This window comes from Cedecea selenatireducens, assembly GCF_042138895.1.
Taxonomy (GTDB): domain Bacteria; phylum Pseudomonadota; class Gammaproteobacteria; order Enterobacterales; family Enterobacteriaceae; genus Cedecea; species Cedecea selenatireducens.
The window spans coordinates 1-57,671 of record NZ_JBHIKW010000015.1 but is presented as its reverse complement, the minus strand read 5'-3'; the positions used below and the strand labels follow the sequence as shown (position 1 = coordinate 57,671).

51 protein-coding genes (1 of these 51 running past the window's edge) are annotated in these 57,671 nt (G+C 54.9%); 35 read left to right on the top strand and 16 right to left on the bottom strand.

Going from position 1 to position 57,671, the window contains the following annotated elements; genetic code table 11:
- The 6 genes from hrpB to fhuB all read left to right on the top strand — a co-directional run.
- On the top strand, positions 1 to 1,763 hold the 3' portion of the coding sequence (gene hrpB / locus ACE38U_RS19690; RefSeq protein ID WP_375530394.1) for an ATP-dependent helicase HrpB. The gene continues 673 nt to the left of window position 1, outside the view; only the last 1,763 of its 2,436 coding nucleotides appear in the window; its start codon lies beyond the left edge, outside the window; the stop codon is at positions 1,761 to 1,763.
- A gap of 155 nt (positions 1,764 to 1,918) precedes the next feature.
- A complete protein-coding gene (gene mrcB / locus ACE38U_RS19685) occupies positions 1,919 to 4,480 on the top strand; it encodes a bifunctional glycosyl transferase/transpeptidase (RefSeq protein WP_038475467.1) in 2,562 nt (853 codons plus the stop codon).
- Positions 4,481 to 4,735: 255 nt separating this feature from the next.
- Positions 4,736 to 6,943 carry a ferrichrome porin FhuA gene (fhuA, locus tag ACE38U_RS19680; RefSeq protein WP_375530393.1) on the top strand — a complete coding sequence of 736 codons (2,208 nt, stop codon included), beginning with the start codon at positions 4,736 to 4,738 and terminating at the stop codon, positions 6,941 to 6,943.
- Between the two features lie 48 nt (positions 6,944 to 6,991).
- On the top strand, positions 6,992 to 7,789 hold the full coding sequence (fhuC, locus tag ACE38U_RS19675) for a Fe3+-hydroxamate ABC transporter ATP-binding protein FhuC (protein WP_038475466.1): 798 nt from the start codon (positions 6,992 to 6,994) through the stop codon (positions 7,787 to 7,789).
- Positions 7,789 to 8,688 (top strand): Fe(3+)-hydroxamate ABC transporter substrate-binding protein FhuD, encoded by a 900-nt coding sequence (gene fhuD, locus ACE38U_RS19670; protein ID WP_375530392.1) that lies wholly within the window; start codon positions 7,789 to 7,791, stop codon positions 8,686 to 8,688. The genes fhuC and fhuD overlap by 1 nt, the downstream gene beginning before the upstream one ends.
- Positions 8,685 to 10,664, top strand: a complete 1,980-nt coding sequence (gene fhuB, locus ACE38U_RS19665) for a Fe(3+)-hydroxamate ABC transporter permease FhuB (RefSeq protein ID WP_375530391.1) — start codon at positions 8,685 to 8,687, stop codon at positions 10,662 to 10,664. Before fhuD ends, fhuB begins: the two co-directional genes overlap by 4 nt.
- Positions 10,665 to 10,710: 46 nt before the next feature.
- On the opposite strand, the gene hemL is transcribed toward fhuB, so the two are convergent.
- Entirely contained in the window at positions 10,711 to 11,991 is a 1,281-nt protein-coding gene (gene hemL, locus ACE38U_RS19660; protein WP_375530390.1) for a glutamate-1-semialdehyde 2,1-aminomutase, read from the bottom strand.
- A gap of 177 nt (positions 11,992 to 12,168) precedes the next feature.
- Between hemL and clcA the strand changes: the two genes are divergently transcribed.
- Complete coding sequence (gene clcA, locus ACE38U_RS19655; RefSeq protein WP_038475462.1) at positions 12,169 to 13,590, top strand: H(+)/Cl(-) exchange transporter ClcA; 1,422 nt, start codon at positions 12,169 to 12,171, stop codon at positions 13,588 to 13,590.
- 80 nt (positions 13,591 to 13,670) lie between these two features.
- Positions 13,671 to 14,015, top strand: coding sequence for an iron-sulfur cluster insertion protein ErpA (gene erpA / locus ACE38U_RS19650; RefSeq protein ID WP_038475460.1), 345 nt, complete (start codon positions 13,671 to 13,673; stop codon positions 14,013 to 14,015).
- Positions 14,016 to 14,065: 50 nt separating this feature from the next.
- On the opposite strand, the gene ACE38U_RS19645 is transcribed toward erpA, so the two are convergent.
- The 3 genes from ACE38U_RS19645 to mtnN are packed head-to-tail and all read right to left on the bottom strand — an operon-like array spanning position 14,066 to position 16,200.
- The gene (locus ACE38U_RS19645) at positions 14,066 to 14,686 is read right to left on the bottom strand and encodes a TRIC cation channel family protein (protein ID WP_038475458.1); all 621 of its coding nucleotides are present in this window, start codon (positions 14,684 to 14,686) and stop codon (positions 14,066 to 14,068) included.
- 22 nt (positions 14,687 to 14,708) lie between these two features.
- Positions 14,709 to 15,509, bottom strand: coding sequence for a vitamin B12 ABC transporter substrate-binding protein BtuF (gene btuF, locus ACE38U_RS19640; protein WP_038475456.1), 801 nt, complete (start codon positions 15,507 to 15,509; stop codon positions 14,709 to 14,711).
- Positions 15,502 to 16,200 carry a 5'-methylthioadenosine/S-adenosylhomocysteine nucleosidase gene (mtnN, locus tag ACE38U_RS19635; protein ID WP_038482940.1) on the bottom strand — a complete coding sequence of 233 codons (699 nt, stop codon included), beginning with the start codon at positions 16,198 to 16,200 and terminating at the stop codon, positions 15,502 to 15,504. The genes btuF and mtnN overlap by 8 nt, the downstream gene beginning before the upstream one ends.
- 94 nt (positions 16,201 to 16,294) lie before the next feature.
- Here mtnN and dgt point away from each other — a divergent pair, with 94 nt between their 5' ends.
- Both dgt and degP read left to right on the top strand, forming a co-directional pair.
- Entirely contained in the window at positions 16,295 to 17,809 is a 1,515-nt protein-coding gene (gene dgt, locus ACE38U_RS19630) for a dGTPase (protein ID WP_038475455.1), read from the top strand.
- A 143-nt stretch (positions 17,810 to 17,952) separates the two neighbouring features.
- Positions 17,953 to 19,392, top strand: coding sequence for a serine endoprotease DegP (gene degP / locus ACE38U_RS19625; protein WP_375530389.1), 1,440 nt, complete (start codon positions 17,953 to 17,955; stop codon positions 19,390 to 19,392).
- A gap of 57 nt (positions 19,393 to 19,449) precedes the next feature.
- On the opposite strand, the gene ACE38U_RS19620 is transcribed toward degP, so the two are convergent.
- From ACE38U_RS19620 to map, 4 genes are all read right to left on the bottom strand, one after another.
- Positions 19,450 to 19,839, bottom strand: a complete 390-nt coding sequence (locus tag ACE38U_RS19620) for a DUF3461 family protein (RefSeq protein ID WP_008456913.1) — start codon at positions 19,837 to 19,839, stop codon at positions 19,450 to 19,452.
- A gap of 110 nt (positions 19,840 to 19,949) precedes the next feature.
- Entirely contained in the window at positions 19,950 to 20,774 is an 825-nt protein-coding gene (dapD, locus tag ACE38U_RS19615; protein ID WP_016534961.1) for a 2,3,4,5-tetrahydropyridine-2,6-dicarboxylate N-succinyltransferase, read from the bottom strand.
- A 97-nt stretch (positions 20,775 to 20,871) separates the two neighbouring features.
- Positions 20,872 to 23,544 (bottom strand): bifunctional uridylyltransferase/uridylyl-removing protein GlnD, encoded by a 2,673-nt coding sequence (glnD, locus tag ACE38U_RS19610; RefSeq protein WP_038475453.1) that lies wholly within the window; start codon positions 23,542 to 23,544, stop codon positions 20,872 to 20,874.
- A gap of 64 nt (positions 23,545 to 23,608) precedes the next feature.
- Positions 23,609 to 24,403, bottom strand: a complete 795-nt coding sequence (gene map / locus ACE38U_RS19605; protein WP_038475452.1) for a type I methionyl aminopeptidase — start codon at positions 24,401 to 24,403, stop codon at positions 23,609 to 23,611.
- Between the two features lie 314 nt (positions 24,404 to 24,717).
- Between map and rpsB the strand changes: the two genes are divergently transcribed.
- The 21 genes from rpsB (at position 24,718) to ACE38U_RS19500 (ending at position 48,774) form a co-directional block, all read left to right on the top strand.
- Positions 24,718 to 25,443 (top strand): 30S ribosomal protein S2, encoded by a 726-nt coding sequence (rpsB, locus tag ACE38U_RS19600; protein WP_038475450.1) that lies wholly within the window; start codon positions 24,718 to 24,720, stop codon positions 25,441 to 25,443.
- Positions 25,444 to 25,578: 135 nt separating this feature from the next.
- A complete protein-coding gene (tsf, locus tag ACE38U_RS19595; RefSeq protein WP_008456925.1) occupies positions 25,579 to 26,430 on the top strand; it encodes a translation elongation factor Ts in 852 nt (283 codons plus the stop codon).
- 147 nt (positions 26,431 to 26,577) lie between these two features.
- Complete coding sequence (gene pyrH, locus ACE38U_RS19590) at positions 26,578 to 27,303, top strand: UMP kinase (protein WP_038475448.1); 726 nt, start codon at positions 26,578 to 26,580, stop codon at positions 27,301 to 27,303.
- Positions 27,304 to 27,441: 138 nt separating this feature from the next.
- Positions 27,442 to 27,999 (top strand): ribosome recycling factor, encoded by a 558-nt coding sequence (frr, locus tag ACE38U_RS19585; protein WP_038475447.1) that lies wholly within the window; start codon positions 27,442 to 27,444, stop codon positions 27,997 to 27,999.
- A 294-nt stretch (positions 28,000 to 28,293) separates the two neighbouring features.
- A complete protein-coding gene (ispC, locus tag ACE38U_RS19580) occupies positions 28,294 to 29,493 on the top strand; it encodes a 1-deoxy-D-xylulose-5-phosphate reductoisomerase (RefSeq protein ID WP_038475446.1) in 1,200 nt (399 codons plus the stop codon).
- Positions 29,494 to 29,679: 186 nt separating this feature from the next.
- Positions 29,680 to 30,432, top strand: coding sequence for a (2E,6E)-farnesyl-diphosphate-specific ditrans,polycis-undecaprenyl-diphosphate synthase (gene ispU, locus ACE38U_RS19575; RefSeq protein WP_038475445.1), 753 nt, complete (start codon positions 29,680 to 29,682; stop codon positions 30,430 to 30,432).
- Between the two features lie 18 nt (positions 30,433 to 30,450).
- Entirely contained in the window at positions 30,451 to 31,308 is an 858-nt protein-coding gene (cdsA, locus tag ACE38U_RS19570; protein ID WP_038475443.1) for a phosphatidate cytidylyltransferase, read from the top strand.
- Positions 31,309 to 31,319: 11 nt separating this feature from the next.
- Entirely contained in the window at positions 31,320 to 32,672 is a 1,353-nt protein-coding gene (gene rseP / locus ACE38U_RS19565; protein ID WP_038475440.1) for a sigma E protease regulator RseP, read from the top strand.
- A 33-nt stretch (positions 32,673 to 32,705) separates the two neighbouring features.
- Positions 32,706 to 35,111 carry an outer membrane protein assembly factor BamA gene (gene bamA / locus ACE38U_RS19560; RefSeq protein WP_038475436.1) on the top strand — a complete coding sequence of 802 codons (2,406 nt, stop codon included), beginning with the start codon at positions 32,706 to 32,708 and terminating at the stop codon, positions 35,109 to 35,111.
- Positions 35,112 to 35,235: 124 nt separating this feature from the next.
- Entirely contained in the window at positions 35,236 to 35,736 is a 501-nt protein-coding gene (gene skp / locus ACE38U_RS19555; protein ID WP_038475434.1) for a molecular chaperone Skp, read from the top strand.
- A 3-nt stretch (positions 35,737 to 35,739) separates the two neighbouring features.
- Complete coding sequence (gene lpxD / locus ACE38U_RS19550; RefSeq protein WP_176981388.1) at positions 35,740 to 36,765, top strand: UDP-3-O-(3-hydroxymyristoyl)glucosamine N-acyltransferase; 1,026 nt, start codon at positions 35,740 to 35,742, stop codon at positions 36,763 to 36,765.
- 148 nt (positions 36,766 to 36,913) lie between these two features.
- A complete protein-coding gene (gene fabZ, locus ACE38U_RS19545) occupies positions 36,914 to 37,369 on the top strand; it encodes a 3-hydroxyacyl-ACP dehydratase FabZ (RefSeq protein ID WP_016534975.1) in 456 nt (151 codons plus the stop codon).
- 3 nt (positions 37,370 to 37,372) lie between these two features.
- A complete protein-coding gene (gene lpxA / locus ACE38U_RS19540) occupies positions 37,373 to 38,161 on the top strand; it encodes an acyl-ACP--UDP-N-acetylglucosamine O-acyltransferase (protein ID WP_176981387.1) in 789 nt (262 codons plus the stop codon).
- On the top strand, positions 38,162 to 39,310 hold the full coding sequence (gene lpxB / locus ACE38U_RS19535) for a lipid-A-disaccharide synthase (protein WP_038475426.1): 1,149 nt from the start codon (positions 38,162 to 38,164) through the stop codon (positions 39,308 to 39,310).
- Positions 39,307 to 39,903 (top strand): ribonuclease HII, encoded by a 597-nt coding sequence (rnhB, locus tag ACE38U_RS19530; protein ID WP_038475424.1) that lies wholly within the window; start codon positions 39,307 to 39,309, stop codon positions 39,901 to 39,903. The genes lpxB and rnhB overlap by 4 nt, the downstream gene beginning before the upstream one ends.
- Before the next feature lie 34 nt (positions 39,904 to 39,937).
- Positions 39,938 to 43,420, top strand: coding sequence for a DNA polymerase III subunit alpha (gene dnaE / locus ACE38U_RS19525; protein ID WP_038475422.1), 3,483 nt, complete (start codon positions 39,938 to 39,940; stop codon positions 43,418 to 43,420).
- Positions 43,421 to 43,432: 12 nt separating this feature from the next.
- Entirely contained in the window at positions 43,433 to 44,392 is a 960-nt protein-coding gene (accA, locus tag ACE38U_RS19520; protein ID WP_038475420.1) for an acetyl-CoA carboxylase carboxyl transferase subunit alpha, read from the top strand.
- Positions 44,393 to 44,508: 116 nt separating this feature from the next.
- Complete coding sequence (locus ACE38U_RS19515) at positions 44,509 to 46,650, top strand: lysine decarboxylase LdcC (protein ID WP_375530388.1); 2,142 nt, start codon at positions 44,509 to 44,511, stop codon at positions 46,648 to 46,650.
- 57 nt (positions 46,651 to 46,707) lie between these two features.
- A complete protein-coding gene (locus tag ACE38U_RS19510) occupies positions 46,708 to 47,097 on the top strand; it encodes a VOC family protein (protein WP_038475416.1) in 390 nt (129 codons plus the stop codon).
- 61 nt (positions 47,098 to 47,158) lie between these two features.
- Complete coding sequence (gene tilS, locus ACE38U_RS19505; protein ID WP_375530387.1) at positions 47,159 to 48,466, top strand: tRNA lysidine(34) synthetase TilS; 1,308 nt, start codon at positions 47,159 to 47,161, stop codon at positions 48,464 to 48,466.
- Positions 48,463 to 48,774, top strand: a complete 312-nt coding sequence (locus ACE38U_RS19500) for a c-type cytochrome (RefSeq protein WP_375530386.1) — start codon at positions 48,463 to 48,465, stop codon at positions 48,772 to 48,774. Before tilS ends, ACE38U_RS19500 begins: the two co-directional genes overlap by 4 nt.
- Positions 48,775 to 48,829: 55 nt before the next feature.
- On the opposite strand, the gene rof is transcribed toward ACE38U_RS19500, so the two are convergent.
- Both rof and ACE38U_RS19490 read right to left on the bottom strand, forming a co-directional pair.
- Positions 48,830 to 49,090 (bottom strand): Rho-binding antiterminator, encoded by a 261-nt coding sequence (gene rof / locus ACE38U_RS19495; RefSeq protein WP_071842944.1) that lies wholly within the window; start codon positions 49,088 to 49,090, stop codon positions 48,830 to 48,832.
- Positions 49,077 to 49,277, bottom strand: a complete 201-nt coding sequence (locus ACE38U_RS19490; RefSeq protein ID WP_008456963.1) for a YaeP family protein — start codon at positions 49,275 to 49,277, stop codon at positions 49,077 to 49,079. The genes rof and ACE38U_RS19490 overlap by 14 nt, the downstream gene beginning before the upstream one ends.
- A 198-nt stretch (positions 49,278 to 49,475) precedes the next feature.
- Between ACE38U_RS19490 and ACE38U_RS19485 the strand changes: the two genes are divergently transcribed.
- The 3 genes from ACE38U_RS19485 to nlpE are packed head-to-tail and all read left to right on the top strand — an operon-like array spanning position 49,476 to position 51,162.
- Positions 49,476 to 50,018 carry a YaeQ family protein gene (locus tag ACE38U_RS19485; protein WP_038475409.1) on the top strand — a complete coding sequence of 181 codons (543 nt, stop codon included), beginning with the start codon at positions 49,476 to 49,478 and terminating at the stop codon, positions 50,016 to 50,018.
- Positions 50,015 to 50,437, top strand: coding sequence for an alternative ribosome rescue aminoacyl-tRNA hydrolase ArfB (gene arfB, locus ACE38U_RS19480; RefSeq protein ID WP_038475407.1), 423 nt, complete (start codon positions 50,015 to 50,017; stop codon positions 50,435 to 50,437). Before ACE38U_RS19485 ends, arfB begins: the two co-directional genes overlap by 4 nt.
- 35 nt (positions 50,438 to 50,472) lie before the next feature.
- On the top strand, positions 50,473 to 51,162 hold the full coding sequence (gene nlpE, locus ACE38U_RS19475; RefSeq protein WP_375530385.1) for an envelope stress response activation lipoprotein NlpE: 690 nt from the start codon (positions 50,473 to 50,475) through the stop codon (positions 51,160 to 51,162).
- Between the two features lie 50 nt (positions 51,163 to 51,212).
- Here the strand turns inward: nlpE and proS are convergent, their stop codons facing one another.
- From proS to metN, 6 genes are all read right to left on the bottom strand, one after another.
- Entirely contained in the window at positions 51,213 to 52,931 is a 1,719-nt protein-coding gene (gene proS / locus ACE38U_RS19470; protein ID WP_038482937.1) for a proline--tRNA ligase, read from the bottom strand.
- Between the two features lie 110 nt (positions 52,932 to 53,041).
- Positions 53,042 to 53,749, bottom strand: a complete 708-nt coding sequence (gene tsaA / locus ACE38U_RS19465; protein ID WP_375530384.1) for a tRNA (N6-threonylcarbamoyladenosine(37)-N6)-methyltransferase TrmO — start codon at positions 53,747 to 53,749, stop codon at positions 53,042 to 53,044.
- The gene (gene rcsF, locus ACE38U_RS19460) at positions 53,746 to 54,150 is read right to left on the bottom strand and encodes an envelope stress sensor lipoprotein RcsF (RefSeq protein ID WP_038475400.1); all 405 of its coding nucleotides are present in this window, start codon (positions 54,148 to 54,150) and stop codon (positions 53,746 to 53,748) included. The genes tsaA and rcsF overlap by 4 nt, the downstream gene beginning before the upstream one ends.
- Positions 54,151 to 54,263: 113 nt before the next feature.
- On the bottom strand, positions 54,264 to 55,079 hold the full coding sequence (gene metQ, locus ACE38U_RS19455) for a methionine ABC transporter substrate-binding lipoprotein MetQ (RefSeq protein WP_038475398.1): 816 nt from the start codon (positions 55,077 to 55,079) through the stop codon (positions 54,264 to 54,266).
- Between the two features lie 30 nt (positions 55,080 to 55,109).
- Positions 55,110 to 55,763 carry a methionine ABC transporter permease MetI gene (locus tag ACE38U_RS19450; RefSeq protein ID WP_038475396.1) on the bottom strand — a complete coding sequence of 218 codons (654 nt, stop codon included), beginning with the start codon at positions 55,761 to 55,763 and terminating at the stop codon, positions 55,110 to 55,112.
- A complete protein-coding gene (metN, locus tag ACE38U_RS19445) occupies positions 55,756 to 56,787 on the bottom strand; it encodes a methionine ABC transporter ATP-binding protein MetN (RefSeq protein ID WP_038475394.1) in 1,032 nt (343 codons plus the stop codon). Before metN ends, ACE38U_RS19450 begins: the two co-directional genes overlap by 8 nt.
- 188 nt (positions 56,788 to 56,975) lie before the next feature.
- Here metN and gmhB point away from each other — a divergent pair, with 188 nt between their 5' ends.
- Positions 56,976 to 57,542 (top strand): D-glycero-beta-D-manno-heptose 1,7-bisphosphate 7-phosphatase, encoded by a 567-nt coding sequence (gene gmhB / locus ACE38U_RS19440; protein ID WP_038475392.1) that lies wholly within the window; start codon positions 56,976 to 56,978, stop codon positions 57,540 to 57,542.
- The last annotated feature ends 129 nt before the right edge of the window (positions 57,543 to 57,671 follow it).

Genomic DNA, 57,671 nt, shown 5'->3' with positions numbered 1-57,671 from the left:
TTCAGCGCGTGCAGGAGCAGCTCAGAGAGCGTGTGGCAAGCGACGTTCAGCTTTGCCCGCTGTACGGCGCGTTGCCCCTGAGCGAGCAGCGTAAGGCGATTCTGCCCGCCGCTGCGGGAACGCGTAAGGTGGTTCTGGCGACTAACATTGCTGAGACCAGCCTGACTATCGAAGGGATCCGCCTGGTGGTGGATGCGGCCCAGGAGCGCGTCGCGCGTTTTGATGCCCGCACCGGGCTGACTCGCCTGGTAACCCAGCGCGTGAGCCAGGCTTCTATGACCCAGCGGGCAGGGCGCGCCGGGCGTCTGGAGCCGGGTATTTGTCTGCACCTGATTGCCGCCGAACAGGCTGAACGTGCGGCGGCGCAAAGCGAACCGGAAATCTTACAAAGCGATCTGTCCGGCCTGCTGCTGGAGCTGCTGCAGTGGGGCTGTCAGGATGTGCGTCAGCTGACCTGGCTTGATGTTCCGCCGGACGTAAACCTGACGGCCGCCAGCCGTCTCCTGCATCAGCTAGGCGCCGTGGACGAGCAGCATCGGTTAACCGCGCAAGGGCAAAAAATGGCGCAGATGGGCAACGACCCGCGCCTCGCCTCAATGCTGGTGACGGCAAAAACGGCGGATGAGCAGGCCACCGCCGCATGGCTTGCGGCGATCCTCGAAGAGCCGCCGCGTACTCAGGGCGGCGGTGATTTGCGGTCTTTTTTCGACAGCAGGAACGGCAACTGGCGGCAGAGAGCCACTCAGTTACTGAAAAGAATGAACGGGCGAGGCGGCGAGCCGGATATCTCGCTGGTTATGCCGCTGCTGGCCAGCGGATTTGCCGATCGTATCGCCCGGCGGCGTGGGGCTGAAGGCCGCTATCAGCTGGCGAACGGGATGGGCGCTATGCTGGAGCAGGACGACGCCATGACGCGGCATGAATGGCTGATTGCCCCTCTGCTGCTGCAGGGCAGCCAGTCGCCGGATGCCCGTATCCTGCTTGCGCTGCCGCTGGATGTTGAAGAGCTTGTCGCGCGCATGCCGCACCTGCTGACGGAAAGTGATTCGGTGGAGTGGGATGAAGAGCGGGGATCGTTAAAAGCGTATCGCCGTCGGCAAATCGGCAGGCTGGTGGTGAAAACCCAGCTGTTAGCGAAGCCTTCAGAAGAAGAAATGCAGCAGGCGATCTTAAACGGGATCCGTGAGCGCGGGCTTGGGCTGCTCGAGTGGTCGGTTTCGGCTCAGCAACTGCGTTTACGCCTGGCCTGTGCCGCTCGCTGGCTGCCGGAGCAGAAGTGGCCTGCGGTAGACGATGAATCGCTGCTGACAACGCTCGAAGACTGGCTGCTGCCGGAAATGCGCGGCGTGCACTCGCTGCGGGCGCTGAAAAATATCGACCTTAGCCGGGCGCTAAGCAACTTGCTTGCCTGGCCGATGCGTCAACGGCTGGATAGTGCCCTGCCAACTCATTACACTGTGCCGACCGGAAGCCAGATTGCGATTCGCTACGACAGCGAAAATCCGCCGGTGCTGGCGGTGCGTATTCAGGAAATGTTTGGTGAAGCCCAAACGCCCTGCATTGCCGAGGGGCGCGTTCCGCTGGTGCTTGAGCTATTATCTCCGGCGCAGCGGCCGCTGCAGATAACTCGTGATTTAACGGCGTTCTGGAACGGGGCCTGGCGTGAAGTACAAAAAGAGATGAAGGGGCGCTACCCAAAACATGTCTGGCCGGACGATCCGGCGAATACCGCGCCGACCCGGCGCACGAAGAAGTATTCCTGAGAGCGCCAACCCACTCCTAAAGGGAGAGGGAGCAAACATGAAAAGACATTCCTGATAAGAATGTCTGGCTGTTTTTTTGAGAGATTTCTTCTTTCGCATTGCGCGGAAGAACGGAGAATCGGGCCTTTGCGCCTGAACTTTTGTGGAGAAGATGCATGGCGGGGAATGACCGCGAGCCTATTGGACGTAAAGGAAAACCAACGCGTCCGGCGAAAGAGAAGGTGAGCCGTCGTCGACTCAAGGAAGAGGATTACGACGACGAGTACGAAGACGATGACTACGAAGACGAGGAACCAATGCCGCCGCGTAAGGGAAAAGGTAAGGGGAAAGGATCGGGCCGCCCGTCGAAAAAACGCCGTTTCTTCTGGCTGTTGGTGAAGCTGGCGATCATCTTCTTTGTGGTGCTGGTTATTTACGGCGTGTACCTCGATCAGCAGATCCGCAGCCGTATTGACGGCAAAGTCTGGCAGCTTCCGGCGGCGGTCTACGGCCGCATGGTGAACCTTGAGCCGGATATGCCTTACAGCAAAGCGGAGATGGTGAAGCTGCTGGAAGCGACTCAGTATCGGCAGGTGTCGAGCATGACGCGTCCGGGCGAGTTCACCGTGCAGGGGAACAACATCGAGCTGATTCGCCGTCCGTTTGACTTCCCGGATGGTAAAGAAGGGCAGATTCGCGCGCGCCTGGTGTTTGACGGTGGCCACCTGGAATCTATCCAGAACATGGATAATAACCGCAGCTTCGGGATCTTCCGCCTCGACCCGCGCCTGATAACCATGCTCTCTTCGCCAAACGGCGAGCAGCGCCTGTTCGTGCCGCGCTCCGGTTTCCCGGATCTGCTGGTAGACACGCTTATCGCCACCGAAGACCGTCATTTCTATGAGCACGACGGGATCAGCATTTACTCCATTGGCCGCGCCGTTGTCGCTAACCTGACGGCCGGGCGTGCGGTGCAGGGCGGCAGTACGCTGACTCAGCAACTGGTGAAAAACCTCTTCCTGAGCAACCAGCGCACGCTGTGGCGTAAGGCTAACGAAGCCTACATGGCACTGATCATGGACGCCCGCTACGACAAAGATCGCATCCTTGAGCTGTATCTGAACGAGGTATACCTCGGCCAGAGCGGCGACGATCAGATTCGTGGCTTCCCGCTGGCAAGCCTTTATTACTTCGGCCGTCCGGTGGAAGAGCTTAGCCTCGACCAGCAGGCGCTGCTGGTGGGCATGGTTAAGGGCGCGTCGCTCTATAACCCGTGGCGTAATCCGAAGCTGGCGCTTGAACGCCGTAACCTGGTCCTGCGCCTGCTGCAGGAACAAAAGGTTATCGATCAGGAGCTGTATGACATGCTGAGCGCTCGTCCTCTGGGCGTGCAGCCTCGCGGGGGCGTTATTTCCCCACAGCCAGCCTTTATGCAGATGGTGCGTCAGGAGCTTCAGGACAAGCTGGGCGACAAGGTGAAAGACCTGTCCGGCGTGAAGATCTTCACCACCTTTGACTCCGTGTCTCAGGATGCGGCGGAAAAAGCGGTGACCGAAGGCGTGCCGGTGCTGCGTGCTTCCCGTAAGCTGAACGATCTGGAAGCGGCAATGGTCATTGTTGACCGCTTTACCGGTGAAGTTCGTGCGGTTGTCGGCGGGGCTGAGCCTCAGTTTGCCGGCTTTAACCGTGCGCTGCAGGCTCGTCGTTCGATTGGCTCGCTGGCAAAACCGGCCACTTATCTGACGGCGCTGAGCCAGCCGGATAAATTCCGCCTGAATACCTGGCTTGCCGATGCCCCGGTTGGGATCAAGCTGTCGAATGGCCAGGTGTGGTCGCCGCAGAACGATAACCATCAGTATAGCGGGCAGGTGATGCTGGTTGATGCGCTAACGCGCTCGATGAACGTCCCGACCGTTAACCTCGGCATGACGCTTGGCTTACCGGCTATTACCGATACCTGGACCAAGCTTGGGGTGCCAAAAGATCAGCTTAGTCCGGTGCCGGCGATGATCCTGGGGGCGCTGAACCTGACGCCTATCCAGGTCGCGCAGGCGTTCCAGACTATCGCCAGCGGCGGTAACCGCGCCACGCTCTCCGCGCTGCGTTCGGTGATTGCCGAAGACGGTACCGTGCTGTACCAGAGCTTCCCGCAGGCGGAACAGGCAGTGCCTGCGCAGGCGGCTTACCTGACGCTGTTTGGTATGCAGCAGGTGGTGGCTCGCGGTACGGGACGTGCGCTGGGCGGGAAGTACCCGAACCTGCACCTGGCGGGGAAAACCGGTACCACCAACAACAACGTCGATACCTGGTTTGCCGGCATTGACGGTCGTGAAGTGACCATTACCTGGGTCGGCCGCGATAACAACCAGCCGACCAAGCTGTATGGCGCCAGCGGGGCGATGTCGCTGTATCAGCGTTATCTGGCGAACCAGTCACCGATCCCGCTGGATCTGACTCAGCCGGAAGATATCGTTGATATGAGCGTGAACGGTGCGGGCTACTTCCAGTGCAGCGGCGGTGGCGATCGCGTTCTGCCGGTCTGGACGACGAACCCGAGTGCGCTCTGCCAGCAGAGCCAGCAGGAAGAGCAGTCTGCTAATCCGTTCAGCCAGGCTCCAGCAGGCCAGCAGCCGCAGCAACAACCGCAGCAGCAGCCTCAGCAGCAGCAACAACCCGCTCAGGAACAGAAAAGCGACGGCGTTGCGGGCTGGATTAAGGATATGTTCGGCAGTAATTAAGTTTAGCTTCAGCCTAAACCTCTCCCCGAAACGGGAGAGGTTTTTTTTCGCCTTATTGCCCGCGATAAGGCGTTCCTTATCTTAAATTTCACACCTGAATAACACCTCATAAACCATCAGGTTATTTCTTATTCCCTTAGTATCCGCACGGATGTGAAGCACTTGCTATGCAGCAAACGTTTCGTCTATTATCCTGCGGGCATAATAATAATTATCGTTTACGTTATCATTTACTACTTCACCAGAGAAAATATCATGGCGCGTTCACTCCCTGGTCAGCCAGCCAAAAAACCTGTCCGTAAGCTTGCCCTTTTCGTGGCGGCGGCGGTGGGCACCGTCAGCGCAAATAGCTTCGCGGCGGATACCGGCACGACCAAAAAAGAAGACACAATTACCGTTTCTGCCACCGGGGTGCCGGCCGAAAGCGCATGGGGGCCATCGCCAACCATCGCCGCCAAGCGCAGCGCCACGGCGACCAAAACCGATACCCCGATTGAAAAGACCCCGCAGTCTATTTCGGTGGTGACCCGCGAAGAGATGGATACCCGTCAGCCGCAGACGGTGAAAGAAGCCCTGGATTACACGCCTGGCGTGTTCTCTACTCGCGGAAGTTCTTCAACTTATGACGTGGTCTCCATTCGTGGTTTCACGACATCTTCGACCGTTAACACTAACCAATATCTGGATGGCATGAAACTGCAGGGAGATAACTACTCTGAAGCTTCTATGGATCCTTATTTCCTGGAACGTGTTGAGCTGCTGCGTGGCCCTGTGTCTGTGCTTTATGGTAAAAGCCATCCAGGCGGCGTAGTGAGTATGGTCAGCAAGCGCCCGACTACCGAGCCGCTGCACGAAATTCAGTTTAAGATGGGCACTAACAACCTGTGGCAAACCGGTTTTGACTTCAGCGATGCGCTGGATGATAACGGTGAATTCTCCTACCGCCTGACTGGCTTAGGCCGCAGCGAAAATGCCCAGCAAGAAATGGTCAAATCAAACCGCTACGCTATTGCCCCATCCTTTAGCTGGCGCCCTGATGACAAAACAGATTTCACCTTCCTGAGTAACTTCCAAAGCGATCCTAACGCGGGTTATTACGGCTGGCTTCCTCGCCAGGGCACGGTTGTTCCTTACGTTGATGCCAACGGCAGCTCTCACAAATTGCCTACCGATTTCAATGAAGGTGAGAGAGACAACAAAATGTCTCGTCGCCAGCAAATGGTTGGCTATAGCTTCGCGCACGAGTTCAACGATACCTGGACCGTTCGCCAGAATCTTCGCTATACGCGTATTCACACGCTCTATGATTCCGTTTACGGGAATGGCTATGTCGCTCCAGGACAGATTAGCCGTGCCTACGTTCGTTCTGACGAAGACCTCAATAACTTCTCAGTAGATACTCAGGCGCAGGCTAAATTCGCCACAGGGGCGGTTGACCATACCCTGCTGACCGGCGTTGATTACATGCGTATGCGCAACGACATTGACGCTATGTATGGCTCTGCAGACCCACTTAGCATGAGTAATCCGCAGTACGGCAACGCGAACGTTGTGACTAACTTCCCTTATGCAGTCATTAACCGTCAGCAGCAGACGGGACTTTACATGCAGGATCAGGCGGAGTGGAACCGGTTCGTTCTGACGCTGGGTGGCCGATATGATTTTGCTAAAACGTCTACGTTTACGCGCTCCTCAGGAACATTGGCTGAAGTTAGCGATAACCAATTCACGTGGCGTGGTGGCCTGAATTATCTGTTCGATAATGGCATCTCTCCTTACGTGAGCTACAGCGAATCCTTTGAACCGGTGTCAGGCTCAACCAAACAAGGTAAGCCATTCGATCCGTCTAAAGGTAAACAGTACGAAGCTGGCGTGAAATACGTACCTAAAGACATGCCGGTCACGGTCACCGCTGCCGTTTATCATCTGACGAAAGACAAGAACTTAACTGTCGACCCTAACGATAATGCCTTTAGTGTTCAGGGGGGAGAAATTCGCTCCCGTGGCCTGGAGCTCGAAGCCAAAGCCGCCGTTAGCGCGAATATCAACCTGACCGCTTCTTACACCTACACTGATGCTGAATATACTCATGACACGCTGTATCAGGGTAAACGCCCGGCAGAAGTGCCACGTAATATGGCCTCCCTGTGGGCTGATTACACCTTCCACGAAACCGCACTGAGTGGATTCACCTTCGGGGCTGGTGCTCGTTATGTCGGCGCAACGTCCAGCTTCTATGCTTCCGGCCCGCAGGTGAACGAGACGTTTAACGTGCCGAGCTATACCGTTGCCGATGCTATGGTTAAGTACGATCTGGCTCGATTCGGCTTGCCTGGCTCTTCCGTGGCTGTGAACGTCAACAACCTGTTCAACCGTGAGTATGTCTCAAGCTGCTACCGTGACTATGCATGCTACTGGGGCGCTGAACGTCAGGTGGTTGCTACCGCGACCTTCCGCTTCTAACTTGTCTCCCGGGCACGGTTCGCCGTGCCCTTCACTAAGATGGCTACCATGCAGGATAAACACCTTCAGCCCGACACCACTTTTAGCCTCACTGATGTGACCTTCCGCGTGCCCGGTCGCACGTTGCTTCATCCGCTTTCCATCACCTTCCCGGTGGGAAAAGTGACCGGTCTGATTGGTCACAACGGTTCTGGTAAATCGACGCTGCTGAAAATGCTGGGTCGCCACCAGAAGCCCTCGGACGGCGAGATCCTGCTTAACTCGCAGCCGCTGGACAGCTGGAGCAGCAAAGCTTTCGCCCGTCAGGTCGCCTATCTTCCCCAGCAGCTCCCGGCCGCTGAGGGGATGACGGTTCGCGAGCTGGTAGCGATTGGCCGCTATCCGTGGCATGGGGCATTAGGGCGCTTTGGCGTGGCCGACCGCGAGCTGGTCGATGAGGCAATTAGCCTGGTTGGGTTGAAGCCGTTTGCGCATCGTCTGGTGGATAGCCTGTCCGGCGGTGAACGTCAGCGGGCGTGGATTGCCATGCTGGTGGCGCAGGATAGCCGCTGTTTATTGCTCGATGAACCCACCTCCGCGCTGGATATTGCCCATCAGGTGGACGTGCTGGCGCTGATTCATCGCCTGAGCCAGGAGCGCGGCCTGACGGTGGTTGCCGTTCTGCATGATATCAATATGGCCGCACGCTATTGCGATAACCTTGTGGCGCTACGCGGTGGGGAAATGATCGCCCAGGGTACGCCAGAGGCGCTGATGCAAAGCGATACGCTGGAACACATCTACGGTATTCCGATGGGCATCCTGCCGCACCCGGCGGGGGCTGCGCCGGTAAGTTTTGTTTATTGATGAGCCGTATGAATGACTTTCTTTTGACCCGTCGCCGCCTTCTGGCGGCGATGGCGCTTTCACCGCTGCTGCTGAAGCTTCCAGCGGCGCAGGCGGCGGTGCCGGATGCAAAACGCATCATCGCCCTGGAGTGGCTGCCCGTTGAGCTGTTGATGGCGCTCGGCGTCACGCCAATGGCCGTCGCCGATATTCCTAATTACCAAATCTGGGTTAACGAACCTAAGCTGCCGGAAGGCGTGGTGGACGTTGGCCTGCGCACCGAGCCTAACCTTGAGCTGATGGCGCAGCTAAAACCCTCTTTAATTCTCTATTCTGCTGGCTACGGACCTTCGCCGGAGAAAATCACCCGCATTGCGCCCGGACTGGGTTTCAATTTTAACGACGGTTCCGGCAAGCCGCTGGATATTGCACGCAAATCGTTAATTCAGCTGGGCGACACGCTGGGCATGCAGGTGGCCGCCAGTAACCATCTGGCCGAGTTTGATGCGTTTATTGCCAGCATGAAGCCCCGCTTTGCCGCTCGCGGTAGCCGTCCGGTGCTGCTGATGTCATTTTTGGATAACCGCCATGCGCTGGTGGTGGGCAAGCACAGCTTATTCGAACAGGTGATGGATCTGCTGGGGGTGACGAATGCCTGGCAGGAACAGACCAACTTCTGGGGAACCGCGGTGGTGGGGATTGAGCGCCTGGCGGCGATCAAAGACGCCGATGTGCTGTGCTTTGACCATAAAAACGAAGCGATAGCCCGCCAGGTTGCCGCGACGCCTCTGTGGAAAGCGATGCCGTTTATCCGCCAGAACCGTTTCCAGCAGGTTCCCGCCGTCTGGCTCTATGGCACGACGATGTCGGCGATGCACTTTGCCCGCGTGCTGGATGACGGCCTGAGGAACCTGGCATGAATAGACGTCACGTGATTTTCCCTGCCGGCCTGCTGCTGGGGCTGTTTGTCTGTGCGTTCTGGCTGACGCTGCATAACATGAGCGGCGTGCTGCCTTCCGGGCAATGGAGTAGTGCCTTTGTCGCGCCGGATATCGACAATATTCAACAGATGCTCTTTCACTTCAGCCTGCTGCCGCGCCTGGCAATATCGCTGCTGGTCGGTGCCGGGCTGGGGCTCGTCGGTGTGTTATTCCAGCAGGTGCTGCGTAACCCACTGGCGGAGCCGACCACGCTTGGCGTAGCCAGCGGCGCTCAGCTTGGCGTCACGGTCGCCACGCTCTGGGTGCTACCTCAGACGGCCCAGCCGTTTGCGGCGCTGATTGGCGCGGCAGCGGTTGGCCTGCTGGTCTTCGGCGTTGCCTGGGGCAAACGCATGTCGCCGGTCACGCTGATTCTTGCGGGCCTGGTACTGAGCCTTTACTGCGGCGCGGTCAACCAGCTGCTGGCTATCTTCCACCACGATCAGCTGCAGAATATGTTCCTGTGGAGTACCGGCTCGCTCAACCAGCAGGACTGGAGCAGCGTAGAAAGCCTGTGGCCACGTTTGCTGGGCGGCCTGCTGCTAACGCTGCTGCTGCTGCGCCCGTTAACGCTGATGGGGCTGGACGATGGCGTAGCCCGCAACCTCGGCCTGGCGCTTTCTCTGGTACGGCTGGCAACGCTGGCGCTGGCGATTGTTCTCAGCGCCCAGTTGGTTAACGCGGTCGGTATTGTCGGTTTTATCGGGCTATTCGCGCCTTTGCTGGCAAAAATGTTAGGCGCTCGTCGCCTGGCGGCTCGGTTATTCCTGGCCCCGGTGATTGGCGCGCTGATCCTCTGGCTTTCAGATCAGGTTGTGGTCTGGCTCTCCAGCGTGTGGGGTGAGGTTTCTACCGGCACCATTACCGCGCTCATCGGCGCGCCTATTCTGCTGTGGCTGCTGCCGCGCCTGCGTACCAGCGGTGCGCCGTCAATGAGCGCAGGAGACCACGTGCAGGCCGAACGTCAGCGCGTTCTGCTGTGGGTTGTAATAAGCCTTGGCGTTCTGCTGCTGGTGATTACCGCCGCGCTGGCTCTGGGGCGTGATGCTCATGGCTGGCGCTGGCTGAGCGGCGCGCTCTTTGATGACGTGCTGCCGTGGCGCTGGCCGCGAGTTATGGCTGCTCTGACCGCAGGCGTGATGCTGGCGGTTGCAGGCTGCCTGATCCAGCGGTTAACCGGCAATGCGATGGCAAGCCCGGAAGTGCTGGGGATTAGCTCCGGCGCGGCGTTCGGCGTCGTACTGATGCTGTTTATCGTACCGGGGAATGCCTTTGTCTGGCTTCTGCCTGCAGGCAGCCTTGGCGCGGCGGTGACGTTACTGATTATCATGCTTGCCGCCGGGCGCGGAGGCTTCTCGCCGCAGCGTATGTTGCTGGCGGGGATGGCGCTCAGCACCGCATTTACCATGTTATTGATGATGTTGATGGCAAGCGGCGATCCGCGTATGGCGACGCTGCTGACCTGGATCTCAGGTTCGACCTATAACGTTACCGGAGATCAGGCGGTAAGAACGCTGGTGGTTATGGCTATCCTGCTGGCGATAACGCCGCTGTTGCGCCGCTGGCTGGTGATTTTGCCGCTGGGTGGCGCGACGGCGAGAGCGGTTGGTATGGCATTAACGCCCTCGCGTTTTGCGCTGTTGTTACTGGCTGCAACGCTGACCGCCACGGCAACGTTAATCGTGGGCCCATTAAGCTTTGTCGGACTGATGGCACCACATATTGCTCGCATGCTTGGGTTCCGCAGGGCGATGCCGCAGATAGTGATTGCCGGGATTTTGGGGGGGATGTTGATGATTCTGGCTGACTGGTGCGGCAGGATGATTCTGTTCCCGAATCAGGTTCCGGCGGGGCTGCTGGCGACGTTTATCGGCGCGCCTTACTTCGTTTATTTGCTGAGAAAGCAGGGGCGGTAACCCCTCACCCGGCTTTATCCCCAAAGGGGCCGGGTGAGGGTAGATATTACAGTTTTGCAAACACGCGGCGCGCCGCGTCGATGGTTCTCTGAATATCTTCTTTGCTATGAGCCACTGACATAAAGCCCGCCTCAAACGCGGACGGTGCCAGGTAAACGCCTTCTTCCAGCATCAGGTGGAAGAAGCGCTTGAAGCGCTCCACGTCGCACGCCACCACGTCTTTATAGCCGGTCACTGTTTCTGCATCGGTGAAGAACAGGCCGAACATGCCGCCGACGTTATTCACTACCAGCGGGATGTTTTCTGCTTTCGCTGCATTCAGCAGGCCGTTAGCCAGCATTTCCGTCAGCTCGGTCAGGGTCTGATGGACGCCAGGCTGAGAGACTTCGGTCAGGCAGGCGAAGCCAGCCGCCATCGCAATAGGGTTACCGGAAAGCGTACCCGCCTGGTAAACCGGGCCGGTTGGCGCCAGCGCGTCCATGATTTCACGGCGGCCGCCGAAGGCACCTACCGGCATCCCGCCGCCGATGATTTTGCCGAGGCAGGTCAGGTCTGGCTCGACGTCATAGTAAGACTGAGCGCCAGCCAGCGCCACGCGGAAGCCGGTCATCACTTCATCGATAATCAGCAATGCGCCGAATTCGTCGCACAGCGCACGCAGGCCCGGCAGGAAGTCTGCGTGAGGCGGAATGCAGTTCATGTTGCCGGCAACCGGCTCAACGATGATACAGGCCACATCCTGCGGATATTGCTCAAAGGCTTCGCGGACGGAGGCCAGATCGTTGTAGGTGCAGGTCAGCGTGTGTTTCGCAAAGTCTGCCGGTACGCCCGGGGAGTTTGGCTGGCCGAGGGTCAGCGCGCCGGATCCGGCTTTCACCAGCAGGCAGTCCGCGTGGCCGTGATAGCAGCCTTCGAACTTGATGATTTTATCGCGGCCGGTGTAGCCGCGAGCCAGGCGGATGGCGCTCATGGTGGCTTCGGTACCGGAGTTCACCATACGAACCATATCCATGGTCGGAACCAGTTCGCAAACCAGCTCCGCCATTTTCACTTCCATTTCGGTTGGCGCCCCAAAGCTCAGACCGCGCTCAACGGCTTCGATGACCGCATTGCGGATCGCCGGATGGTTGTGGCCGAGCACCATTGGGCCCCACGAGCCGACGTAATCAATATAGGCTTTACCGTCCGCGTCATACAGGTAAGCCCCGTCCGCACGCTCGATAAACAGTGGCACACCGCCCACGCCGGTAAAGGCGCGTACCGGTGAGTTAACGCCGCCGGGAATGACCTGGCGGGCTGCGGCGTACAGGTTTTCAGACTTACTCATGAATCGGCTCCTGATTCGTGGAAATGGTGACAGCGGGCTATTCTATGTGAAACCTGCGCTGCGTTGAAATATTTGCCCAAATCAAACGTTACGGTTTATTAGGGAATTTAATAAGACGAAGGTGTGTTCTGTGGGTAAAATGCCCGCCTTATTTGTATGACTAAACGGTTTGAACCCATGAATTTAGCCCATGATTCTCTCGACCCGGCGCAAAGCGTAAGCCAGCGTCGCGGCGCTATTCTGCGTCGCCTGATTGGCCAGGATAAAATGCCGCTAATGATTCTATTGATGGCTGCCATCGTGGGAACCCTGGCGGGCCTGGTCGGCGTGGCGTTTGAGAAATCGGTCAACTGGGTGCTGCAGCACCGTATCGGTATGCTGGCGCAGGTTGCTGACAGCGCCTGGCTGGTGTGGCCGCTGGCGTTTATCAGCTCCGCGCTGCTGGCGATGGTGGGGTATTTTCTGGTGCGTCGCTTTGCGCCGGAGGCCGGTGGTTCGGGGATTCCTGAAATAGAAGGTGCACTGGAAGATTTGCGGCCGGTGCGCTGGTGGCGCGTGATCCCGGTGAAATTCATCGGCGGGATGGGCACGCTTGGCGCAGGAATGGTGCTGGGGCGGGAAGGGCCAACGGTACAGCTCGGCGGCAATATAGGGCGAATGGTCACCGACATTTTTCGCATGAAAGGCGCAGAAGCCCGGCACTCGCTGCTGGCGACCGGTGCCGCCGCAGGCTTGTCCGCCGCGTTTAATGCGCCTCTTGCCGGGATTCTGTTTATCATCGAAGAGATGCGTAGCCAGTTTCGCTACAACCTGATTTCGATAAAAGCGGTGTTTATCGGCGTGATTATGTCGAGCATCGTGTTCCGTATCTTTAATACCGAAACGACGGTGATTCAGGTCGGCAAACTGGCGGATGCGCCGGTCAACACGCTGTGGCTGTATCTGATCCTCGGCATGATCTTTGGCATTGTCGGCGTGGTATTTAACCGGCTGGTGATTGGCGCTCAGGATATGTTCCAGCGCATCCACGGCGGCAATATTAAGAAATGGGTGCTGATTGGCGGCCTCATCGGTGGACTTTGCGGCGTGCTGGGGCTTATTCAGCAGGCGGCGTCCGGCGGCGGGTTTAGCCTGATCCCAATTGCGGCGATGGGGAACTACACCATCGGCATGCTGCTGTTCCTGTTTGTGGCTCGCGTTATCACGACGCTGCTGTGTTTTTCCTCCGGCGCGCCGGGGGGGATTTTTGCCCCAATGCTGGCGCTGGGCACGCTGTTAGGCACGGCTTTCGGTACGGCCTGTGCGGCCTGGTTCCCGGCTTATCACCTTGATATGGGGACTTTTGCGATTGCCGGAATGGGGGCGCTGCTGGCGGCTTCACTGCGCGCGCCGTTGACCGCAATCGTGCTGGTGCTTGAGATGACGGATAATTACCAGCTCATTCTGCCAATGATAATCACCTGCCTTGGGGCCACACTGTTGGCACAATTCCTGGGCGGAAAACCTTTATACTCGGTTATTCTGGCAAGAACGCTGGCAAAACAAGAGGCTGAGAAGGCCAGAGCGAACGAGCTGGCTTCTGCCGGGCAGAATACTTGAACGATTTACCAGGGTATTAGATAATGCCGCTAAAGTGCGGGTTATTTTCTGCCCGACTTGTTCATTGTTGGGAGCAAAAAATGAGTGATGACGTAGCGCTGCCGCTGCAGTTTACCGAAGCAGCAGCCAATAAAGTGAAAAGTCTGATTGCAGACGAAGAGAACCCTGATCTGAAACTTCGCGTCTATATCACCGGTGGTGGTTGCAGCGGCTTCCAGTATGGCTTCACCTTTGACGACCAGATTAACGACGGCGACATGACCATCGAGAAACAGGGCGTTGCTCTGGTTGTGGATCCGATGAGCCTGCAATACCTGGTCGGCGGCGCGGTAGATTACAGCGAAGGCCTGGAAGGCTCCCGCTTCGTGGTGACCAACCCGAACGCAAAAAGCACCTGTGGGTGTGGTTCTTCCTTCAGCATCTGATGTTCAGCTGAAACAAGAAAGCCGCGTATCAAACGCGGCTTTTTTTATCGCTATTGTCGGTCATTTAGCGCAAAGGTCGGCAGTTTAAGGTGCCAGTAGATGGCCGCCAGGCGAATCACCAAAGTCACCACCATGCCAATCATACTGGCCTGATCCAGCGGGACGTCAAAGGTGTGGTAAGCCGTGGCGTGGACGATACCGCCGATAATGCAGGCGGTGGCGTAAATCTCAGTGCGCAAAATCATAGGGATTTCGCGCGCCAGCACGTCGCGGATGATCCCGCCGCCTACTCCGGTAATTACGCCCATGCAGATTGCAACCAGCGGGCTGGCATGCGCGAGAAAAGCCTTGTTGACGCCAATACCCACAAACACCGCCAGGCCGACGGCATCGAGCACGGGAAGAACCCACTTAGGCAAGCGGCGAGGCTGGCGTATCAGCACAATTGTCAGCATACAGGTCACCATAGCGACGACGAGGTCCGTGGGATCTTTCACCCAAAACACCGGGCCGTTAGCCAGCGCCATATCGCGGATCGTGCCCCCGCCTACCGCCGTGACCACGCCAAGCACCAGCACGCCAAAGGGATCCATCCGCAGCTTTCCGGCTAGCAAAACGCCGGAAATAGCAAACACGGCGGTACCGACGATATCCAGCCAATAGACCAGCATTTATGACCCTCAGAGCGTGACGTTAAGCTTTCGCCAGCTCTTCGCAGAGCTGTTTTGCGGCGAGGATAATACGCGGGCCGGAACGTGTAAACCAGTCATCATTGACGGCAATAACCGGAACTTTCAACTGATTACTCCAGAACTGCCGTACGGACGGAATATTGCTCGCATCGCCAGCAATAATAATAGCCTGTGGTTTGCGCATCAGCACCTGTTCACGGCTGACCTGTGGCCAGGGCACCCGGCTGTCGGCAAAGATATTTTGCCCGCCGCATAGCTCAACGACTTCGTTCTGAATCGACTCTTTGCTGGTGGTAAAAAGCGGCTGCTGGCTGAACTGCAGGAACACTTTTTTGCTTTGGGTATGGCCGTAGCGGGCTTTCAGCTCGGCAAACTGACGGGAAAGCTCAGCCGCGGCCTTCAGCGCTTTTTCAGGCGTTGGGCTAAGCGGTGCAAGCTGGCGCAGCGCGGCCTCAACGTCAGAGACACTTTTCGGATCCAGCCAGATGACCTTGATCCCCAGCGAAACAAGCTGGTTAACCTGCCTGTCGGGATTACCGCCGCGCCAGGCCAGTACCGCATCCGGCTTCAGGGCGACAATGCGCTCGAAATTGACGCCCTGCCAGTTGGCTAACTGTTCAATCTGCTTTGCCTGAGGTGGGTAATCAGAGTAAGCGCTCACCGCAATAGGGGTGATACCGGCCGCGAAGGCCAGTTCGGTATTAGCGGGTGAGAGGGAGATGACCCGAGGCGCCGCCAACAGCAGCGCCGGGAGGCAAAGGAGCAGGGCGGCGGCCCCGCGCCAAAGGATGAGCTTAGCCACGAGCCAGATGCTGAACCAGTTTCTCCACCATCAGGGTGGATTGTTTCGCCGCAACGGCCAGGAACTCTTCAAAGCTGAGGTGAGACTGCTGGTCGGCGACGTCGGAGATAGCGCGAACCACCACGAACGGCGTGTGGAAGTTATGGCAGACGTGGCCAATAGCCGTCGCTTCCATTTCTACCGCAACGGCCTGCGGGAAGTTGTGGCGAATTTTTGCCAGCGCAACGGAGCCGTTAATAAACGCGTCGCCGCTGACGATCAGGCCGCGAACCGCGTGCAGATCCAGCTCTTTAATGCAGGTTTCTGCCGCGTCGATAAGCTTTTTGTCGGCAACGAAAGCCGCCGGACAGCCCGCCATCTGGCCATACTCGTAACCGAAAGCGGTGACGTCAGCATCGTGATAGCGTACTTCGTCGGACACCACGATATCGCCTACTTTCAGCGTTGGCGCCAGGCCACCCGCTGAACCGGTGTTGATGATAACGTCCGGCTTGCAGTGTTCCAGCAGCAGCGTAGCACCCATGGCCGCAGAAACTTTGCCGATGCCGGACTTCAGCAGCGCCACTTCAACACCGTTCAGCGTCCCGGTATAAATTTCGCAACCGGCGATGCTCAGAGTGTGACGGTTTTCGATTTTGTCACGCAGCAGCGTAACTTCTTCTTCCATTGCACCAATAATGCCTGCTTTCATAGAGATACTCGCTAATGTGGTGGAACATGACTCGATTTTCGGGGCATAGTCTATCATGGCAAACAGTCTCCTTATCAACGGAACAGGAGTGGGCATGAGCGAAATAGACTTCCGCAAAAAAATTAACTGGCACCGACGCTTCCGCTCGCCCGAAGGCGTGAAGAGTGAACTTGAGATCCTGCGCATCTTCGAAAGCGATCGCGGCAGGATAATCAACTCTCCGGCCATCCGCCGCCTGCAGCAGAAAACTCAGGTCTTCCCGCTTGAACGCAATGCCGCCGTGCGCACCCGTCTTACCCATTCGCTAGAGGTTCAGCAGGTAGGGCGCTACATTGCCAAGGAGATCCTCAGCCGCCTGAAGGAGCAAAAGGCGCTGGAGAAATATGGCCTCGATGAGCTGACCGGCCCGTTTGAAAGCATAGTGGAAATGGCCTGCCTGATGCATGACATCGGTAATCCCCCGTTCGGCCATTTTGGCGAGTCGGCGATTAACGACTGGTTTCGCCAGCGCCTGCAGCCAAAAGACAGCGGCGGCCAGCCCCGTAGCGAAGACCGCTGCAAGGTGGACGTTTTACGGCTGCGCGAAGGCGAAGAGTCTTTAAACGCATTACGCAGTAAAGTGCGTCAGGATTTATGTCATTTCGAAGGGAACGCACAGGGTATTCGCCTGGTGCATAGCCTGCTGCGGATGAACCTGACCTGGGCGCAGGTCGGCTGCATCCTCAAGTACACCCGTCCAGCCTGGTTTGCCGACACGCCACCTGCCAGCCACGCTTATTTAATGAAAAAACCGGGCTTTTATCTGTCGGAAGAAGGGTATATCGCCCGCCTGCGCAAAGAGCTGGATCTTGGCGAATACAGCCGTTTTCCTCTCACCTGGATAATGGAAGCGGCGGACGATATTTCTTACTGCGTGGCCGATCTGGAAGATGCCGTCGAAAAACGTATTTTCAGCGTTGAGCAACTGTATCAGCATCTCTGCGAGTCATGGGGAGAGCAGGCGAAGGGCGATCTCTTTGAGCTGGTGGTGAAAGATGCCTGGGATAAATCCCGCACCAATCAAATGCGACGCAGCGCGGAAGATCAGTTCTTTATGTATCTGCGCGTCAATACGCTGAACAAGCTGGCCCCGTACGCCGCCCAGCGCTTTATCGACAATTTACCGGAGATTTACTCCGGCGAGTTCAATCATGCGCTGCTGGAGGACGACAGCCCGTTTGCCCGGCTGCTGGAGCTGTATAAACAGGTGGCCGTGCGCCAGGTGTTCAGCCACCCGGATATCGAACAGCTGGAACTGCAGGGTTACCGGGTTATCAGCGGCTTACTGGATATTTACAGTCCCTTACTCGAACTTTCAACCGAGGATTTCACGGAGCTGGTCAGCAAGGAAAGCCTGCGCCGTCTGCCTATCGCGTCACGCCTTTTCCATAAGCTTTCGACCAAACATAGGCTTGCCTATGTGGAAGCGGTGAACGCTTTACACCCGGCAAGCCTTGATTTTTCCGTGTGGGAATACTATTTCCGTGCAAGGCTTATCCAGGATTACATCAGTGGAATGACCGATTTATACGCCTGGGATGAGTATCGACGCCTGATGGCGGTGGAGTGAGGTTTTCGCGAGTTTTGTAAAGATGACCAATAATTTTTTACTTTTTCCATGCACTTAAGCGCTGAACTTAGCGCGTAAAGTTCACTCTGAATGGTGTACACCAACACAGCAATTTTGCGTTATTTGAAAGTTGAGATGATTCCATGAAAAAAACCACGTTAGCAATGAGTGCGCTGGCTCTTAGTCTGGGTTTGGCGCTGAGTCCGATGTCTGCCTCCGCCGCTGAGACGGCCTCTTCTGCATCTGCTGCGCAGCCGCTGCCAAGCCTTGCGCCGATGCTGGAGCAGGTGATGCCTTCAGTGGTGAGTATCAACGTTGAAGGGAGCACAACGGTAAATACTCCGCGTATGGGGCGTAATTTCCAGCAATTCTTCGGTGATAACTCACCGTTCTGCCAGGACGGTTCGCCGTTCCAGAGCTCGCCGTTCTGTCAGGGCGCTGGTCAGGGCGGAGCCGACGGCGGCAGCCAGCAGCAGAAATTTATGGCGCTGGGTTCTGGCGTCATTATTGACGCAGCGAAAGGCTATGTCGTCACCAATAACCACGTGGTGGATAACGCCAGCGTGATCAAGGTTCAGCTGAGCGATGGCCGTAAGTTTGACGCCAAAGTGGTGGGTAAAGACCCGCGCTCCGATATCGCGCTTATCCAGCTACAGGATCCGAAAAACCTGACGGCGATTAAAATTGCCGACTCCGACGCGCTGCGCGTAGGGGACTACACCGTGGCGATTGGGAACCCGTATGGCCTGGGTGAAACCGTGACCTCCGGTATCGTTTCGGCGCTGGGTCGTAGCGGCCTGAACGTTGAAAACTACGAAAACTTTATCCAGACCGATGCGGCGATTAACCGCGGTAACTCCGGTGGGGCGCTGGTTAACCTGAACGGCGAGCTTATCGGGATCAACACCGCAATTCTGGCGCCGGACGGCGGCAACATCGGTATCGGCTTCGCTATTCCGAGCAATATGGTGAAAAACCTGACCGCTCAGATGGTGCAGTACGGCCAGGTTCGCCGCGGCGAGCTGGGGATTCTGGGCACCGAGCTGAACTCTGAGCTGGCGAAAGCGATGAAAGTCGACGCTCAGCGCGGCGCGTTTGTCAGCCAGGTGATGCCGAACTCTTCCGCCGCAAAAGCGGGCATTAAGGCCGGGGATGTAATTACCTCCCTGAATAATAAGCCTATCAGTAGCTTCGCCGCGCTGCGTGCAGAAGTCGGTTCTATGCCAGTAGGCAGCAAAATCTCGCTGGGCCTGCTGCGCGACGGCAAGCCTGTGACGGTCAGCCTGGAGCTGCAGCAAAGCACCCAGAACCAGGTAGATGCTGCCACTATCTTTACCGGTATCGACGGGGCTGAAATGAGCAACCGCGGCGGTAAAGATCAGAAAGGCGTGCAGGTCACCAGCGTGAAGCCAAATACTCCGGCGGCGCGTATTGGCCTGAAAAAAGGTGACATTATCGTGGGCGTGAACCAGCAGGCGGTGAACAACATCGCCGAGCTGCGTAAAGTGATGGACAGCAAGCCGTCGGTGATGGCGCTGAACATCCAGCGTGGTGATTCGCAGATTTACCTGTTGATGCAGTAATCTCCGTGTAGAACTGAAAAGGGCCGCAAAAGCGGCCCTTTTTTATGGGTTACTGAACTACTTGTTACGGGTCAGTTTTTCCAGATCGGATTCAATTTCGCTGATCTTGTTGGTCACCACTGACTCGAGGTGGCGCAGATCGTCGAGGATCTTACGCTTCAGATCGACCTCGGTGCGGTCGCGCTGGCAAAGCTGATCGAGCTCATCGATGACATAGCGCAGGTTGGGGCTGATCTCCTGCACTTCTTTGTAGCCCTGGCCTACACCATCGGCCACCACGGTTTTGCGCTGGCGTGGGTATTTAAACTTCACGCTTTTGGCAAAAAACTCGCCCTTATCCTTCTGGAAATAGACTTTCAGGATATCGTTGTTGGCTTCCTGCCGGAGGCTGTAACGATCGATTTCATCAGGATTGGTAATACCCAGACTTTTTAAATTATCGTACATAAGCGGTACCCTTAAATATCAATAACCATTAGAGAGTTAACGGAAAATTCCTTTTCCGCTAGTGCCAGATGCAAAAAAGGCGGGATAACCCGCCTTTTGCTGCAAAAAACTTAGTCGATGGTGCGCAGCAGTTCGTTGATGCCCACTTTACCGCGGGTTTTGGCGTCCACTTTCTTCACGATGACCGCGCAGTACAGGCTGTAGGAACCGTCTTTAGAAGGCAGGTTGCCGGAAACGACAACGGAGCCCGCCGGAACGCGGCCGTAGTGCACTTCACCGGTTTCGCGATCGTAGATACGGGTGCTCTGGCCGATATAAACGCCCATGGAGATAACGGAACCTTCTTCGACGATCACGCCTTCGACGACTTCGGAACGTGCGCCGATGAAGCAGTTGTCTTCGATGATGGTTGGGTTAGCCTGCAGCGGCTCAAGTACGCCACCGATGCCGACGCCGCCGGACAGGTGAACGTTTTTACCAATCTGCGCGCAGGAGCCAACGGTCGCCCAGGTATCAACCATGGTGCCTTCATCGACGTAGGCGCCGATGTTGACGTAGGAAGGCATCAGCACGGTGTTACGTGCGATGAAAGCACCCTGGCGGACCGCCGCAGGTGGCACAACGCGGAAGCCTTCTTTCTGGAAACGAGCTTCGTCGTAGTCGGCGAATTTCATCGGGACTTTATCGAAATAGCGGCTTTCAGCGCCTTCGATGACTTTATTGTCGTTAATGCGGAAAGAAAGCAGAACCGCTTTCTTCAGCCACTGGTGGGTTACCCACTGGCCGTCAATTTTTTCAGCAACGCGCAGCGCACCGCTGTCGAGCAGGGCAATCACCTGATTCACCGCTTCGCGGGTCACGGTATCAACATTTGCCGGGGTGATCTCGGCGCGACGCTCGAAAGCGGACTCGATTACATTTTGTAGCTGCTGCATGATGAACATTTCCTGATTGTGACTTACCTTTCAACTTTTGGGCGACAGGGAACTTGACTGTCGCCCGAGGGCCAAAAAGGTAAAAAATAAAAGACCGTTATTTATCGTTTGGATTAAGGGCCGCTGTCAACCGTTGCTGCACTTCCTGCTGGAGCACATTATTAAGCGCACGCCGGTCTGCGGTCGCGATTATAAATAAATCTTCTACTCGCTCACCAATTGTCGTAATTCTCGCCCCATAGAGCGAAATCCCGAGGTCGGCAAACACTTCACCCACCCTCGCCAGCAGGCCAGGCTGATCGAGCGCAATCAGCTCAAGGAACGTACGCCGGTCGGTGTGGGTTGGCAGGAAATTGACTTCGGTATCGACGGTAAAGTGGCGCAGTTTTGCCGACTGGCGACGAGGCTGCGGCGGCTGCCAGGTCGTCTGGGTGATCGCTTGCTCAAGGCTGTGACGAATAATATTGTGTCGATCAATCGACAGCGGGCTGCCGTCGGGTTCGAGCACGATAAAGGTGTCCATCGCCATGCCGTCACGGGTCGTGAAGATCTGCGCGTCGTGCACGCTGAGGTTACGCCGGTCGAGTTCGGCGCAGACGGCGGCAAACAGATAAGGCCTGTCCGGGCTCCAGATAAAGATCTCCGTGCCGCCGCGCGTTGCCTGTGGGCTAAGCAGGATCATCGGCTGACTGAGATCGTGCTTCAACAAATGACGTGCATGCCAGGCTATTTGGTTTGGCGTATGGCGAACAAAATAATTGGCCCGGCAGCGCGCCCAGATATGGTGCAGGGCTTCCTCGTTGATATTATCCATCCGCAGCAGCGCAAGCGCCTGAAGCTGGTGGTGGCGGACGCGTTCGCGCATGTCCGGGCTGTTCTGCATCCCGCGGCGCAGCTGCTTTTCGGTAGCGAAGTACAGCTCACGCAGCAGGCTTTGCTTCCAGCTGTTCCACAGCGTTTCGTTGGTTGCGCAGATATCTGCGACCGTCAGGCAGACCAGGTAGCGCAGCCGGTTTTCGGTCTGAACTTCTTCGGCAAACTGCTTGATGACTTCCGGATCCTGAATATCACGACGCTGGGCGGTGACGGACATCAGCAGGTGCTGACGAACCAGCCAGGCAACCAGTTGGGTTTCCCGCGAGTTCAGCCCGTGAAGTTCGGCAAACTTAAGAACGTCCTGCGCTCCCAGCACGGAATGATCGCCGCCTCGCCCTTTGGCGATGTCGTGGAACAGCGCGGCGATTAAGATCAGCTCCGGGTGCGACAGGCGAGGCCACAGATCGACGCACAGCGGGTGCTTCGAGCGTGTTTCTTCTTTGGCGAAGCTTTCCAGCTTTTGCAGGACGCGAATGGTGTGTTCGTCCACCGTGTAGGCGTGGAACAGGTCGAACTGCATCTGGCCGACGATGTGCGACCACTGCGGCATATAGGCCCACAGCACGCTATGGCGATGCATTGGCAGCAGCGCACGGCTTACCGCGCCAGGATGACGCAGCATCACGAGGAACAGCTCGCGGGCTTCCGGAATATAGCAAAGCGGCTGGGTCAGGTGACGGCGGGCGTGGCGCAGATGGCGCAGGGTGGTTGAGTAAATGCCGGTGATGTCGCGATTTCGTACCATCATGTAGAACATGCGCAGAATAGCCTGCGGTTCGCGCATGAACAGAGTTTCGTCCCGCAAATCGATGAGCGTGCCACGCAGCTGGAAATCATCGTCCAGCGGACGTGGTTTTTCGCTGGCATCAAGCGCCAGAATAGCTTCGTCGAACAGCTGCAGAAGCATCTGGTTCAGCTCGCCCACGCGGCGGGTAACGCGGTAGAAATCCTTCATCATGTGTTCGACCGGCTCGTTGCCCTCGCCGCTGTAGTGCAGGCGCTGGGCCACGCTAAGCTGGCGGTCAAACAGCAGGCGGTTATCGTAGCGATTAACCTCGAGGTGCAGAGCAAAGCGAATGCGCCACAGTAAATGCTGGCATTCATCAAGCTCTTTGCGCTCCGCTTCGGTCAGGAAGCCAAAATCGACCATTTCCCCCATTGAGGTCGCACCGAAGTGGCGGCGGGCCACCCACTGCAGCGTGTGAATATCACGCAGGCCGCCGGGGCTGCTTTTAATATCGGGTTCAAGATTGTAGCTGGTGCCGTGGTAGCGCTGGTGACGCTCGTTTTGCTCTTCAACCTTGGCGGCAAAAAACTTCGCCGACGGCCAGAAGCCTTCACTGAATATATGTTTCTGGAGTTCAAGGAACAGGGCCACGTCGCCAATTAACAGGCGAGACTCGATAAGGTTGGTGGCCACCGTCAGGTCTGATAAGCCTTCCAGCAGGCACTCTTCCAGAGTGCGTACGCTGTGGCCGACTTCCAGCTTCACGTCCCAAAGCAGGGTCAGCAGCTCGCCGATTTTTTGCGCCTGGGCATCGGTCAGCCGCTTGCGGCTCAGGATCAGCAGGTCGATATCCGACAGCGGGTGTAGCTCGGCGCGACCATAGCCGCCCACGGCAACCAGCGCGGCTTCCGGAACATCGGCAAAGCCATAAGCTATCCACAGCCGCTGCAGCAGCTGATCGATAAATTCGGTGCGGGCTTCAATCAGCCGTTCAGCGGAAATGCCGCTATCAAAGGCCGTACCCAGCCATTTCTGGAAAGTATCTAAGTGCGACTTGATGTCCGCGCAGTTAAGTTCGGCTTCCTGCCAACTGTTTGGATAGTCCGGCTGGCCGGAAATCTCGGGTTCGGTGGTGTTGGCAAACTGCTCTGGTAAAGCTGGACTCATTGTGCGCTACCCATAAAAAAAGCCGGCTCAGGGCCGGCTTAGATTGCTGACTGACGTCAGGGCATCATTCGTTATGCGAAATCACTGCAGGGATGGTGTCATCTTTACGCAGGGTCATAATCTCGCAGCCGTTCTCCGTCACCACAATAGTATGCTCGTATTGAGCAGACAAGCTGCGATCTTTGGTTTTCACCGTCCAGCCGTCTTTCATGGTGCGAATGCGGTAATCACCGGCGTTGACCATAGGTTCGATGGTGAAGGTCATGCCCGGCTGAAGTACCACGCCGCCGTCGTCTGCGTCGTAGTGAAGAACCTGTGGTTCTTCATGGAACACGCGGCCAATGCCGTGACCACAGTACTCGCGCACAACGGAGAAACCTTCGGCCTCAACGAACTTCTGGATAGCCGCGCCAAGGGTGCGCAGACGGATGCCCGGTTTCACCATGCGCAGCGCCAGATAGAGACTTTCCTGGGTGATGCGGCACAGGCGTTCGCCAAGAATCGTTGGATTACCTACGATGAACATTTTGGAGGTATCGCCGTGGTATTCGTCTTTGATAACGGTGACGTCGATGTTAACGATATCGCCGTCTTTCAGCGCTTTTTCATCGTCTGGAATGCCGTGGCAAACCACTTCATTGATAGAAATACAGACCGATTTTGGGAAGCCGTGGTAGCCCAGACAGGCGGAAATGGCCTGCTGTTCATTCACGATGTAGTCATTACAGATGCGATCCAGCTCGCCGGTGGTAATACCCGGTTTTACGTGGGGTTCGATCATTTCCAGCACTTCGGCAGCCAGGCGGCCAGCGATGCGCATTTTTTCGATTTCTTCAGGTGTCTTAATTGAGATAGCCATATCAGATCCGCAGATGTCGATAACGTCGACATGAAATGAGCAGGGAAGTTGCTGTAATGGTATCAGGGGGGGCGTCTCCCTGCAAAATTGAGAATCATCAAACGGGCATCACGGCAACAACTATTGGAGTCTGAGCGCCATTTATGGTATAAAGCGCGCCGGACTTGTATTCCGATTTTTCGGGTACAGCCAAATACGCTCACTTTGTGTAAATAACACACACGTATCGACACATGTTCCGGGGTGCCCTTTGGGGTCGGCAATATGGGATACGTGGAGGCATAACCCCATACTTTATATAGAGGTTTTAAAACATGGCTACTGTTTCCATGCGCGACATGCTCAAGGCTGGTGTTCACTTTGGTCACCAGACCCGTTACTGGAACCCGAAAATGAAGCCTTTCATCTTCGGCGCACGTAACAAAGTTCACATCATCAACCTTGAGAAAACTGTACCAATGTTCAACGAAGCTCTGGCTGAACTGAACAAGATTTCTTCTCGCAAAGGCAAAATCCTTTTCGTTGGTACTAAACGCGCTGCAAGCGAAGCGGTGAAAGACGCTGCTAACAGCTGCGATCAGTTCTTCGTGAACCATCGCTGGTTGGGCGGCATGCTGACTAACTGGAAAACCGTTCGTCAGTCCATCAAACGTCTGAAAGACCTGGAAATTCAGGCTCAAGACGGTACTTTCGACAAGCTGACTAAGAAAGAAGCGCTGATGCGCACTCGTGAGCTGGACAAGCTGGAAAACAGCCTGGGCGGTATCAAAGACATGGGCGGCCTGCCGGACGCACTGTTTGTTATCGATGCCGATCACGAGCACATCGCTATCAAAGAAGCAAACAACCTGGGTATCCCAGTATTTGCTATCGTTGATACCAACTCTGATCCGGACGGTGTTGATTTCGTTATCCCTGGTAACGACGATGCTATCCGTGCTGTTAGCCTGTACCTGGGCGCTGTAGCTGCAACCGTTCGTGAAGGCCGTTCTCAGGATCTGGCTTCTCAGGCGGAAGAAAGCTTCGTAGAAGCAGAATAATAAGGCACGCTCGCCAGAGCCCTTATTTAACCAGGTAGTATCTCGTTTGGTTAGGGGCCTTTTTATGGCCCCTTTTTCACTTTTAAGCCCGTCTGGCCACCGTGTCGGGCAGGCCACATCTCCGAGGATTTTAGAATGGCTGAAATTACCGCATCCCTGGTAAAAGAGCTGCGTGAGCGTACTGGCGCTGGCATGATGGATTGTAAAAAAGCGCTGACCGAAGCCAACGGCGACATCGAGCTGGCAATCGAGAACATGCGTAAATCCGGTGCGATCAAAGCAGCTAAAAAAGCAGGCAACGTTGCTGCTGACGGCGTGATCATCACTAAGATCGACGGCAACTACGGCGTGATTCTGGAAGTTAACTGCCAGACCGACTTCGTTGCTAAAGACGGCGGTTTCCAGGCGTTTGCTAATAAAGTTCTGGATGCAGCAGTTGCTGGCAAAATCACCGACGTTGAAGTTCTGAAAGCGCAGTTCGAAGAAGAGCGCGTTGCACTGGTTGCTAAAATCGGTGAGAACATCAACATCCGTCGCGTTTCTTCCCTGGAAGGCGAAGTTCTGGGTTCTTACCAGCACGGCGCACGTATCGGTGTTCTGGTTGCGGCTAAAGGCGCTGATGAAGAGCTGGTTAAACAGCTGGCAATGCACATCGCTGCAAGCAAGCCTGAGTTCGTTAAACCTGAAGACGTTTCTGCAGAAGTTGTAGAGAAAGAATACCAGGTTCAGCTGGACATCGCGATGCAGTCCGGTAAACCAAAAGAAATCGCAGAGAAAATGGTTGAAGGCCGCATGAAGAAATTCACCGGCGAAGTTTCTCTGACTGGTCAGCCGTTCGTGATGGACCCAAGCAAAACTGTTGCTCAGCTGCTGAAAGAGCACAACGCTGACGTGACTAACTTCATCCGCTTCGAAGTGGGTGAAGGCATCGAGAAAGTTGAGACTGACTTTGCAGCAGAAGTTGCTGCTATGTCCAAGCAGTCTTAATGGCTTAAAAGGAACCGCCAACCGGCGGTTCCTTTTTATCCAGCTTTACAGTTTCAGAGCGCTCCGTTAGGCGAGCGGGCTGAAATGCGACAGAATGTCGCCAGAATTAACCATCCCCCATTCGTTGACTGTTCTCAGGAAAGAAACATGGCTACCAATGCAAAACCCGTCTACAAACGTATTCTGCTCAAACTGAGCGGCGAAGCTCTGCAAGGCACAGAAGGCTTTGGTATTGACGCGAGTATTCTGGACCGTATGGCTCAGGAAATTAAAGAGCTGGTGGAACTTGGCATTCAGGTCGGGGTGGTAATCGGCGGTGGCAACTTATTCCGTGGTGCAGGTCTGGCAAAAGCCGGCATGAACCGCGTCGTGGGCGACCACATGGGCATGCTGGCTACCGTCATGAACGGCCTGGCGATGCGTGATGCGCTCCACCGCGCCTATGTGAACGCCCGCCTGATGTCCGCTATTCCATTGAATGGCGTTTGCGACAACTACAGCTGGGCAGAAGCGATTAGCCTGCTGCGCGCGAACCGCGTGGTTATTCTTGCTGCCGGTACCGGTAACCCGTTCTTTACCACTGACTCTGCCGCCTGCCTGCGCGGGATTGAAATTGAAGCAGACGTGGTGCTGAAAGCCACCAAGGTGGATGGCGTGTTTACCGCCGATCCGGTGAAAGATCCTGCTGCGACGCTGTACGAGCAGCTGACCTACACTGAAGTTCTTGATAAAGAACTTAAAGTTATGGATCTAGCCGCGTTTACCCTTGCTCGCGACCACAAATTGCCGATCCGCGTGTTCAACATGAATAAGCCGGGTGCGCTGCGTCGCGTGGTAATGGGTGAGAAAGAAGGCACTTTAATTACTGAATAATTTCAGTTGCCCTGTAATCAGGGTAAGATTTGGCTTTATCTACAGCCAGGAATAAACGGGACTATACTTAGCCTGCAGCGTCACTGCTGCCGTGAATAAGCGTGGTCCGCCTTAAACCAGTTTTCAAGGATTCGTAACGTGATTAGCGATATCAGAAAAGATGCTGAAGTGCGTATGGATAAATGCGTCGAAGCGTTTAAAAACCAAATCAGCAAAATCCGTACCGGCCGTGCTTCTCCAAGCCTGCTGGACGGTATCGTAGTGGAATACTACGGTACGCCAACTCCGCTGCGTCAGCTGGCCAGCGTTACCGTTGAGGATACCCGCACCCTGAAGATCAACGTCTTCGATCGTTCTTTGGGCCCGGCGGTTGAAAAAGCGATCATGGCTTCTGACCTCGGTCTGAACCCAAGCTCTGCGGGTACCGATATCCGTGTTCCACTGCCTCCGCTGACTGAAGAACGTCGTAAAGATCTGATTAAAATCGTACGTGGCGAAGCCGAAGGCGCACGCGTTGCGGTACGTAACGTTCGTCGTGACGCTAACGACAAAGTTAAAGCCCTGCTGAAAGACAAAGAGATCAGCGAAGATGACGATCGTCGTTCTCAGGATGACGTGCAGAAACTGACTGATGCAGCCATTAAGAAAGTGGATGCGGCTCTGTCTGAAAAAGAAACCGAGCTGATGCAGTTCTAAACCACATTTTTTTTGTGTATATACTCTAGATAATTCGAGTTGCAGGAAGGCGGCAAAGACGGACATCTTCAGGAGCATAGCTAACTATGTGACTGAAGTGGACGTATGCAGGTAACGCACCTGCAGCTTGAAGTATGACGAGTATAACGCCGTTCAGTAAGCCCTCGCGCATCGCGAAGCGTTTACGGGCGGCGTTTTGCTTTATAAAACGTCAGGCAAAGGCATAGACAACGGGCGCCTTGCGCCGCAAACTAATGCGCCATTAATCCTTCATTTTACGACTTTGAGTACCTCATGAAGCAGCTCACTATTCTTGGATCCACCGGCTCTATTGGCGTCAGCACGCTGAGCGTCGTTCGTCATAATCCTGACAAATTTGCCATAACGGCATTGGTTGCGGGCAGCAACGTCGGGAAAATGGTTGAGCAGTGCCTGGAGTTTTCGCCGCGGTTTGCGGTGATGGCCAGCGAGTCAGCGGCTGCGGAAGTCCGTCATCTCCTGAAAGAGCAGGGGAGTAAAACTGAGGTACTGGCGGGCGAGCAGGCGGCCTGTGAAGTTACGGCGTTAAGTGAAGTGGATCAGGTGATGGCCGCTATCGTTGGCGTAGCCGGGCTGCCGCCTACGCTGGCCGCTATTTCTGCGGGCAAGCAGGTGTTACTGGCGAATAAAGAGTCACTGATCACCTGCGGGCGACTGTTTATGGAAGCCGTTGCACGCAGTAAGGCGCAATTGTTGCCGATTGACAGCGAACACAACGCGATTTTTCAGAGTTTGCCGGAAACAATTCAGCGGAACCTGGGATACGCTAGCCTTGAGGATAATGGCGTATCGTCAATTATCCTCACCGGATCGGGTGGCCCGTTCCGGGAAACGGCTTATGCGGATTTAGCGGCAATGACGCCCGATCAGGCATGCAGCCACCCGAACTGGTCGATGGGGCGTAAAATTTCCGTCGACTCCGCCACCATGATGAATAAAGGTCTCGAATACATTGAAGCGCGTTGGTTATTCAACGCATCTGCAGCACAGATGGAAGTGCTGATTCATCCTCAGTCGGTCATTCACTCAATGGTTCGCTACCGTGACGGCAGCGTACTTGCTCAGCTGGGAGCGCCTGATATGCGCACGCCTATCGCGCATGCTATGGCTTACCCTGCACGCGTTGAATCCGGCGTCGCACCGCTCGATTTCTGTAAAACAGGCTCGCTGACCTTTATGGAGCCTGATTTCGAACGTTATCCATGCCTGAAGCTCGCTATTGATGCGAGTGCGCAAGGGCAGGCGGCGACTACCGCGCTTAATGCGGCAAATGAAGTGGTCGTTGAGGCTTTCCTGAATCAGCAGGTGCGGTTTACCGACATCGCGGTGTTAAACCGCAGCGTGCTTGAGGCAATGAACTTAAGCGAACCGCAAAGCGTGGAAGAAGTGCTGCGTGTGGATGCAATTGCTCGTGAAATCGCCAAAAAACAAGTGATGAACCTCGCAAGCCGGTGATAATTCAGCCGGCTGAAGTGCCGCCATTTGTTCGCTTTGTGCTTCAGTGATATAGTCTGCGCCACTTAATCGCCAGATGTGACTGAGCGTTAGGTGGAAAGCCGTGTCACAACACGGCTTTTTTGTGCACCAGGCTTCAGTATTCCTGAGTACCGCTTAATTTTTTTCAGGGAATCATTACGCGTTATGTTGTCTGCTAATCAACAATTAAGCGAATCCTTAATCACGCAGGGCGCACGCCATGTTGCCATCATCATGGATGGTAACGGCCGGTGGGCTAAGCGTCAGGGGAAAATGAGGGTTTTCGGTCATAAAGCTGGCGCAAAATCGGTACGCCGGGCCGTTACTTTTGCAGCAAATAACGGCATTGATGCGCTGACGCTTTACGCTTTTAGCAGCGAGAACTGGAACCGCCCGGCTCAGGAAGTGACCGCATTGATGGAGCTGTTCGTCTGGGCATTAGACAGTGAGGTTAAAAGCCTTCACCGCCATAATGTCCGCTTACGGGTAATCGGCGATACCAGCCGATTCAACCTCCGCCTGCAAGAACGAATCAAAAAAGCTGAAGCATTAACCAGTGAGAATACTGGGCTGACGCTCAATATCGCCGCGAATTATGGCGGGCGTTGGGATATCATTCAGGGAGTGCGACAGCTTGCGTCGCAGGTGCAGGAAGGCTCATTGCGCCCGGATCAGATAGATGAAGAACTGCTCGGTCAGCAGATCTGCATGCATGAACTGGCTCCCGTAGATTTAGTAATTAGGACAGGGGGAGAGCATCGCATCAGTAATTTCCTCATCTGGCAAATTGCCTATGCGGAACTTTATTTTACCGATGTTCTTTGGCCTGATTTCGATGAACAAGACTTTGAAGGTGCGCTAAATGCTTTTGCAACCCGAGAGCGTCGTTTTGGTGGCACAGCACCTGGTGGTGAATAAGCCTGTTGGGGGTCACTTTTGCTGAAGTATCGCCTGATTTCCGCGTTTATTATGATTCCCATTGTAATCGCGGCGCTGTTTTGGCTTCCGCCAGTAGGCTTTGCGATTGCTACGCTGGTCATTTGTATGCTGGCTGCATGGGAATGGGGTCAACTTGCTGGTTTCGTTGCGCGTTCACAGCGCGTCTGGCTGGCCGTTCTTTGTGGGCTGCTGCTTGCGGTCATGCTGATTTCGCTGCCAGAGTACCGGCATTCGGTGCATTTACCGGTAATTGAAATCTCGCTTTGGGCTTCGCTGGTCTGGTGGGTAGCGGCGCTGTTGCTGGTTCTGTTTTACCCGGCCTCTGCGGCGCTGTGGCGCAATTCTAAGCCGATCCGCCTGGTCTTTGGCCTGCTAACCATTATTCCGTTCTTCTGGGGCATGGTCGCGCTGCGTAGCTGGCATTATGATATTAACCACTACAGCGGTTCAATCTGGCTGTTGTACGTGATGGTGCTGGTGTGGGGCGCAGATTCAGGCGCTTATGTCTTTGGGAAAATGTTTGGTAAGCATAAGCTTGCGCCAAAGGTTTCCCCAGGCAAGACCTGGCAGGGGTTTATCGGCGGTCTTGCGACGTCTGCCGTTATCTCTTTGCTGTTCGGCATGTGGGCTGATTTAAACGTTGCGCCTGTTGTTCTGCTAACCTGTTCCATTGTCGCCGCGCTGGCGTCCGTGCTGGGTGATTTAACCGAGAGTATGTTCAAGCGCGAGGCCGGTATTAAAGATAGTGGTCACCTTATCCCAGGACATGGTGGTATTCTTGACCGCATTGACAGTCTGACAGCGGCGGTGCCGGTGTTTGCGTGTCTGCTGCTTCTGGTATTCAGGACGATTTAACGGAAGGTTTTATGCTGAGCATACTCTGGAATTTGGCTGCGTTTATCGTTGCACTGGGTGTTTTAATTACCGTGCATGAGTTTGGCCATTTTTGGGTTGCTCGCCGCTGTGGCGTTCGTGTGGAACGCTTCTCCATCGGGTTTGGTAAGGCGCTATGGCGTCGTACCGACCGCCAGGGAACCGAGTTTGTTATTGCGCTAATCCCGCTGGGCGGCTACGTCAAAATGCTGGATGAGCGCGTTGAACCGGTGTTACCGGAAATGCGCCATGCGGCGTTCAACAACAAAACGGTTTCACAGAGGGCGGCTATCATTGCCGCCGGGCCTGTCGCTAACTTCATCTTCGCTATCTTTGCCTACTGGCTAGTGTTTATCATTGGCATCCCTAGCCTGCGCCCGGTGATCGGTGAAATAACCCCCAACTCTATCGCTGCCGAAGCACAAATTAGCGCCGGGATGGAACTAAAAGCGATAGATGGCATCGAAACGCCTGATTGGGATGCTGTTCGTTTAGCTTTAATCGGTAAGATTGGCGACGCGAGCGCCCGAGTCTCTTATGCGCCGTTTGGGACGAACCAAACTCGGGATGTGACTCTCGATTTGAGCCACTGGCAGTTTGAGCCTGATAAGCAGGATCCGGTAACATCACTTGGCTTCAGGCCTCGTGGTCCGCAGATTGAAAACGTACTGGATGAAGTCCAGCCTCAGTCAGCGGCAAGTAAGGCCGGTTTGCAAGCCGGGGACAGGATCGTTAAAGTCAACGGTCAGCCGCTTCTTCAGTGGAGCACGTTTGTTAACCTGGTTCGTGATAATCCAGGGCAGGCGCTGGCTGTAGAGATTGAAAGACAGGGTAGCCCCTTGTCTTTGACGCTGATACCGGATACAAAACCGGGTAAAGCGAAGGCTGAAGGGTTTGCAGGGGTGATACCTAAAATTATCCCGCTGCCTGATGAGTACAAAACAGTGCGTCAGTATGGGCCGTTCACCGCTGTAGCAGAAGCCACGGATAAAACCTGGCAACTGATGAAGCTGACGGTCAACATGCTGGGGAAATTAATAACCGGTGATGTAAAACTGAACAACCTCAGTGGGCCAATCTCCATAGCTCAAGGTGCAGGTATGTCGGCGGAATACGGTTTAATTTACTTCCTGATGTTCCTGGCGCTTATCAGCGTCAACTTAGGGATTATTAATCTGTTTCCACTCCCCGTCCTTGACGGCGGGCACCTGCTCTTTTTGGCGGTTGAGAAACTGAAAGGCACACCGGTTTCCGAGCGAGTTCAGGACTTCAGTTATCGCATTGGCTCTATCTTGCTGGTGCTATTAATGGGGCTTGCACTTTTCAATGATTTCTCTCGTTTATAGAGAGAATTAGGTTAGGAAGAACGCATAACAACGATGGCGATGAAAAAGCTCCTCATAGCGTCGCTGCTGTTTAGCAGCGCCACCGTATACGGTGCAGACGGGTTCGTGGTGAAAGACATTCATTTCGAAGGCCTGCAGCGAGTCGCCGTCGGTGCGGCCCTCCTCAGTATGCCAGTGCGCGTAGGCGACACTGTCTCTGACGAGGATATCAGTAATACAATCCGCTCACTGTTTGCCACCGGCAACTTTGAAGATGTGCGGGTTCTGCGTGATGGCAACTCGCTGCTGGTGCAGGTCAAAGAGCGCCCGACAATTGCCAGCATCACCTTCTCCGGCAACAAGTCGGTGAAAGATGACATGCTCAAGCAGAACCTCGAAGCCTCCGGCGTGCGTGTGGGTGAATCCCTCGATCGTACGACCCTGGGCGACATCGAGAAAGGGCTGGAAGATTTCTACTACAGCGTCGGTAAATACAGCGCCAGCGTTAAAGCTGTCGTCACGCCGCTGCCGCGTAACCGCGTTGACCTCAAGCTTGTATTCCAGGAAGGCGTCTCTGCGAAAATCCAGCAGATCAACATCGTGGGCAACCATGCGTTTACCACGGATGAACTGATCTCTCGCTTCCAGCTGCGTGATGAAGTGCCGTGGTGGAACGTTGTGGGTGACCGTAAATACCAGAAACAGAAGCTGGCGGGTGACCTTGAAACCCTGCGTAGCTACTATCTGGACCGTGGCTATGCGCGTTTCAATATTGATTCCACGCAGGTTAGCCTGACGCCGGACAAGAAAAGCATTTACGTGACGATTAACATCACTGAAGGCGATCAGTACAAGATTGCCGGCGTGGATGTGAAAGGCAATCTGGCAGGGCATTCAGCAGAAATTGAAAGCCTGACCAAAATGAAGCCGGGTGAGCTGTATAACGGCACCAAAGTCACCAAAATGGAAGACGACATTAAGAAACTGCTGGGCCGTTATGGCTATGCGTATCCGCGCGTACAGACCCAGCCAGAAATTAATGACGCTGACAAAACCGTGAAGCTGCACGTTAACGTCGACTCCGGTAACCGTTACTACGTGCGTAAGATCCGCTTCGAAGGTAACGACACCAGTAAAGATTCTGTTCTGCGTCGCGAAATGCGCCAGATGGAAGGGGCCTGGCTGGGTAGCAACCTGGTTGATGCCGGTAAAGAGCGTCTGAACCGTCTGGGCTACTTCGAGACCGTCGATGTGGATACCCAGCGCGTGTCGGGCAGCCCGGATCAGGTTGACGTCGTCTACAAGGTTAAAGAGCGCAACACCGGTAGCTTCAACTTCGGTGTTGGCTACGGTACTGAAAGTGGCGTGAGCTTCCAGGTTGGCGTTCAGCAGGATAACTGGCTGGGTACGGGTTACTCTGTCGGTATCAGCGGAACCAAAAACGACTACCAGACCTACGCGGAACTGTCGGCGACCGATCCGTACTTTACGGTTGATGGCGTTAGCCTCGGCGGTCGTATCTTCTATAACGACTTTAAAGCTGATGATGCGGACCTGTCCGACTACACCAACAAAAGCTACGGTTTAGATACCACGCTGGGCTTCCCGGTAAACGAATACAACACGCTGCGTCTCGGCCTGGGCTATGTGCATAACGATCTGTCGAATATGCAGCCTCAGATAGCAATGTGGCGTTACCTGGATTCTGTGGGTCAGCACCCGAATATGAACGCCAGTGACAACAGTTTCTCGGCGGATGACTTCACTCTGAACTATGGTTGGACATACAACAACCTCGACCGCGGTTATTTCCCGACGGATGGTTCTCGCGTTAACCTGAATGGTAAAGTCACCGTTCCAGGCTCTGATAACGAGTTCTATAAAGTGACGTTAGATACGGCGACTTACTTCCCGATCAACGACGATCATACATGGGTCATGTTGGGCCGTACCCGTTGGGGTTACGGTGATGGTCTGGGTGGCAAAGAACTTCCGTTCTACGAGAACTTCTATGCCGGTGGTTCAAGCACCGTGCGTGGGTTCCAGTCGAACAACATTGGTCCTAAAGCGGCTTACTTCGGGCCGAACCAGCGTAACTGTACAACCGGGAATGTGTGTAACTCTAACGATGCGGTGGGCGGTAACGCCATGGGTGTTGCCAGCTTTGAGCTGATTACCCCGACGCCGTTCCTGAGCGAGAAGTACTCGAACTCCGTTCGAACTTCCCTGTTCGTTGACGCGGGTACCGTTTGGGATACCAAATGGGAAAATACCGCCGAAACCAGAGCTGCGGGTATACCTGATTACAGTACGCCAGGTAATATTCGTATGTCTGCAGGTTTGGCATTGCAGTGGATGTCTCCTCTGGGGCCGCTGGTCTTCTCTTATGCCCAGCCGTTTAAGAAATATGAGGGAGACAAGGCAGAACAGTTCCAGTTTAACATTGGTAAAACCTGGTAATTTGTTCTGCGCGAAGGAACGCAACAGCAGTGAGGCGTTGCACCCGTTAGCCGCTTAGTCAGTTCGCGGGTGTTCGCAAAAAAACAGTGTCTTCGGACACCTATGGGATGGTAAGGAGTTTATTGTGAAAAAGTGGTTAGTTGCCGCAGGTCTCGGGATTGCTATGGTTGCTTCAGCCGGCGCTCAGGCTGCCTCCAGCATCGCAGTAGTTAACATGGGCAACCTGTTCCAACAGGTCGCACAAAGCACTGGTGTTTCTAAAACCCTGGAAAATGAGTTCAAAGGCCGTGCCGGCGAACTGCAGGGGATGGAAAACGATCTGCAATCCAAAATGCAACGCCTGCAGCGCGATGGTTCAACCATGAAAGCTTCAGATCGCAGCAAAATGGAAAAAGACGTGATGGCTCAACGTCAGTCGTTCTCCGAAAAAGCACAGGCTTTTGAGCAGGATCGCAACCGTCGTTCCAACGAAGAGCGCAGCAAACTGGTTACTCGTATCCAGGCCGCTGTGAAGAAAGTTGCAGATGACAAAGGTTATGATGTTGTTCTGGATGCAAACACCGTTGCTTACGCAGGTAACGACGTGAAAGACATCACTGCAGACGTACTGAAACAGGTTAAATAAGTAATGTCTTCAATTCGACTGGCTGAATTAGCCCAGCAGTTGGATGCAGAATTGCACGGTGATGGCGATCTCGTCATCACCGGCGTTGCATCTATGCAAACTGCTCAGTCTGGCCACATCACGTTCATGGTTAATCCTCGTTATCGTGAACATCTGGCAGTCTGCCAGGCTTCTGCCGTCGTCATGACCGAAGCCGACCTCCCTTACGCCAAAAGTGCGGCGCTGGTAGTGAAGAATCCCTACCTGACCTATGCCCGTATGGCACAAATTCTTGATACCACGCCTCAGCCTGCAAGTGATATCGCACCCAGCGCGGCGATCGATGCGACGGCTAAGCTGGGTAATAATGTTTCCGTCGGCGCGAATGCCGTTATCGAATCGGGCGTTGAGCTTGGCGATAACGTGGTTATTGGCGCGGGCTGTTTCGTAGGCAAAAATACCAAAATCGGCGCTGGCAGCCGTTTGTGGGCGAATGTCTCCATCTATCACAACATCGAAATCGGCGCCCAATGCCTGATTCAGTCCAGTACTGTGATTGGCTCTGACGGCTTCGGTTATGCCAACGATCGCGGTAACTGGGTGAAGATTCCTCAGCTGGGCCGGGTGATTATTGGCGATCGCGTTGAGATTGGCGCCTGCACAACTATCGACCGCGGTGCACTGGATGACACGATTATCGGCAATGGTGTTATCATTGATAACCAGTGCCAGATTGCACATAACGTTGTGATTGGCGACAATACCGCGGTTGCGGGTGGCGTTATCATGGCAGGCAGCCTGAAAATTGGCCGTTATTGCATGATTGGTGGTGCCAGCGTGATCAACGGCCATATGGAAATCTGTGACAAGGTGACCGTGACCGGTATGGGCATGGTAATGCGCCCGATCACCGAACCAGGGGTTTACTCCTCGGGGATCCCACTGCAGCCTAATAAAGCGTGGCGTAAAACCGCTGCCCTGGTGATGAATATCGATGAGATGAGCAAACGCTTAAAAACCATCGAACGTAAGGTCAATCAACAAGACTGATCGTCGCCTGCTCCCTGCGCTGCCGTGCTTCCGGCCATAAGGGTTGGAGCGTGAGCCGCGCGTTTTGATTTGCGGCCTGCTGGCTTTCTTTGATAGCCGCAGGCCGTGTTATTATTGTCATTTAGAATATTTAGACAGGAAGAGTATTTTGACAACTGACACTCATACTCTGCACATTGAAGAGATTTTAGAGCTTCTGCCGCACCGTTATCCGTTCTTGCTGGTTGACCGCGTGCTGGATTTTGAAGAAGGTCGTTTTCTGCGCGCAGTAAAAAATGTCTCTGTAAATGAGCCGTTTTTCCAGGGCCACTTCCCGGGCAAGCCAATTTTCCCAGGCGTGCTGATTCTGGAAGCCATGGCGCAGGCTACCGGTATTCTGGCGTTTAAAAGCGTGGGTAAACTTGAGCCTGGTGAACTGTACTATTTTGCTGGTATCGATGAAGCGCGCTTCAAGCGCCCGGTCGTGCCAGGCGATCAGATGGTTATGGAAGTCACCTTTGAGAAAACTCGTCGTGGTCTGACGCGTTTCAAAGGCGTTGCGACCGTTGACGGAAAAATTGTCTGCGAAGCAACCATGATGTGCGCACGCAGCCGGGAGGCCTAATACGTGATTGATAAGTCCGCCTTTATTCATCCAACCGCTATCGTGGAAGAGGGTGCCGTTATCGGCCCTAACGTCCACATTGGCCCGTTTTGTCTCGTAGGTCCAAACGTTGAAATCGGCGAAGGTACGGTACTGAAATCCCATGTTGTCGTAAACGGCCATACTAAAATTGGCCGTGATAACGAGATTTACCAGTTCGCGTCTATCGGTGAAGTTAATCAGGATCTGAAATATGCGGGTGAGCCGACTCGTGTGGAAATTGGCGATCGCAACCGCATTCGCGAAAGCGTCACCATCCATCGCGGAACGGTACAAGACGAGGGATTGACGAAGGTGGGTAGCGATAACCTGCTGATGATCAATGCGCATATTGCGCATGATTGTCGGGTTGGCGATCGCGTTATCCTCGCGAACAACGCAACGCTCGCAGGTCACGTACAAATTGGGGATCACGCCATCATCGGTGGGATGACCGCGGTGCATCAGTTCTGCATCATCGGTGCTCACGTTATGGTTGGCGGCTGTTCCGGCGTCGCGCAGGACGTTCCACCTTACGTTATCGCGCAGGGCAACCATGCGACACCGTTTGGCGTGAACATCGAAGGCCTGAAGCGTCGCGGTTTCAGCAAAGAGGCGCTGCACGCTATTCGTAACGCCTACAAGATCCTCTATCGCAGCGGCAAAACGCTTGAAGAGGCGAAGCCGGAAATTGCTGAAATTGCAGCTCAGCATCCGGAAGTGAACGCATTTGTTGAATTCTTTGCGCGCTCCACGCGTGGTTTGATTCGCTAAATGAAGCCTGGTCGTCCCCTCACGATTGCCCTGGTCGCCGGAGAAACTTCCGGCGATATTCTTGGTGCCGGTCTCATCCGCGAACTTAAAGCCCGGGTGCCTGATGCTCGCTTTGTTGGCGTAGCCGGGCCGCTCATGCAGGCCGAAGGTTGTGAAACCTGGTATGAGATGGAAGAGCTTGCGGTCATGGGCATTGTTGAAGTGCTGGGCCGTTTACGCCGCCTGCTTCACATCCGCAGTGACCTCACGAAGCGCTTCACCGAGCTGCAGCCGGACGTGTTCGTCGGCATCGATGCGCCGGATTTCAACATTACCCTCGAAGGCAACCTCAAGAAGCAGGGGATCCGCACGATCCACTACGTCAGCCCGTCCGTTTGGGCATGGCGACAAAAACGCGTTTTCAAAATTGGCAGATCGACCGATCTGGTGCTGGCTTTTCTGCCTTTCGAAAAAGCGTTTTACGACCGGTTTAACGTCCCGTGTCGCTTCATCGGGCACACCATGGCAGATGCCATGCCGCTGGATCCGGATAAAAATGCCGCTCGCGCAACGTTAGGTATTGCGCCTGATGCAAAATGCCTGGCGCTGCTGCCCGGCAGCCGCGGCGCTGAGGTCGAAATGCTCAGCGCGGACTTCCTGAGAACCGCTCAATTACTGCGTAAGCGCTGGCCTGCGCTGGAAGTTGTCGTGCCGCTGGTGAATGCAAAACGTCGCGAGCAGTTTGAAAAAATTAAGGCCGAGATTGCCCCAGAGCTACACGTCCATCTGCTTGATGGAAAAGCACGTGAAGCGATGATTGCCAGTGACGCAGCGCTTCTGGCCTCCGGTACGGCAGCGCTTGAATGTATGCTGGCGAAATGCCCGATGGTCGTAGGCTATCGCATGAAGCCGTTTACCTTCTGGCTGGCGAAGCGCCTGGTGAAAACTGACTATGTTTCCCTGCCTAATCTGCTGGCAGGGCGTGAGCTGGTTAAAGAACTGCTGCAAAACGAGTGTGAGCCTATCGGGCTTGCCTGTGCGCTGGAGCCACTGCTGGAAGACGGCGCGGTCAGTCATCAAATGCACGATACCTTCCGGGCGTTGCATCAGCAGATCCGTTGCAACGCGGACCAACAGGCGGCGGACGCCGTGCTGGAGCTGGCTCAATGATCGAATTCGTTTACCCGCATACGCATCTCGTTGCAGGCGTTGATGAAGTGGGCCGCGGGCCTTTGGTTGGCGCAGTCGTTACCGCTGCGGTGATCCTCGATCCGGCAAGGCCGATCGTGGGCCTGGCAGATTCAAAAAAACTATCAGAGAAGCGTCGCCTGGCGCTGTATGACGAGATAATTGAGAAAGCGCTGAGCTGGAGTCTGGGCCGCGCCGAGCCGGAAGAGATCGATAAAATCAATATCCTGCATGCCACCATGCTGGCAATGCAGCGTGCTGTCGCAGGCTTGAGCGTGGTGCCGGAATACGTGCTGATCGATGGAAACCGTTGCCCTGCGCTGCCTGTGCCGTCGCTGGCGGTGGTAAAAGGCGACAGCCGGGTTGCAGAAATCAGCGCGGCGTCAATACTTGCCAAGGTCACGCGCGATCGTGAAATGGCCGAGCTGGATCTTAGCTTCCCGCAATACGGTTTTGCCCAACACAAGGGCTATCCAACCGCTTTTCATCTCGAAAAGCTGGCCGAGCATGGCGCCACCGAGCATCATCGCCGCAGCTTCGGTCCCGTCAAACGCGTGCTTGGGCTGGTGTCCTGAGCGCGAGTAGCTGATACAGAGTAATTGGTGAGAGATGGCTGAACCACGTTTCATTCACCTTCGGGTGCACAGCGACTATTCCATGATTGATGGGCTGGCTAAAACCGGGCCGCTGGTAAAAAAAGCCGCGGCGCTGGGCATGCCTGCTCTCGCTATCACCGATTTCACCAACCTTTGCGGGCTGGTGAAATTCTACGGTTCCGGCCATGGTGCCGGCATTAAGCCTATCATCGGCGCAGACTTCAACGTGGCTAACGAGCTGTTGGGTGACGAACTGAGTCATTTGACGGTGCTGGCCGCGAACAACGAAGGTTACCAAAATCTTACCTTACTGATTTCTCGTGCCTATCAGCGTGGCTACGGCGCCGCGGGCCCAATAATTGACCGTGAATGGCTGGTTGAGCTAAATGAAGGTCTGATCCTGCTGTCCGGCGGGCGCATGGGAGATATTGGTAAAAGCCTGCTTCGTGGGAATCAGCCGCTGGTCGATCAGTGCCTGGAATTCTGGCAGCAGCATTTTGCCGATCGCTTCTATCTGGAATTGATTCGTACCGGTCGAGTGGACGAAGAGAACTATCTCCACGCCGCCGTAGCGCTGGCTGACGAACGCGGCCTGCCGGTGGTGGCAACCAATGACGTCCGTTTTATCGACGCTGGCGACTTTGACGCGCATGAAATCCGCGTAGCTATCCACGACGGCTTCACGCTGGACGATCCTAAGCGCCCGCGCAATTACTCCGCTCAGCAATATATGCGTAGCGAAGAAGAGATGTGCGAGCTGTTCTCGGATATTCCGGAAGCGCTGGAAAACAGCGTCGAAATCGCAAAACGCTGCAACGTTACCGTGCGCCTTGGCGAATACTTCCTGCCGCAGTTCCCTACCGGTGAAATGACCACCGAAGATTTCCTGGTCATGAAATCCAAAGAAGGGCTGGAGGAGCGTCTTGAGTTCCTGTTCCCGGATCCTGACGAGCGAGCCCAAAAACGCCCTGAATACGACGAGCGTTTGGATATCGAGCTGCAGGTTATTAACCAGATGGGGTTCCCCGGCTACTTCCTGATCGTGATGGAATTTATCCAGTGGTCCAAGGATAACGGCGTGCCTGTGGGACCGGGGCGTGGTTCCGGTGCGGGGTCGCTGGTGGCCTATGCGCTGAAAATCACCGATCTCGATCCGCTTGAATTTGACCTGCTGTTCGAACGTTTCCTTAACCCGGAACGTGTTTCGATGCCGGACTTCGACGTCGATTTCTGCATGGAAAAACGTGACCAGGTTATCGACCACGTATCGGAAATGTATGGCCGTGAAGCCGTTTCGCAGATCATTACCTTCGGTACGATGGCGGCGAAAGCGGTTATTCGTGACGTAGGCCGCGTGCTCGGCCACCCATACGGCTTTGTCGATCGTATCTCCAAGCTGGTTCCTCCCGATCCCGGTATGACGCTGGCGAAAGCCTTCGAGGCCGAGCCTCAACTGCCGGAGATCTACGAAGCTGACGAAGAGGTTAAAGCGCTGATCGACATGGCGCGCAAGCTGGAAGGCGTTACGCGCAATGCCGGGAAGCACGCCGGTGGCGTGGTTATTGCGCCGACCAAAATTACTGATTTTGCGCCGCTTTATTGTGACGATCAGGGGCAGCACCCTGTTACCCAGTTTGATAAAAACGACGTTGAATATGCCGGCCTGGTGAAGTTTGACTTCCTGGGGCTGCGTACGCTGACGATCATCGACTGGGCGCTGAAAATGATCAACCCGCGTCGGGCAAAACAGGGGCTGGAGCCGATTGATATCGCCGCCATCCCGCTCGAGGACAAGAAAAGCTTCGACATGCTGCAGCGCTCGGAAACCACTGCGGTCTTCCAGCTTGAATCGCGCGGCATGAAGGACCTGATTAAGCGTCTGCAGCCTGACTGCTTCGAAGATATGATTGCCCTCGTGGCCCTGTTCCGCCCGGGCCCGCTGCAGTCAGGGATGGTAGATAACTTCATCGACCGTAAGCACGGGCGCGAAGCGATTTCTTATCCGGACGTGGAATGGCAGCACGAAAGCCTGAAACCGGTACTGGAGCCAACCTACGGCATCATCCTGTATCAGGAACAGGTTATGCAGATTGCCCAGGTACTTTCTGGTTATACCCTTGGCGGCGCGGACATGCTGCGCCGTGCGATGGGTAAAAAGAAACCGGAAGAAATGGCCAAGCAGCGCGGCACCTTTGAAGAGGGCGCGATAAATAACGGCGTCGACGGCGAGCTGTCGATGAAAATCTTTGACCTGGTGGAGAAATTTGCCGGGTACGGCTTTAACAAATCTCACTCCGCCGCCTATGCTTTGGTTTCTTACCAGACGCTGTGGCTGAAGGCGCACTATCCGGCAGAATTTATGGCGGCCGTAATGACCGCCGATATGGATAATACCGAGAAAGTGGTTGGCCTGGTGGATGAGTGCTGGCGCATGGGGCTGAAAGTTCTGTCGCCGGACATTAACTCTGGTCTTTATCATTTCCACGTTAACGATGACGGGGAAATTGTTTACGGTATCGGCGCGATCAAAGGCGTGGGCGAAGGCCCTATTGAAGCCATTATCGAGGCGCGAAATCAGGGCGGGCACTTCCTCGATCTCTTTGATTTATGTGCTCGCTCCGATATCAAAAAGCTGAATCGCAGGGTGCTGGAAAAACTCATTATGTCCGGGGCATTCGACCGGCTTGGGCCGCACCGTGCCGCACTGATGAACGCTTTAGGTGATGCGCTGAAAGCGGCCGACCAGCACGCGAAAGCGGAAGCCATCGGCCAGGCGGATATGTTCGGCGTACTGGCAGAAGAGCCAGAGCAGGTCGAAAAATCCTACGCCAGCGTGACCCCATGGCCGGATCATGTGGTGCTGGAAGGGGAGCGTGAAACGCTTGGGCTGTATCTTACCGGCCACCCGATTAACCAGTACCTGAAAGAAATTGAGCGCTATGTCGGTGGCATGCGCCTGAAAGAGATGCACCCGACAGAACGTGGTAAAATGACCACGGCTGCGGGTCTGGTGATTGCTTCGCGGGTGATGGTCACCAAGCGAGGTAATCGCATCGGCATCTGTACGCTGGATGACCGCTCTGGTCGTCTGGAAGTGATGTTATTCACAGATGCACTAGAAAAATACCAGCATCTGCTGGAAAAAGACCGTATCCTGATCGTCAGCGGACAGGTCAGCTTTGATGACTTCAGCGGAGGGCTTAAAATGACGGCCCGCGAGCTGATGGACATCGACGAAGCCCGTGAAAAGTACGCGCGTGGGCTTGCTATCTCGCTGACGGACAGGCAAATTGATGACCAGCTTTTAAACCGTCTCCGTCAGTCTCTGGAACCCCATCGTTCGGGGACAATTCCAGTACATCTCTACTATCAGAGGGTGGATGCACGAGCCCGGTTGCGCTTCGGTGCGACATGGCGTGTTTCCCCTAGCGATCGTTTACTTAACGATTTGCGAACGCTGATTGGTTCGGAGCAGGTGGAACTGGAGTTTGACTAAAACAGGAATATTATGAGTCTGAATTTCCTTGATTTCGAACAGCCGATTGCAGAGCTGGAAGCGAAAATCGATTCCCTGACGGCCGTTAGCCGCCAGGATGAAAAACTGGATATTAATCTGGACGAAGAAGTGCAGCGTCTGCGCGAGAAAAGCGTTGAGCTGACCCGCAAGATCTTCGCTGATTTAGGCGCATGGCAGATAGCGCAGCTGGCGCGCCATCCGCAGCGTCCGTACACCCTGGATTACGTTCGTCTGGCTTTTGATGAGTTTGACGAACTGGCGGGTGACCGTGCCTATGCCGACGATAAAGCCATTGTCGGGGGTATCGCTCGTCTGGAAGGCCGTCCGGTGATGATCATTGGTCATCAGAAAGGGCGTGAAACCAAAGAGAAAATCCGTCGTAACTTCGGGATGCCGGCCCCGGAAGGCTACCGCAAAGCGCTGCGCCTGATGGAAATGGCTGAACGCTTTAACATGCCGATCATCACCTTCATCGACACGCCGGGAGCTTATCCGGGCGTTGGCGCCGAAGAGCGTGGTCAGTCTGAAGCGATTGCCCGTAACCTGCGTGAAATGTCCCGCCTGAAGGTGCCGGTCATCTGTACCGTTATCGGTGAAGGTGGCTCCGGCGGCGCGCTGGCGATTGGCGTGGGCGACAAAGTGAATATGCTGCAGTACAGCACCTATTCCGTTATCTCTCCAGAAGGCTGCGCGTCCATTCTGTGGAAAAGCGCCGATAAAGCTCCGCTGGCCGCAGAAGCAATGGGCATTGTTGCTCCGCGTCTGAAAGAGCTGAAGCTTATTGATACCGTGATCCCCGAGCCGCTGGGCGGCGCGCACCGCAACCCGGAAGTGATGGCTGCTTCCCTGCGTGCACAGCTGCTGGCCGATCTGGCCGATCTCGATGTGCTGAATAAAGACGAGCTGTTAAACCGTCGCTACCAGCGTCTGATGAGCTACGGCTACGCCTGATTTTAGGGTGTTGAATAACGATAAGGGTCGGATTTTCCGGCCCTTTTTGCATTTATAGCTTCATGGAAAATCCCATTACGCTATGCTTAGCACAGTCTTTTTCCAGGAGGTGAACATTGAATACCATTGCGATCATGGGGCCGCACGGCGTTTTCTACAAAGACGAGCCCATCAAGGAACTTCATCGCGCGCTGGAACTGCACGGCTTTCAGCTCATCTACCCGACCAACAGTACCGACTTGCTTAAGCTGATCGAGCACAACCCGCGCATTTGTGGCGTTGTTTTTGACTGGGACGAATACAGCCTCGACTTGTGCAGCGAAATCAACCTGCTAAATGAAGATCTGCCGCTGTACGCATTCATCAATACCCACTCTTCTCTGGATGTTAGCGTGAATGAAATGCGCATGGCGCTGTGGTTCTTCGAGTACGCGCTTAGCGCGGCCGACGACATCGCCCTGCGTATTCGCCAGTACACCGATGAGTACCTGGATACGATTACGCCGCCGCTGACCAAAGCGCTGTTCACCTATGTGAAAGAGGGGAAATATACCTTCTGTACGCCAGGGCATATGGCCGGTACCGCCTACCAAAAAAGCCCGGTCGGCTGTCTGTTTTACGACTTCTTCGGCGGTAACACGCTGAAGGCCGACGTCTCTATTTCGGTGACGGAGCTGGGCTCACTGCTTGACCATACCGGCCCTCACCTGGAGGCAGAAGAGTATATCGCCCGCACTTTTGGCGCCGAGCAAAGCTATATGGTGACCAACGGCACTTCGACATCCAACAAAATTGTTGGTATGTACGCCGCGCCGTCGGGCAGCACAATACTGGTCGATCGTAACTGCCATAAGTCACTGACCCATTTGCTGATGATGACTAACCTGGTGCCGATCTGGCTGAAGCCTACGCGTAACGCGCTGGGTATTCTGGGGGGGATCCCACAGCGCGAGTTCACTCGAGAAAATATCGAGAATAAGGTCGCTGAAACCCCGAATGCACAGTGGCCGGTACACGCGGTTATCACCAACTCGACCTACGACGGGCTGTTGTATAACACCGACTTCATCAAAACAACGCTGGATGTGCCGTCGATTCATTTTGATTCAGCGTGGGTGCCCTATACCAATTTCCACCCGATTTATCAGGGGAAAAGCGGCATGAGTGGCGACAGGGTTCCGGGCAAGGTTATCTATGAAACCCAGTCGACCCATAAGCTGCTGGCGGCTTTCTCACAGGCTTCGCTGATTCATATTAAAGGTGACTACGATGAAGATACCTTTAACGAAGCCTACATGATGCATACCACAACTTCCCCGAGCTACCCGCTGGTGGCCTCCATTGAAACCGCGGCGGCGATGATGCGCGGCAATCCCGGTAAAAGGCTGATCAACCGTTCCGTAGAGCGAGCTTTGCATTTCCGCCGGGAAGTGCAGCGCCTGCGTGAAGAATCAGAAGACTGGTTCTTCGACATCTGGCAGCCCGATCATGTTGACGAGGCAGAATGCTGGCCTATTGCGCCAGGCGAAGAAGACTGGCACGGCTTCCGGGATGCCGATGCGGATCATATGTATCTCGATCCGATCAAAGTGACCATCCTGACACCGGGCATGAGCGAGCTGGGGGAGATGGCGGAAGAGGGGATCCCGGCGGCGCTGGTGGCCAAGTTTCTCGATGAGCGCGGCGTCGTGGTAGAGAAAACCGGTCCGTATAACCTGCTGTTCCTGTTCAGCATCGGCATTGATAAGACAAAAGCGCTAAGCCTGCTGCGTGGGTTGACGGAGTTTAAGCGCTCTTACGATCTTAATCTGCGGGTGAAGAATATGCTGCCGGATCTGTACGCGGAAGATCCTGACTTTTATCGCAATATGCGTATTCAGACGCTGGCGCAGGGGATCCACAAGCTCATCAAGCAGCATAACCTGCCGGATCTGATGCTGCGCGCTTTTGACGTCCTGCCGGAAATGCGCATGACGCCGCACGAAGCCTATCAGCAGCAGGTCAAAGGCAACGTAGAAACGGTGGAGATTGAAGAGCTTTTGGGGAGAGTATCAGCCAACATGATCCTGCCTTATCCGCCGGGCGTTCCGGTGGTAATGCCGGGAGAGGTTATCACCAAAGAGAGCCGCGCGGTGCTCGACTTCCTGCTGATGCTTTGCTCGGTTGGAGAGCACTATCCCGGCTTCGAAACCGATATTCATGGTACAAAACTTGGTGAGGATGGGATCTACAGAGTACGAGTCCTAAAAGAGGCCTGAGAGCTTGCTTTGCAGGGAAGCGATGATTACCTTCCCTGCAGTGACTAAGGAGATTTTATGCTGGGTTTAAAGCAAATTCATCACGTCGCGATTATCGCGTCGGACTACGAACGCAGTAAGCAATTCTATTGCGATGTACTGGAGTTCACGCTTGAGTCGGAAGTTTACCGCAAAGAGCGAGATTCCTGGAAAGGCGATCTGGCGTTGAACGGCCAGTATGTGATTGAGCTGTTCTCTTTCCCGTTCCCGCCAGCGCGCCCGAGCCGCCCGGAGGCCTGCGGACTTCGTCATCTGGCCTTCAGCGTGGATAACATCGAGCAGGCGATAACGCACCTGGAAAGCCATGGCGTAAAATGCGAACCGATTCGCATCGATCCCCTGACCAACAAAAGCTTCACTTTCTTCAGCGATCCTGACGGTTTGCCGCTGGAACTTTATCAGCAGTAAACCTTGCCAGCGTCGCGAATGCCCGGTAATTTGCCGGGCAAACCCTTCGTAACGACGAACTATGACTATCCGCGAACTTCAGTCCTTCCTGCATCCTCATCGCCAGCTGCTGGTGGCGTTCAGCGGCGGGCTGGACTCGACCGTTATGCTGCATCAGCTGGTGACCCTGCGCGATACTGTTCAGCCTGAACTTAATATCAGAGCGATGCATATCCACCACGGACTAAGCCCAAGGGCAGATAGCTGGGTAGAACATTGCCGGGCGCTTTGTGCGGCATGGCGTGTGCCTTTTGATGTGGCTCATGTGCAGCTTCCTGCCGGTGGGCAGGGGATTGAAGGGGAGGCGAGAGCGGCTCGCTATCAGGCGTTATCGGATTCGCTCCTCGCCGGAGAAGTTTTGCTCACGGCGCAGCATCTGGACGATCAGTGCGAGACCTTCCTGCTGGCGCTCAAGCGTGGAAGCGGCCCGGCCGGACTGGCGTCGATGCCCGCTATCTTGCCCTTTGGCGATACCTCATTATTGCGTCCTTTGCTGACAACATCTCGCTCACAGCTCGAAGAGTGGGCTCACGCTTACCGGCTCAGCTGGATTGAAGACGAAAGCAACCAGGATGATAAATACGACCGAAATTTCCTGCGCCTGAGGGTTGTTCCCCTTTTGCAGCAGCGATGGCCACACTTTTCCCGTAGCGTTGCCCGCAGCGCTGAGCTGTGCGGCGAGCAGGAGCAGCTCCTTGACGAGTTGTTGGCGGAACAACTGGATACGTTAATGTCAGAGCAGGGTGCGCTGCGCCTTGAACCGATGTTGACGATGAGCGAGGCCAGACGATTTGCTCTGGTGCGACGCTGGCTGGCGTTTCATCGTGCCGCGATGCCGTCCAGAGCTTCTCTGCAGCGTTTATGGCAGGAAGTTGCCTTAAGCCGGGAAGATGCCAATCCTCGCCTTCGCCTGGGGGAGCATGAAATCAGGCGTTTTCAGGGGGAGCTGTATTGGGTGCCGCGGCTCAACGTCGATCGGGATAAAAGCTATTTATGGCCTGCGCCTTATCGCCCGCTGCATCTTCCAGGGCTGGGAATGGTTTCTCTCAGCGGTAAGGGAATGGCGGTACGTGCACCAGCAGAGGGAGAAACCGTCAGCCTGCGCTTTAAAGCGCCAGGTATGCTGCATATCGTCGGCCGGGATAAAGGGCGGACGCTGAAAAAAATCTGGCAGGAACTGCGTATTCCTCCGTGGGAGCGAGATACCACGCCGCTGCTGTTTTATGGCGAACAGCTTATTGCTGCGCCAGGCATTTTTGTCACCCGCGAGGGGCAGGCCACGGAACATTCATGCTGGCATATAGACTGGCAAAAGGGAGTTGAGCAATGAAAAAAATTGTACTGCTGCTTGGGCTCATAGCCTGCAGTTTACCCGCTCTCGCTAAAGGAGATGCACAAGCCGGGGAAGCAAAGGCCATGACCTGTGTCGCCTGCCATGGCATGAGTGGGAAAGCGTCTGCCCCGCTCTATCCAAACATCGGTGGGCAGAGCGAAGCCTATCTGGAACACTCGCTTCAGGCTTACAAAAAAGGGGAACGTAGCGGTGGGCAGGCAGAAATCATGAAGGCTTACGTCAGCGGGCTTTCGAACGAAGATATCAGCAATTTGGCGGCGTACTACGCCTCAATGAAGCCGTAAACAAAACGGGCAACCAACCTGGCTGCCCGTTTTGCGTTATATGCGGTGACAACAGTTATTCGACGCTGACCACGATAGTGCCAATTTCGGGGTGGCTGAAGCTGTTAATTTTATCGAGGCGTAACTCTCGCGTAGCGCCTGCATCATCGACAATCAGGTATTCGACGTTTTTACGAGAAACCAGGTCGCTCGCTTTGGCCTTGAAACTCTCCCCGTCTTTTAACTCCAGCGTCAGTAACAAGTGATGCTGGCAGGCGAGCTCGAGATTGTCATAATCATCACAGTTGATGGGTTGATACGCATCATTCATTGACATAATCGCTCACCAGTAAGTTCGCGGCAGCATAAGCCGCCTGTTCCCTGACCGACTCCGAGACGGCCTCGCTGGAGGCGACTTCGTTCAGAGCCTTCAATACGCATCCTAAGGCATCAGGAATGTAGCCTAAATCACCGCTGGCAATTTCCGCGTAGCGTTGCCGAACCAATTCACAATACTTTTCCACATACCCTCCTCTCAGAGTCCCGACTTCAGACCTATTCGTGGGGTCAAGTCTAAGCCTACGAAGATAAACTCTGTTTAGCAAGGTGACTATACCACAGCAATGTAACCGATATCAGCCACGCAAATATACCCGTCATACTTCGAGCCGCGAGTATGTTATTTCGCTACAATAGCGCGCAATTGTGTATGGAGAAGTGTGATGGCGTTAAAAGCGACAATTTATAAGGCGACGGTAAATGTGGCCGATCTCGATCGTAATCGGTTTCTGGACAGCAGCCTGACGCTGGCGCGCCACCCTTCGGAAACGCAGGAACGCATGATGTTGCGCCTGCTGGCGTGGATTAAATATGCGGATGAGCGTCTGGAGTTTACCCGCGGCCTTAGTGCGGAAGACGAGCCGGAAATCTGGCGTAAAAACGATCACCTCGGCATTGATCTGTGGGTAGAACTTGGGCTGCCGGAAGAGCGACGGGTGAAAAAAGCCTGCAGCCAGTCGGCCGAGGTAGCGTTGTTTACCTATAATAGTCGGGCGGCGGAAATTTGGTGGCAGCAGAACCAGAACCGCCTGAGCCAGTTTAAAAACCTGTCTATCTGGTATCTGGATGACGTACAGCTGGCGAAGCTAAGCGAATTTGGCACGCGCACCATGAACCTGCAGGCGACTATCCAGGACGGCGCGATTTGGCTGTCTGATAGCGAGAATAATCTGGAAATCCACTTTACGGCCTGGCTGCAGCAATGATTTCAGTGTCGCGAACGGTTTCTATCCCGGACAATGAAGTCACGATTACCGCGATTCGCGCCCAGGGTGCAGGCGGGCAGCATGTGAATAAAACCTCAACGGCTATTCATTTGCGCTTTGATATCCCTGCCTCTAGCCTGCCCGAGTCGTATAAGATACGTCTGCTGGCAGTAAGTCACCATTTGATCACGCCTGAAGGCGTCGTGGTGATCAAAGCCCAGGAATATCGAAGCCAGGAGATGAACCGTGAAGCGGCGGTGGCTCGCCTGGTTTCACTGATACAAGAACTCACCGTAGTGCAGAAGAGCCGTCGCGCGACAAAGCCGACGCGAGCTTCTAAAGAGCGACGTCTGACCTCTAAGGCGCAGAAGTCGACGACCAAAGCACTGCGCGGCAAAGTTCGCCGCCATCCGGAGTAGCGGCGAAGTTGGGACAATGGCATAAGGAATAAAGCATGAAGAAGAGTCTTCTGGCGGCGCTGGCAGCGCTAAGCCTGTTCACGCTATTTGGCTGTAATAATCGTACGGAAACGCAAACCCTGATCCCTGCTCAGGCGGCGGAACTGAAACCGATGCAGCAGAGCTATCGCGGCGTAGTACCTTGCGCAGACTGTGAAGGGATTGAAACCTCGCTGTTCCTCGAAAAGGACGGCACCTGGGTGATGAACCAGACTTATCAGGGGAAGGGAGCCTCGTTTGCCAGCTACGGTAAATGGGCGCGTACCGCCGATAAGCTGGTCCTGACCGACAGCGAAGGCGAGAAGCAGTACTTCCATCCAAAGGGCGACAGCCTGGTGATGCTGGACCGCGAAGGCAACTCGATTGAATCGCAGTTCAACTACACGCTGAAAGCGGTGGATGCGAAGCTGCCGTCAACGCCAATGCCGATGAAAGGTAAGTACCAATACATGGCCGACGCCGCTGTATTTGAGGACTGCGCTACAGGTAAAACTTTTGCCGTGGCGGATAACGCCGAACTGGAACGTGCCTATGCGGCAGCGCGCGGTAAGAACAATGCGCCAATTCTGCTGGTGGTAGAAGGGCACTTTACGCTGCAGGCCTCCCCTGATAGCGGAGAGCTGCAAAAAGCGCTGGTTGCCGATAAGGGTGCGAAGTTTAAGCCCGGCAAAAACTGTAACGACTAAAACGAAAAAGCCCGTCCATCTGGACGGGCTTTTTTATGCTCAGCGGTAAATTAACCTTTGATCTGCTTTACCAGGAAATCAACGATCTCGCTGGTTTTGATCATCTGCTTTTCACCGGCACGGCGATGTTTATATTCGATCTCTTCGTTGTCGAGATTACGGTCCCCGATAACGATGGTGTGAGGAATGCCAATCAGTTCCATATCGGCAAACATCACGCCTGGACGCTCTTTACGATCATCCAGCAGCACGTCGATACCCTGCGCACGCAGCGTGGTATACAGCTCTTCAGCCAGCTGCTGCACGCGGAAGGACTTGTGCATGTTCATTGGCAGAATCGCAACGTGGAACGGAGCGATAGCATCCGGCCACAGAATACCGCGGTCATCAAAGTTCTGTTCAATGGCGGCGGCGACCACGCGGGTAACACCGATACCGTAGCAGCCCATGGTCAGCGTCTGGTTACGGCCATCTTCGCCCTGAACGGCAGCTTTCAGCGCCTCAGAGTACTTGGTGCCTAGCTGGAAGATGTGACCCACTTCGATGCCGCGTTTGATCATCAAAGTGCCTTTGCCATCCGGGCTCGGGTCGCCGGCAACAACGTTGCGAATGTCAGCCACTTCCGGCAGCGCAACGTCGCGTTCCCAGTTAATGCCGACAAAGTGCTTGCCGTCGATGTTTGCACCAGCGGCGAAATCGCTCATAGCGGCTACGCTGCGGTCAATCACAACCGGAACCGGCAGGTTGATCGGACCCAGGGAGCCAGGGCCAGCTTTCACGATATCGCGAATTTCCTGTTCGGTGGCGAACGTCAGCGGGCTTGCTACCTGTGGCAGCTTCTCGGCTTTCACTTCGTTCAGCTCGTGATCGCCACGAACCAGCAAAGCAACCAGCGGATAAGCGCTACCTTCGGTCGCTTTCACCAGCAGAGTTTTAACCGTTTTCTCGATTGGCAGGTTGAACTGCTCTACCAGCTCGGCGATGGTTTTAGCATTCGGAGTATCAATCTGGCTCATTTCAGCGGTCGGTGCTGCACGGCCTGCTGCCGGCGCAAGGGCTTCAGCGAACTCAATGTTTGCCGCATAGTCCGAGCTGTCAGAGAAGATCACATCATCTTCACCGCTTTGTGCCAGCACCTGGAACTCATGGGAGGCGCTGCCGCCGATGGAGCCGGTGTCCGCCTGCACGGCGCGGAAATCCAGACCCATGCGGGAGAAGATTTTGCTGTAAGCCTCGTACATCTTGTCATAGGTTTCCTGCAGGGATTCCTGAGACGTATGGAACGAGTAGGCGTCTTTCATCAGGAATTCGCGGGAACGCATAACGCCAAAACGTGGGCGCACTTCATCACGGAATTTGGTCTGGATCTGGAACAGATTCAGCGGCAGCTGCTTATAAGAGCTCAGCTCATTGCGAATCAGATCGGTGATCACTTCTTCGTGAGTTGGACCCAGCACGAAAGGACGTTCGCCACGGTCAACAAAACGCAGTAACTCCGGACCGTATTGCTCCCAACGTCCACTCTCCTGCCACAGGTCGGCTGGCTGAACCACCGGCATGCACATTTCGATAGCACCGGCGTTGTTCATCTCTTCACGCACGATGTTTTCGACTTTCTTCAGGACGCGTAAACCGGTCGGCAGCCAGGTGTATAAACCGGAGGCCAGCTTACGGATCATCCCGGCGCGCAGCATCAGCTGGTGGCTGACTACTTCAGCGTCGGCAGGTGTCTCCTTCAGAGTGGAGAGCAGATATTGGCTAGTACGCATGTTGTTACGGTTCCATTTGAACGGCAGATCGCAGGCCACGGGCGGCCTGCTTCAAAAAAAGTGGTTTAGTTTACCAGTGTGGCAGAGATGTCAAAAGAGAGGGGGCTAAATTAACTCGCTTCGAGCGCAAACACCTCAAAGCCTTGCTCTGTGACGCGCCAGCGGACGTTAAAGTCCAGCAGCAGAACAGCGTAAGTCTTCCCGACATCCTCGCCTTTACGATAAGCAGGACGAGGGTCCTGAGCAAGTACCTGGCAGATAAAACGCGCAATATGCGGATAGCGGCCTTCCAGCCCGGCGAGCTGTAGCTGAACCTCGGGCGTAAAGGTTACGTTCATTTCTGCCTGAGGCGCCTGTTGCGCATAGCCCGCACGCGCATCCGGTACGGCTTCTGCGAAGGGCAGGTACGGTTTGATATCCACGATGGGCGTACCGTCTACCAAATCCAGGCTGCCAAGCTGCAAAATGACTTCATCTTTCTGGCAATGAATGCCTTTCAGTTCAACCAGCGACATGCCAATAGGATTGGGGCGGAAGGTAGAGCGGGTAGCAAACACGCCCATGCGGGCATTCCCCCCCAGCCGGGGAGGACGTACCGTTGGGCGCCAGCCGCCTTCCATCGTTTGATGGAATACAAACAGTAGCCACAGGTGACTAAAAGCCTCCAGCCCGCGAACGGCATCGGCCTGGTTGTACGGCGCAAGCAGACGCAGTTCACCGCCGCCATCTTTGACTAAGCCTGGCTGACGCGGTACGGCAAACTTTTCTTTATAAGGAGAGCGAATTACGCCAATTTGCGCAAACTGGAATTCGGTCATTGCGCCGAAACTTGTAGCGCAGATCCAACGCAAATGGCCTGACGATAGCACCCTGGCGCACCCGTGGTGACATCACAACTGTGCTGCAGAACCGCATTGGCTTTCATTTTGGAAGCGTTGATCTGCATGCGCTTGCGTGCGGTCGGGATATTCGGAGGCGAATCCTGATTGCTTGCCTGGCAAGACTCTCCGCTGACTTCACCTAAATCACGGAACGGTTTACCCACTAAGTCTTCTGCGTTGGTGTAGATTCTGACCGGAGCAGGGCGAGGTGCTTTAGGTTTCTCGGTTTCTGTCTTCGGCGCAGCTGCCGTGCTTTGAACGGGTTCTACGGGGGATCTGCTTAGCATTGAACAGCCGCTCAGCATGAATGCTAATAAACAGATCGGTAAAGCACGCATAATTTTTCCTCAATGAATGTAAAACGGGGAACATTGAAGCAAGCCCGAATCAAAATAACAAGGCGGGCTTGCGCCCGCCTTTAATTATTTACGTAAAACTGAAGAATGGAAACTTACCAGCCTTTAACCGCGCCGCCGTTAAAGACTTTGTTGGCCGCTTCGTTCACTTCGTCAGACTGGTATGCCTGAACGAATTTCTTCACGTTCTCTGCATCTTTGTTGTCTTCACGAGAAACGATCAGGTTCACATAAGGAGAGTTTTTGTCTTCAACGAAGATGCCGTCTTTCGCTGGCGTCAGGCCAATCTGGCTGGCGTAAGTGGTGTTGATGACCGCCAGAGCAATCTGAGCATCATCCAGAGAACGTGGCAGCTGCGGTGCTTCCAGCTCAACCAGCTTCAGATTTTTTGGGTTCTCGGTTACATCCAGAACGGTTGGCAGCAGGCCAACACCGTCTTTCAGTTTAATCAGGCCTTCTTTCTGCAGCAGCAGCAGAGAGCGACCGAGGTTAGTCGGGTCGTTTGGCAGTGCTACCTGAGAACCCGGCTGCAGCTCATCCAGAGATTTGATTTTTTTGGAATAACCGGCGATTGGGTAAACAAAAGTATTGCCCACGGAAACCAGCTTATAACCGCGATCTTTGATCTGCTGATCCAGATAAGGCTTGTGCTGGAAGGCGTTAACGTCGATGTCGCCTTTGCTCAGCGCTTCGTTTGGCAGCACATAGTCGGTAAAGGTCACCAGCTCAACGTCGAGGCCATATTTCTCTTTAGCCACTTTCTGAGCGACTTCGGCAACCTGCTGTTCTGCACCGGCAATCACGCCGACTTTAATGTGGTTTGGATCTTTTTCTTCCTGACCGCAACCCACCAGGGCCAGAGAGCCAATCAGAGCGCCGACCGCGGCGAACGTTTTAAAGTTAAAAGCCATGTCCTTTTCCTTGTATGAATGCAGTTGTGTTTATTTGTGTGTAACAGCCCTGACGATACGATCGCCAGAGAATTGAATTAAGTAAACCAGCACGACCAGCAGAACCAGCACGGTATTCATTACTGTCGCGTTGTAGCCGATGTAACCGTACTGATAGCCAATCTGGCCCAGACCACCCGCACCAACGGCACCGCCCATAGCAGAATAGCCTACCAGGGTAATAAGGGTAATGGTGGCGGCATTTACCAGGCCCGGAAGCGCTTCCGGCAGCAACACTTTGCGGATGATTTGCAGCGGCGTGGCGCCCATCGCGCGTGAAGCTTCAATCAGACCGGTTGGGATTTCCAGCAGGGCGTTTTCGACCATTCGGGCAATAAACGGCGCTGCACCAACGGTCAATGGAACGATCGCCGCCTGCAGGCCGATAGAAGTTCCTACGATGACGCGGGTAAAAGGAATCATCCAGACGAGCAGAATAATGAACGGGATAGAACGGAAGATGTTAACTACCGCCGAGAGGCTGCTATAAAGCTTCGCGTTAGCGCTGATTTGCCCGGGGCGAGTGATGTACAGCAACACGCCGACAGGCAGGCCAATCACAAACCCGAAGAAACCGGAAACAAAGGTCATGGCTAACGTTTCATACACGCCGCGGGCCAGTAACCAAATCATTGCTTCAGACATAACCCAGCACCTCTACTTTCACGTGTTGCTCCTGCAGCCAGGCAATAGCCGATTGCGTATCTTTTGGCTCGCCGTGCATTTCGCACAGCATGATGCCGAACTTCACGCCGCCGGCATAATCCATCTGCGCGCTAATAATGTTGCTGTTCACGTTGAAGGTACGTGCTGTTTCAGAGAGAAGTGGGGCATCGACCGACTGGCCGGTGAACTCCAGGCGCAATAAAGGTACCGCGCTTTCTTTATTCTCTGCGCTCAGGCGCTGAGCGTAATCTTCCGGTACGTCGAGATGCAGAGTGGACTGGATAAACTGCTGAGCCAGAGGCGTTTTCGGATGGGAGAACACTTCGCTCACCGTATCCTGCTCGATAAGCTCGCCGTTGCTGATCACGGCCACGCAGTCACAAATGCGTTTTACGACATCCATCTCGTGGGTGATGAGCAGAATAGTCAGCCCCAGGCGACGATTAATGTCTTTCAGCAGCTCCAGAATAGAGCGGGTTGTGGCGGGATCCAGCGCGCTGGTGGCTTCGTCGCACAACAGCACTTTTGGATTGCTTGCCAGTGCACGGGCAATCGCCACGCGCTGTTTCTGCCCGCCGGAAAGGTTTGCAGGCCAGGCATCGTGTTTTTCACTGAGGCCAACTAAATCCAGCAGTTCGGTAACGCGGCGTTTAATCTCTTCTTTTGGCGTATTGTCCAGCTCAAGCGGCAAAGCAACGTTGCCGAATACGGTACGCGAAGAGAGCAGATTAAAGTGCTGGAAGATCATGCCAATCTGGCGACGGGCTTTAGTTAACTGGGTTTCGGAAAGCGTTGTCAGGTCCTGGCCATCAACCAGAACTGAACCCTGAGTCGGACGCTCAAGCAGGTTTACACAGCGGATGAGGGTGCTTTTCCCCGCACCGGACGCGCCAATCACGCCATAAATTTGCCCGGCAGGCACATGCAGACTGACATTGTTCAATGCCTGTATGCTGCGGTTGCCCTGCTGGAACACCTTGGTGATATTTGAAAGTTTAATCATTGAGTTATTTATTATCGTATAGGTAATAGCCGTGGAATTTTCTGCTACCAGTAACCAAAGTTACCGTAATCGATATGGATGTTAAGGCATCCAGACGTCTAAATCAATCAGGGAGTGAAGGACTGTTCTCTCCTTATTACTAAATCATGCGATACTAGCCGCAATTAATCCGTATCAGGAGTTCTCCAGTGGCACAGTCCGTACCCGCTATTTTTCTCGACCGCGATGGCACCATTAATGTCGATCATGGCTATGTATATGAAGTTGACCGATTCGAGTTTATTGATGGTGCTATAGAGGCAATGCGCGAATTAAAAGAGATGGGCTTTGCTCTGGTGCTGGTAACTAACCAGTCCGGCATCGCACGCGGGATGTTCACCGAGGCAGATTTTGAGAACCTGACCGAGTGGATGGACTGGTCGCTGGCGGACCGCGGTGTGGATCTCGACGGCATCTATTATTGCCCTCATCACCCGGAAGGAAGCGTGGAAGAGTTTCGTCAGAATTGTGACTGCCGTAAGCCGCAGCCGGGTATGCTGATTTCTGCACGTGACTTCCTGCACATCGATATGGCTTCTTCTTATATGGTTGGCGACAAAATTGAAGATATGCAGGCCGCCGCCGCAGCTATGGTTGGGACTAAAGTGCTGGTACGCACTGGCAAACCTGTAACGGAAGAGGGCGAGGCGGCGGCAGATTTGGTCATTAATAGCCTTGCTGACCTGCCAAAAGCCATCAAACAGCGCCAAAAATAAGCGTTACGATTAAAAAACGCGCGGTCAGAAAGTTTTTTCAAATTAGGGGTTGTCAGGCTCTGAGAACTCCCTATAATGCGCCTCCACTGACACGGCAAAGCGGCTTCGAAAGCGGCTTAACAAACCGGT

Bases quoted from the DNA above. Each gene is read 5' to 3' on its own strand.
- mrcB (WP_038475467.1), top strand. From the start codon at position 1,919: ATGGCGGGGAATGACCGCGAGCCTATTGGACGTAAAGGAAAACCAACG.
- fhuA (WP_375530393.1), top strand. From the start codon at position 4,736: ATGGCGCGTTCACTCCCTGGTCAGCCAGCCAAAAAACCTGTCCGTAAG.
- fhuC (WP_038475466.1), top strand. From the start codon at position 6,992: ATGCAGGATAAACACCTTCAGCCCGACACCACTTTTAGCCTCACTGAT.
- fhuD (WP_375530392.1), top strand. From the start codon at position 7,789: ATGAGCCGTATGAATGACTTTCTTTTGACCCGTCGCCGCCTTCTGGCG.
- fhuB (WP_375530391.1), top strand. From the start codon at position 8,685: ATGAATAGACGTCACGTGATTTTCCCTGCCGGCCTGCTGCTGGGGCTG.
- hemL (WP_375530390.1), bottom strand. From the start codon at position 11,991: ATGAGTAAGTCTGAAAACCTGTACGCCGCAGCCCGCCAGGTCATTCCC.
- clcA (WP_038475462.1), top strand. From the start codon at position 12,169: ATGAATTTAGCCCATGATTCTCTCGACCCGGCGCAAAGCGTAAGCCAG.
- erpA (WP_038475460.1), top strand. From the start codon at position 13,671: ATGAGTGATGACGTAGCGCTGCCGCTGCAGTTTACCGAAGCAGCAGCC.
- ACE38U_RS19645 (WP_038475458.1), bottom strand. From the start codon at position 14,686: ATGCTGGTCTATTGGCTGGATATCGTCGGTACCGCCGTGTTTGCTATT.
- mtnN (WP_038482940.1), bottom strand. From the start codon at position 16,200: ATGAAAGCAGGCATTATTGGTGCAATGGAAGAAGAAGTTACGCTGCTG.
- dgt (WP_038475455.1), top strand. From the start codon at position 16,295: ATGAGCGAAATAGACTTCCGCAAAAAAATTAACTGGCACCGACGCTTC.
- degP (WP_375530389.1), top strand. From the start codon at position 17,953: ATGAAAAAAACCACGTTAGCAATGAGTGCGCTGGCTCTTAGTCTGGGT.
- ACE38U_RS19620 (WP_008456913.1), bottom strand. From the start codon at position 19,839: ATGTACGATAATTTAAAAAGTCTGGGTATTACCAATCCTGATGAAATC.
- dapD (WP_016534961.1), bottom strand. From the start codon at position 20,774: ATGCAGCAGCTACAAAATGTAATCGAGTCCGCTTTCGAGCGTCGCGCC.
- glnD (WP_038475453.1), bottom strand. From the start codon at position 23,544: ATGAGTCCAGCTTTACCAGAGCAGTTTGCCAACACCACCGAACCCGAG.
- map (WP_038475452.1), bottom strand. From the start codon at position 24,403: ATGGCTATCTCAATTAAGACACCTGAAGAAATCGAAAAAATGCGCATC.
- rpsB (WP_038475450.1), top strand. From the start codon at position 24,718: ATGGCTACTGTTTCCATGCGCGACATGCTCAAGGCTGGTGTTCACTTT.
- tsf (WP_008456925.1), top strand. From the start codon at position 25,579: ATGGCTGAAATTACCGCATCCCTGGTAAAAGAGCTGCGTGAGCGTACT.
- pyrH (WP_038475448.1), top strand. From the start codon at position 26,578: ATGGCTACCAATGCAAAACCCGTCTACAAACGTATTCTGCTCAAACTG.
- ispC (WP_038475446.1), top strand. From the start codon at position 28,294: ATGAAGCAGCTCACTATTCTTGGATCCACCGGCTCTATTGGCGTCAGC.
- ispU (WP_038475445.1), top strand. From the start codon at position 29,680: ATGTTGTCTGCTAATCAACAATTAAGCGAATCCTTAATCACGCAGGGC.
- rseP (WP_038475440.1), top strand. From the start codon at position 31,320: ATGCTGAGCATACTCTGGAATTTGGCTGCGTTTATCGTTGCACTGGGT.
- bamA (WP_038475436.1), top strand. From the start codon at position 32,706: ATGGCGATGAAAAAGCTCCTCATAGCGTCGCTGCTGTTTAGCAGCGCC.
- lpxD (WP_176981388.1), top strand. From the start codon at position 35,740: ATGTCTTCAATTCGACTGGCTGAATTAGCCCAGCAGTTGGATGCAGAA.
- lpxB (WP_038475426.1), top strand. From the start codon at position 38,162: ATGAAGCCTGGTCGTCCCCTCACGATTGCCCTGGTCGCCGGAGAAACT.
- rnhB (WP_038475424.1), top strand. From the start codon at position 39,307: ATGATCGAATTCGTTTACCCGCATACGCATCTCGTTGCAGGCGTTGAT.
- dnaE (WP_038475422.1), top strand. From the start codon at position 39,938: ATGGCTGAACCACGTTTCATTCACCTTCGGGTGCACAGCGACTATTCC.
- accA (WP_038475420.1), top strand. From the start codon at position 43,433: ATGAGTCTGAATTTCCTTGATTTCGAACAGCCGATTGCAGAGCTGGAA.
- ACE38U_RS19510 (WP_038475416.1), top strand. From the start codon at position 46,708: ATGCTGGGTTTAAAGCAAATTCATCACGTCGCGATTATCGCGTCGGAC.
- tilS (WP_375530387.1), top strand. From the start codon at position 47,159: ATGACTATCCGCGAACTTCAGTCCTTCCTGCATCCTCATCGCCAGCTG.
- ACE38U_RS19500 (WP_375530386.1), top strand. From the start codon at position 48,463: ATGAAAAAAATTGTACTGCTGCTTGGGCTCATAGCCTGCAGTTTACCC.
- rof (WP_071842944.1), bottom strand. From the start codon at position 49,090: ATGTCAATGAATGATGCGTATCAACCCATCAACTGTGATGATTATGAC.
- ACE38U_RS19485 (WP_038475409.1), top strand. From the start codon at position 49,476: ATGGCGTTAAAAGCGACAATTTATAAGGCGACGGTAAATGTGGCCGAT.
- arfB (WP_038475407.1), top strand. From the start codon at position 50,015: ATGATTTCAGTGTCGCGAACGGTTTCTATCCCGGACAATGAAGTCACG.
- nlpE (WP_375530385.1), top strand. From the start codon at position 50,473: ATGAAGAAGAGTCTTCTGGCGGCGCTGGCAGCGCTAAGCCTGTTCACG.
- proS (WP_038482937.1), bottom strand. From the start codon at position 52,931: ATGCGTACTAGCCAATATCTGCTCTCCACTCTGAAGGAGACACCTGCC.
- tsaA (WP_375530384.1), bottom strand. From the start codon at position 53,749: ATGACCGAATTCCAGTTTGCGCAAATTGGCGTAATTCGCTCTCCTTAT.
- rcsF (WP_038475400.1), bottom strand. From the start codon at position 54,150: ATGCGTGCTTTACCGATCTGTTTATTAGCATTCATGCTGAGCGGCTGT.
- metQ (WP_038475398.1), bottom strand. From the start codon at position 55,079: ATGGCTTTTAACTTTAAAACGTTCGCCGCGGTCGGCGCTCTGATTGGC.
- ACE38U_RS19450 (WP_038475396.1), bottom strand. From the start codon at position 55,763: ATGTCTGAAGCAATGATTTGGTTACTGGCCCGCGGCGTGTATGAAACG.
- metN (WP_038475394.1), bottom strand. From the start codon at position 56,787: ATGATTAAACTTTCAAATATCACCAAGGTGTTCCAGCAGGGCAACCGC.